Origin of the sequence: Pseudomonas sp. NPDC088414 (assembly GCF_044753325.1) — a bacterium.
In the GTDB taxonomy this organism is placed as follows: domain Bacteria; phylum Pseudomonadota; class Gammaproteobacteria; order Pseudomonadales; family Pseudomonadaceae; genus Aquipseudomonas.
Genome location: NZ_JBIVMY010000003.1, coordinates 246,318 through 291,124 on the forward strand (window position 1 = coordinate 246,318; position 44,807 = coordinate 291,124).

At 61.4% G+C, this 44,807-nt stretch carries 45 protein-coding genes (1 of these 45 only partly in view); 28 read left to right on the top strand and 17 right to left on the bottom strand.

The window, feature by feature from the left end; all coding sequences use genetic code 11:
* The 3 genes in view from ACIP8I_RS06190 to ACIP8I_RS06200 are tightly spaced (each overlapping or abutting the next) and all read left to right on the top strand, a layout consistent with a single transcriptional unit that may run on beyond the window.
* Positions 1-80: the final stretch of a high-affinity branched-chain amino acid ABC transporter permease LivM gene (locus ACIP8I_RS06190; protein WP_007969481.1), read on the top strand. It extends 1,177 nt beyond the left edge of the window; the window shows 80 of its 1,257 coding nt (coding positions 1,178-1,257); its start codon lies beyond the left edge, outside the window; the stop codon is at positions 78-80.
* Positions 77-844, top strand: a complete 768-nt coding sequence (livG, locus tag ACIP8I_RS06195) for a high-affinity branched-chain amino acid ABC transporter ATP-binding protein LivG (protein WP_007969480.1) — start codon at positions 77-79, stop codon at positions 842-844. Before ACIP8I_RS06190 ends, livG begins: the two co-directional genes overlap by 4 nt.
* On the top strand, positions 845-1,546 hold the full coding sequence (locus ACIP8I_RS06200) for an ABC transporter ATP-binding protein (RefSeq protein WP_367083507.1): 702 nt from the start codon (positions 845-847) through the stop codon (positions 1,544-1,546).
* 75 nt (positions 1,547-1,621) lie between these two features.
* Here the strand turns inward: ACIP8I_RS06200 and ACIP8I_RS06205 are convergent, their stop codons facing one another.
* Both ACIP8I_RS06205 and ACIP8I_RS06210 read right to left on the bottom strand, forming a co-directional pair.
* Positions 1,622-2,860 (bottom strand): DUF2599 domain-containing protein, encoded by a 1,239-nt coding sequence (locus ACIP8I_RS06205; protein WP_400759514.1) that lies wholly within the window; start codon positions 2,858-2,860, stop codon positions 1,622-1,624.
* 34 nt (positions 2,861-2,894) lie between these two features.
* Complete coding sequence (locus ACIP8I_RS06210; protein WP_400759516.1) at positions 2,895-4,598, bottom strand: DUF2599 domain-containing protein; 1,704 nt, start codon at positions 4,596-4,598, stop codon at positions 2,895-2,897.
* A 213-nt stretch (positions 4,599-4,811) separates the two neighbouring features.
* Between ACIP8I_RS06210 and ACIP8I_RS06215 the strand changes: the two genes are divergently transcribed.
* Genes ACIP8I_RS06215 through ACIP8I_RS06230 form a run of 4 tightly spaced genes read left to right on the top strand, consistent with a single transcriptional unit; the run spans position 4,812 to position 7,261 of the window.
* Positions 4,812-5,120: a DUF2282 domain-containing protein gene (locus ACIP8I_RS06215; protein ID WP_007969475.1), complete on the top strand. Its 309-nt coding sequence runs from the start codon at positions 4,812-4,814 to the stop codon at positions 5,118-5,120.
* A 25-nt stretch (positions 5,121-5,145) separates the two neighbouring features.
* Positions 5,146-6,033, top strand: coding sequence for a DUF692 domain-containing protein (locus ACIP8I_RS06220; RefSeq protein ID WP_400759518.1), 888 nt, complete (start codon positions 5,146-5,148; stop codon positions 6,031-6,033).
* A complete protein-coding gene (locus ACIP8I_RS06225) occupies positions 6,030-6,788 on the top strand; it encodes a DUF2063 domain-containing protein (protein ID WP_400759521.1) in 759 nt (252 codons plus the stop codon). The genes ACIP8I_RS06220 and ACIP8I_RS06225 overlap by 4 nt, the downstream gene beginning before the upstream one ends.
* Positions 6,785-7,261 carry a DoxX family protein gene (locus ACIP8I_RS06230; RefSeq protein ID WP_400759523.1) on the top strand — a complete coding sequence of 159 codons (477 nt, stop codon included), beginning with the start codon at positions 6,785-6,787 and terminating at the stop codon, positions 7,259-7,261. The genes ACIP8I_RS06225 and ACIP8I_RS06230 overlap by 4 nt, the downstream gene beginning before the upstream one ends.
* Positions 7,262-7,388: 127 nt before the next feature.
* Here the strand turns inward: ACIP8I_RS06230 and ACIP8I_RS06235 are convergent, their stop codons facing one another.
* Positions 7,389-8,303 (bottom strand): LysR family transcriptional regulator, encoded by a 915-nt coding sequence (locus ACIP8I_RS06235; RefSeq protein ID WP_400759525.1) that lies wholly within the window; start codon positions 8,301-8,303, stop codon positions 7,389-7,391.
* A gap of 104 nt (positions 8,304-8,407) precedes the next feature.
* Between ACIP8I_RS06235 and ACIP8I_RS06240 the strand changes: the two genes are divergently transcribed.
* From ACIP8I_RS06240 to ACIP8I_RS06250, 3 genes are all read left to right on the top strand, one after another.
* Positions 8,408-9,007 (top strand): short chain dehydrogenase, encoded by a 600-nt coding sequence (locus tag ACIP8I_RS06240; protein WP_367083498.1) that lies wholly within the window; start codon positions 8,408-8,410, stop codon positions 9,005-9,007.
* A 135-nt stretch (positions 9,008-9,142) separates the two neighbouring features.
* Complete coding sequence (locus ACIP8I_RS06245; protein ID WP_400759527.1) at positions 9,143-9,796, top strand: COG3650 family protein; 654 nt, start codon at positions 9,143-9,145, stop codon at positions 9,794-9,796.
* A gap of 97 nt (positions 9,797-9,893) precedes the next feature.
* On the top strand, positions 9,894-11,507 hold the full coding sequence (locus tag ACIP8I_RS06250; protein ID WP_400759529.1) for an NAD(P)/FAD-dependent oxidoreductase: 1,614 nt from the start codon (positions 9,894-9,896) through the stop codon (positions 11,505-11,507).
* A gap of 133 nt (positions 11,508-11,640) precedes the next feature.
* Here ACIP8I_RS06250 and ACIP8I_RS06255 read toward each other — a convergent pair whose 3' ends face one another.
* Positions 11,641-12,735 carry a PLP-dependent cysteine synthase family protein gene (locus tag ACIP8I_RS06255; RefSeq protein WP_400759532.1) on the bottom strand — a complete coding sequence of 365 codons (1,095 nt, stop codon included), beginning with the start codon at positions 12,733-12,735 and terminating at the stop codon, positions 11,641-11,643.
* A gap of 337 nt (positions 12,736-13,072) precedes the next feature.
* Here ACIP8I_RS06255 and ACIP8I_RS06260 point away from each other — a divergent pair, with 337 nt between their 5' ends.
* Complete coding sequence (locus ACIP8I_RS06260; protein ID WP_400759534.1) at positions 13,073-14,266, top strand: S-type pyocin domain-containing protein; 1,194 nt, start codon at positions 13,073-13,075, stop codon at positions 14,264-14,266.
* A gap of 11 nt (positions 14,267-14,277) precedes the next feature.
* Entirely contained in the window at positions 14,278-14,529 is a 252-nt protein-coding gene (locus tag ACIP8I_RS06265) for a pyocin S6 family toxin immunity protein (RefSeq protein WP_400759535.1), read from the top strand.
* Positions 14,530-14,603: 74 nt separating this feature from the next.
* Here ACIP8I_RS06265 and ACIP8I_RS06270 read toward each other — a convergent pair whose 3' ends face one another.
* Positions 14,604-15,068 carry a glycine zipper 2TM domain-containing protein gene (locus tag ACIP8I_RS06270; protein ID WP_007969461.1) on the bottom strand — a complete coding sequence of 155 codons (465 nt, stop codon included), beginning with the start codon at positions 15,066-15,068 and terminating at the stop codon, positions 14,604-14,606.
* A gap of 167 nt (positions 15,069-15,235) precedes the next feature.
* Here ACIP8I_RS06270 and ACIP8I_RS06275 point away from each other — a divergent pair, with 167 nt between their 5' ends.
* On the top strand, positions 15,236-15,472 hold the full coding sequence (locus tag ACIP8I_RS06275; RefSeq protein ID WP_400759537.1) for a hypothetical protein: 237 nt from the start codon (positions 15,236-15,238) through the stop codon (positions 15,470-15,472).
* Positions 15,473-15,477: 5 nt separating this feature from the next.
* On the opposite strand, the gene pdxH is transcribed toward ACIP8I_RS06275, so the two are convergent.
* The 5 genes from pdxH to dinG form a co-directional block, all read right to left on the bottom strand.
* A complete protein-coding gene (gene pdxH, locus ACIP8I_RS06280; protein WP_333988327.1) occupies positions 15,478-16,125 on the bottom strand; it encodes a pyridoxamine 5'-phosphate oxidase in 648 nt (215 codons plus the stop codon).
* A 24-nt stretch (positions 16,126-16,149) separates the two neighbouring features.
* Complete coding sequence (locus tag ACIP8I_RS06285) at positions 16,150-17,280, bottom strand: OmpA family protein (RefSeq protein ID WP_400759539.1); 1,131 nt, start codon at positions 17,278-17,280, stop codon at positions 16,150-16,152.
* Positions 17,281-17,393: 113 nt separating this feature from the next.
* Complete coding sequence (locus ACIP8I_RS06290) at positions 17,394-18,539, bottom strand: serine hydrolase domain-containing protein (RefSeq protein WP_098967554.1); 1,146 nt, start codon at positions 18,537-18,539, stop codon at positions 17,394-17,396.
* Positions 18,540-18,729: 190 nt separating this feature from the next.
* On the bottom strand, positions 18,730-21,072 hold the full coding sequence (locus ACIP8I_RS06295; protein ID WP_400759541.1) for a beta-galactosidase: 2,343 nt from the start codon (positions 21,070-21,072) through the stop codon (positions 18,730-18,732).
* A gap of 94 nt (positions 21,073-21,166) precedes the next feature.
* Positions 21,167-23,311, bottom strand: a complete 2,145-nt coding sequence (dinG, locus tag ACIP8I_RS06300; RefSeq protein ID WP_007968875.1) for an ATP-dependent DNA helicase DinG — start codon at positions 23,309-23,311, stop codon at positions 21,167-21,169.
* A gap of 99 nt (positions 23,312-23,410) precedes the next feature.
* Between dinG and ACIP8I_RS06305 the strand changes: the two genes are divergently transcribed.
* Positions 23,411-23,875 carry a CopD family protein gene (locus ACIP8I_RS06305; protein ID WP_400759543.1) on the top strand — a complete coding sequence of 155 codons (465 nt, stop codon included), beginning with the start codon at positions 23,411-23,413 and terminating at the stop codon, positions 23,873-23,875.
* A 443-nt stretch (positions 23,876-24,318) separates the two neighbouring features.
* On the opposite strand, the gene ACIP8I_RS06310 is transcribed toward ACIP8I_RS06305, so the two are convergent.
* The 4 genes from ACIP8I_RS06310 to ACIP8I_RS06325 form a co-directional block, all read right to left on the bottom strand.
* On the bottom strand, positions 24,319-25,077 hold the full coding sequence (locus ACIP8I_RS06310; protein WP_400759546.1) for a collagen-like protein: 759 nt from the start codon (positions 25,075-25,077) through the stop codon (positions 24,319-24,321).
* On the bottom strand, positions 25,070-25,351 hold the full coding sequence (locus ACIP8I_RS06315; protein ID WP_400759548.1) for a DUF1145 domain-containing protein: 282 nt from the start codon (positions 25,349-25,351) through the stop codon (positions 25,070-25,072). Before ACIP8I_RS06315 ends, ACIP8I_RS06310 begins: the two co-directional genes overlap by 8 nt.
* Positions 25,352-25,513: 162 nt before the next feature.
* Positions 25,514-26,236, bottom strand: coding sequence for an OmpA family protein (locus tag ACIP8I_RS06320; protein WP_108590261.1), 723 nt, complete (start codon positions 26,234-26,236; stop codon positions 25,514-25,516).
* A gap of 90 nt (positions 26,237-26,326) precedes the next feature.
* Positions 26,327-27,022 carry an OmpA family protein gene (locus tag ACIP8I_RS06325; RefSeq protein WP_007961897.1) on the bottom strand — a complete coding sequence of 232 codons (696 nt, stop codon included), beginning with the start codon at positions 27,020-27,022 and terminating at the stop codon, positions 26,327-26,329.
* Positions 27,023-27,219: 197 nt separating this feature from the next.
* On the opposite strand from ACIP8I_RS06325, the gene ACIP8I_RS06330 reads away from it, so the two are divergent.
* From ACIP8I_RS06330 to ACIP8I_RS06345, 4 genes are all read left to right on the top strand, one after another.
* Positions 27,220-27,717 carry a DUF6231 family protein gene (locus ACIP8I_RS06330; RefSeq protein WP_258678693.1) on the top strand — a complete coding sequence of 166 codons (498 nt, stop codon included), beginning with the start codon at positions 27,220-27,222 and terminating at the stop codon, positions 27,715-27,717.
* 4 nt (positions 27,718-27,721) lie between these two features.
* Entirely contained in the window at positions 27,722-28,198 is a 477-nt protein-coding gene (locus ACIP8I_RS06335; protein ID WP_400759550.1) for a YchJ family protein, read from the top strand.
* 112 nt (positions 28,199-28,310) lie between these two features.
* The gene (locus ACIP8I_RS06340; RefSeq protein ID WP_400759552.1) at positions 28,311-28,805 is read left to right on the top strand and encodes an LEA type 2 family protein; all 495 of its coding nucleotides are present in this window, start codon (positions 28,311-28,313) and stop codon (positions 28,803-28,805) included.
* Positions 28,802-29,005 (top strand): SEC-C metal-binding domain-containing protein, encoded by a 204-nt coding sequence (locus ACIP8I_RS06345; RefSeq protein ID WP_003198420.1) that lies wholly within the window; start codon positions 28,802-28,804, stop codon positions 29,003-29,005. Before ACIP8I_RS06340 ends, ACIP8I_RS06345 begins: the two co-directional genes overlap by 4 nt.
* 192 nt (positions 29,006-29,197) lie before the next feature.
* Here the strand turns inward: ACIP8I_RS06345 and ACIP8I_RS06350 are convergent, their stop codons facing one another.
* Positions 29,198-29,755 (bottom strand): cysteine hydrolase family protein, encoded by a 558-nt coding sequence (locus ACIP8I_RS06350; protein WP_400759555.1) that lies wholly within the window; start codon positions 29,753-29,755, stop codon positions 29,198-29,200.
* A gap of 447 nt (positions 29,756-30,202) precedes the next feature.
* Between ACIP8I_RS06350 and ACIP8I_RS06355 the strand changes: the two genes are divergently transcribed.
* From ACIP8I_RS06355 to pdeM, 10 genes are all read left to right on the top strand, one after another.
* The gene (locus tag ACIP8I_RS06355; protein WP_400759557.1) at positions 30,203-32,650 is read left to right on the top strand and encodes a penicillin acylase family protein; all 2,448 of its coding nucleotides are present in this window, start codon (positions 30,203-30,205) and stop codon (positions 32,648-32,650) included.
* A 264-nt stretch (positions 32,651-32,914) separates the two neighbouring features.
* Positions 32,915-33,949 (top strand): ligase-associated DNA damage response exonuclease, encoded by a 1,035-nt coding sequence (locus ACIP8I_RS06360; protein ID WP_400759560.1) that lies wholly within the window; start codon positions 32,915-32,917, stop codon positions 33,947-33,949.
* Complete coding sequence (locus tag ACIP8I_RS06365; protein WP_400759563.1) at positions 33,946-35,634, top strand: ATP-dependent DNA ligase; 1,689 nt, start codon at positions 33,946-33,948, stop codon at positions 35,632-35,634. The genes ACIP8I_RS06360 and ACIP8I_RS06365 overlap by 4 nt, the downstream gene beginning before the upstream one ends.
* A 387-nt stretch (positions 35,635-36,021) precedes the next feature.
* Positions 36,022-36,804, top strand: coding sequence for a transporter substrate-binding domain-containing protein (locus tag ACIP8I_RS06370; protein WP_003222321.1), 783 nt, complete (start codon positions 36,022-36,024; stop codon positions 36,802-36,804).
* A gap of 57 nt (positions 36,805-36,861) precedes the next feature.
* A complete protein-coding gene (locus ACIP8I_RS06375; protein ID WP_003222319.1) occupies positions 36,862-37,590 on the top strand; it encodes an ABC transporter permease in 729 nt (242 codons plus the stop codon).
* Positions 37,587-38,297 (top strand): ABC transporter permease, encoded by a 711-nt coding sequence (locus ACIP8I_RS06380; RefSeq protein WP_367083466.1) that lies wholly within the window; start codon positions 37,587-37,589, stop codon positions 38,295-38,297. The genes ACIP8I_RS06375 and ACIP8I_RS06380 overlap by 4 nt, the downstream gene beginning before the upstream one ends.
* 11 nt (positions 38,298-38,308) lie before the next feature.
* Positions 38,309-39,427: a succinylglutamate desuccinylase/aspartoacylase family protein gene (locus ACIP8I_RS06385; protein WP_400759566.1), complete on the top strand. Its 1,119-nt coding sequence runs from the start codon at positions 38,309-38,311 to the stop codon at positions 39,425-39,427.
* Between the two features lie 13 nt (positions 39,428-39,440).
* Positions 39,441-40,205 carry an ABC transporter ATP-binding protein gene (locus tag ACIP8I_RS06390; RefSeq protein ID WP_003222314.1) on the top strand — a complete coding sequence of 255 codons (765 nt, stop codon included), beginning with the start codon at positions 39,441-39,443 and terminating at the stop codon, positions 40,203-40,205.
* 169 nt (positions 40,206-40,374) lie between these two features.
* On the top strand, positions 40,375-42,864 hold the full coding sequence (locus tag ACIP8I_RS06395) for a ligase-associated DNA damage response DEXH box helicase (RefSeq protein WP_400759569.1): 2,490 nt from the start codon (positions 40,375-40,377) through the stop codon (positions 42,862-42,864).
* On the top strand, positions 42,861-43,517 hold the full coding sequence (gene pdeM / locus ACIP8I_RS06400) for a ligase-associated DNA damage response endonuclease PdeM (protein WP_400759572.1): 657 nt from the start codon (positions 42,861-42,863) through the stop codon (positions 43,515-43,517). The genes ACIP8I_RS06395 and pdeM overlap by 4 nt, the downstream gene beginning before the upstream one ends.
* A 49-nt stretch (positions 43,518-43,566) precedes the next feature.
* Here the strand turns inward: pdeM and ACIP8I_RS06405 are convergent, their stop codons facing one another.
* A complete protein-coding gene (locus tag ACIP8I_RS06405) occupies positions 43,567-43,773 on the bottom strand; it encodes a hypothetical protein (protein ID WP_003222309.1) in 207 nt (68 codons plus the stop codon).
* 103 nt (positions 43,774-43,876) lie between these two features.
* Complete coding sequence (dcd, locus tag ACIP8I_RS06410) at positions 43,877-44,443, bottom strand: dCTP deaminase (protein ID WP_003222308.1); 567 nt, start codon at positions 44,441-44,443, stop codon at positions 43,877-43,879.
* Positions 44,444-44,807: the final 364 nt, after the last annotated feature.

Genomic DNA, 44,807 nt, shown 5'->3' on the forward strand with positions numbered 1-44,807 from the left:
CGCTGATGGTGTTGATGATGATCTGGCGTCCACAAGGTCTGCTGCCGATGCAACGCCCACACATGGAGTTGCGAAAATGAGCCGCGAGATTCTTAAGGTCGAAAACCTGAGCATGCGCTTCGGCGGCTTGCTCGCGGTCAATGGCGTGGCCCTGACCGTCAAGGAAAAACAAGTGGTGGCGCTGATCGGGCCGAACGGCGCGGGCAAGACCACCGTGTTCAACTGCCTGACCGGTTTCTACCAGCCATCGGGCGGCAGCATCCTGCTCGACGGCGAACCGATCCAGGGCCTGCCGGGGCACAAGATCGCCCTCAAGGGCGTGGTGCGCACCTTCCAGAACGTGCGGTTGTTCAAGGACATGACGGCGGTCGAGAACCTGTTGATCGCCCAGCACCGTCACCTGAACACCAACTTCCTGTCCGGCCTGTTCAAGACCCCGGCGTTCCGCAAGAGCGAACGCGAGGCCATGGAATATGCCGAATACTGGCTGGAAAAGGTCAACCTGAAAGAGTTCGCCAACCGTACTGCCGGCACCCTGGCCTACGGTCAGCAACGCCGTCTGGAAATCGCCCGCTGCATGATGACCCGCCCGCGGATCCTCATGCTCGACGAACCGGCCGCCGGTCTGAACCCGAAGGAAACCGAAGACCTCAAGGCGCTGATCAGCGTGCTGCGTGAAGAGCACAACGTCACCGTGCTGCTGATCGAACACGACATGAAACTGGTCATGAGCATTTCCGACCACATCGTCGTGATCAACCAGGGCACGCCGCTGGCCGATGGCACGCCGGAACAGATCCGCGACAATCCTGAAGTGATCAAAGCCTACCTGGGGGAAGCGTAAATGCTGCAGTTCGAAAACGTTTCCACCTTCTACGGCAAGATCCAGGCCCTGCACAGCGTCAACGTCGAAGTCCGTCAGGGCGAGATCGTGACCCTGATCGGTGCCAACGGTGCCGGCAAGTCCACGTTGCTGATGACGCTCTGCGGTTCACCGCAGGCGCACAGCGGCAGCATCCGCTACATGGGTGAGGAACTGGTCGGCCAGGACTCGTCGCAGATCATGCGCAAGAGCATCGCGGTGGTGCCGGAAGGTCGTCGGGTGTTTGCCCGTCTAACCGTTGAAGAGAACCTGTCCATGGGCGGTTTCTTCACCGACAAGGGCGACTATCAGGAGCAGATGGACAAGGTCCTCGGCCTGTTCCCGCGCCTGAAAGAACGCTTCAACCAACGCGGCGGCACCATGTCCGGCGGCGAACAGCAGATGCTCGCCATCGGCCGCGCGCTGATGAGCAAGCCGAAACTGCTGCTGCTCGACGAGCCGTCGCTGGGCCTGGCACCGATCATCATCCAGCAGATTTTCGACATCATCGAACAGCTGCGCAGGGACGGTGTAACGGTGTTCCTGGTCGAGCAGAACGCCAACCAGGCGCTGAAAATCGCTGACCGTGCGTACGTTCTGGAGAACGGCCGCGTGGTCATGCAAGGCACCGGTGAAGCACTGCTGACCGACCCGAAAGTGCGCGAGGCGTACCTCGGCGGTTGATGCTTTTCGCCCAATAAAAAACGGCCTTCGGGCCGTTTTTTTTTACACCTCACACATGCCCTGTAGGAGCTGCCGTCAGTACGGGTTGCAGTGTTGGGCTACGGCGGTGGCCTGATCGACATACGGACGCGCCGGTTCAAGGTTCCACTCAGGCTTGTTGCGTACTGGCTTGCCCTCGTAGGTTGCCGCCAGATGGCAAACCATCTGCCGCCGCAACGAACCGCCATTGACGCTGTACTCGCGCCATTGCGGATCGTCCTTGTGCTTGTTGTACAGCTCGGCAAACATCCGGTCGGTCTGGTCGTCCTTGATCGCCCGACCACACGCGGTCGGTACCACCGAAAGCGACCAGGTGTTCGGCCCCAGTTTCGGATCGGGACGTTGTACCCAGGTGCTGGACTCGATGTACTTGTCGCAGAATTTTGGCGCGGTCGGCGTCGAAGTCTGGATGCAGGAGAATGTGGCCTTGGCCACCGGGGTTTTCGGGAAGTCGATCTTGATGATGTTGCGATCCTTGCCGGTCTTGGCCTTGTAGTCCTTTTGGTTGGCCAACGCGTCGTTCAGACCACGCTGATCGCTGTAGAAGAACGCCAGAATCGGCAGTTCATCGGTTTTCGGATTGCCCAGGCGCAGCTCGGTCTGGGTCTGAAACTCACGGCTGTTGATGACTTTGCGCGCGCCCATGAAGTTGCGAAAGGCGTCGACCCTTTCCTTGCTGCTCATCGGATTGCGCATGTTGAAGCCGCACTGCAACTGGTCCTGCTGACGATTGTTGTTGTACTGGGTGAAGTGCGCGACCCAGGCGTTCGGCGTGGTGATCGGTGGTTTCATGGCCTGACAGACCGCTTCGGTCGGGGCGGTATTCTTGTTGTCACCGCATCCGCGATCATTGCGAAAGTCGGTCCAGGCATCGTTGGGAAACGCGCAATAGACATGCACCGGCGTCTCGGGGTCTTTCACCAGATCCCGGGGCGTAATCAAGTAGCCGTTCTGCGTGCTCATGCCGGGATCTTCATAACTGATGCCGTCAGCGCGCATGAACGAGGCGGCAAACGTGCCCAGCTCCACGGCTTTCGGGCTGGGGTTCCAGACGTCCCACTTTTGCCCCTTGGCCGGATCGGCCCGGTGCGTGCCGCGCACCAGCAGCCCCGAGCAGTCAGACGCGGGGTCCTGACCGCAACTGTCGACGGTGTTGTTGTAGAGCTTTTCAACCTTCCTCAGCGTCTCGTCGCATGACTCGGCGTTGGCCCATGTCGCATGCACCAACAGCGGCAACACGAGCAACGGGGCGATCCTGTTCAGACGTTTGTTCATGGCTTGCATCTCCTTGATTAGCCAACATACACACTTAACGCGGAACCGGGTTGCAACCGGCGGCCCGGGTCTCGGCATCCGATAGCGCCGGCCGGAACGGCTCGAGATTCCATGGCGTCTTGTTGCGATAGTTGGCCAGCACGCAGCCCAATTGCTGGCGCATGCTGCCGGCCGCCGTTTCGTTGTCGCGCCAATTGCTGTCCGCGCCCTTGAGCGCGAACAACTGCTCGTACAAGGCGCCGAGCTGGTCATTGGGCAAGGCGCGCCCCGCCGCAGTGGGCACGATGCTCAGGCTCCATTCATCCTTGCGGGTGCCGGGGTCGTAACGCTTGATCCAGTCGGCCGAAGCGATGTATTGCGGCGCCGGGGCTGCCACCGGATTGCAGCCGGCCTTAGCCGCTTCCTGCGGGCTGACCACGGGGCGGAACGGTTCCAGATTCCACTCGGTCTTGGCTGGGTAGTTCTGTACCAGACAGCTCAATTGCTGACGCATGCTGCCCGCTGATTTCTCGTGATCGCGCCACTGGCTGTCGGCCCCACGCAGGGCTGACAACTCCTGATAAACGGCGTCCTGATTGCTGGCCTGTATCGCCTTGCCCTCGGCCGTCGGTGTGACCTTGAGCGACCATTCGTTTTTCTTGCTGCCCGGGTCGTAACGCTCGATCCACACGGCATCAGCAATGTATCTGGGCGCCGGGGCGCCACCCACCACCATTTCGGCGATCGCCTGATCGGCAGCGACATAGCTGAAACGCTGCTCGGCAGGTTTGGTGAAGTCCAGCCGCAGGATCGGCACGCTGTAGCCCCGGGCCTGGAGTTTCTTCTGGAAATTGCGCGCACTGTTGAGGCCGTTCTCCGGTTTCGGCGGCGCCTGATCACCGCGGGTGGCGAAGTTCTGCGTGCTGTTGACGTTGTAGATGAAGGCATCGATGTACTTCATGTTCTCGCTGCCGTCATTGGTCGCGGTGGCGTTCTTCAACATGAACTCGTTGACCTGGGCGCTGAAGGCAAAGGGGTCTTTGTTGGTGGTGTTCGGGCGCGACTCGTGCACGCGGATCATCGCCTGCCAGTCACTGGGCTTTTCCGCGTTCCACGAACACTGGCCGTACTGGATCGGCCCCTTCATCAGCCCGGTGTATTTCTTTGTCCACTGTTCGGCGGTGGTGACACCGGCCTCGGCGCGAGTCCCGTAGGCCAGCGTGGCATTGCGATTGTTCATCGTGCCCTGGGCCGTGCGCGGTGGTTCGCGGCTGTCGAAGAAACCGCAGCCGTACCACTTGCGCTCCGGTCCGGTGCCGCCATCGAACGCGTAGATGCAGGTGAAGCCTTGCTCCTTGACCGGCAGCTTCAACGCTGCCGCATCGGTGGGCGTGCGCAGGATGAAACCGGCGGGGTGAATCAGAATCCGCGTGCTCAGATCCTTGCGAATCCACGAGTAGGAAGTGGCGCCGATCCTGATCGCGTAGGGGCTGTAATCCCACGGATTGAACGGCCCATCATTGACCATGCGCAAGGTCACGCCGCTGCAGTAATACAGCCCTCGCGCAGCACCGGTATCGGGTTCCTGGCAAGCGTCCTTGAGGGTGTTGTAGTTGTGGTTGATGCGCTTGAGCGTGTCCAGCGGATCACCTTGCGTCTGCGCGCAAACCGTACTGAACAACAAGGGCAGCGTGCAGGCGAGCGTAAAAGAGGAAGTCGTGCGCAATAGCGCAGCGCGGGCTGAGCGATCCTTCGTCATGAGATACCGTCCTGGTAAATCGGCCTGTGACAGGGCCGTTGCAATGACTATAGACGCGGAACCGAAGAAATCCCTGTAGGAGCTGCCGCAGGGTTTTGCATTTTTTTCTGAAAAATTTCGCCTGCGCTGTAACGCATCGCCATGAGCCTTCTCTAGTGGGGTAAGCAAGCGCACTTCGCTTGTAAAACCCAAGCTCAAATCTGGAGAAACATCATGACTGCTACCACTCGCACCCTGTCCGCCGCTGCACTGGTTCTGGCTCTTGGTTCCGCCCTGAGCATGACCGCCGTTTCCAGCGCCAATGCCGCCGATAACAGCAACATGGAAAAATGCTTCGGCGTGGCCATGAAGGGTCACAACGATTGCGCCGCAGGCGCGGGCACTACCTGTGCCGGCACAGCGAAGATGGACTACCAGGCCAACTCTTGGAAGTTCGTGCCAAAAGGCACCTGCACCACCACCGAGAGCAAGACCTCGCCGACCGGTTTCGGTCAGATGGAAGCCTTCAAAGCCAAGTCCTGATCCATTGCCTGCCCGAGTGACGCTCATGTTCTCAACCAGCGAACCTGTCCCACCGCGCACTCGGGCAGCCCTTTGCGGGCTCCCGCCCCGCGCCGGGCTGGGGCTCAAGACCGGGCACTTGCGTGAAGTGCTCGGCACCCGACCGGACCTCGGTTTCTTCGAAGTCCACGCCGAAAACTACATGGTCGACGGCGGTCCATTTCATCATTTCCTCGGGTTGATCCGCGAGCAGTATCCGCTGTCGCTGCACGGTGTCGGGCTGTCCATCGGGGCCGAAGGGCCACTGGATGTTCAGCACCTGCAACGTTTGAAAACGCTGATCGAGCGCTATCAACCGCAAGCCTTTTCCGAACACCTGGCCTGGTCGAGCCACGGCCCGGTGTTCCTCAATGACCTGCTGCCGCTGGCGTATGACGCGCCGACCCTGAACCGCGTCTGCGAACACATCGATCAAGTGCAGAACACCCTCAAGCGTCCGATGCTGCTGGAAAATCCGGCGACCTATCTCGGCTTCGAACGCTCAACCATCGATGAACCGGCGTTCATCGCCGAGGTGGTTCGCCGCAGCGGCTGCGGTCTGCTGCTGGACGTCAACAATGTCTACGTCTCGTGCGTCAATCATCAGCGCGATCCACTGGCCTACCTCGACGCGCTGCCGTTGCACGCGGTTGGCGAGATTCATCTGGCCGGGTTCGCCGAGGATGCCGACAGCCTCGGCGACCGCTTGCTGATCGATGATCACGGCGCGCCGATTGATGACGCGGTCTGGGCGCTATACCGTCAGGCGCTTGAACGCGTTGGCCCGGTGGCAACCTTGATCGAGCGGGACAATCAGGTCCCGGCGTTCAATGTGCTGCTGGCCGAAGCGCAGCAGGCCGAAGCATTGTTGCTGCGTGCAGGGGGTCAGCCATGAGCATTCAAGCCGATTTCGCTGCCGCCCTGCTCGACACTCGCCTGCCCTGCCCCGGCGGCCTGTGCAGCGCCAACGGTGCCGATCCCGCCAGCCGATTCTCGGTGTATCGCAATAATGTGCAAGGCTCGTTGATCAACGCGCTGGCCGACAGTTATCCGGTGGTGCAGCAGTTGGTCGGCGAGGAATTCTTTCGCGGCATGGCGAGCATTTTCATCCAGCAACAGCCACCGCACAGTCCGTTGATGAGCCGTTACGGCGACGGTCTGGCGGACTTCATTGACGCATTCGAACCGGCGGCCGAGGTACCGTATCTGGCCGATGTCGCACGGCTCGAACGCTTGCGCACCCGCGCTTATCACGCCGCCGATGCCGCGACGGTGAGTGCGCAACAGATCAGTGCTGCACTGGCCGATCCACAAACACTCGCCGAACTGAACATCACCCTGCATCCCTCGCTGCACCTGCTCGATTCGGCTTACGCGGTGGTTTCGATCTGGGCGGCGCATCAGCAGAACGTCACACTCGCGGGCATCGACATCCATCAAGGGCAACACGCACTGGTCCTGCGCAACGGTCTGGAGGTCGAGGTCTTTGCCCTCGATCACGGCGCCAGCGTGTTCATCCGCCATCTGCTCCATCACCGATCGCTGCTGCAAGCGGCCCAAGACAGCCCGCCCTTCGATCTGCCGCAGACCCTCGCCCTGCTGATCGGCCACAACGCCATCACCGACCTGAACACCAAGGTATCGCCATGAACAACCTCATCACCCGCGCCATCGGAATCATGGAAAAAATTCCCCACAGCCTGATCGCCTTCATCGCCCGATTTTCGATTGCCGCGGTGTTCTGGAAGTCCGGGCAGACCAAGGTCGAGGGGCTGGCCATCGACTTGATCGACGGCACCGTTCAAGTTGGCTGGCCACGCTTGGCGGACTCGACGATTCCGTTGTTCCAGAGCGAATACCACGTGCCGCTGCTGTCACCGGAAATCGCCGCGCACCTGGCGGCGTTTGCCGAACACTTTTTTCCGGTGCTGATATTAATCGGCTTCGCCACGAGGTTCTCGGCGCTGGCGCTGCTGGGCATGACGCTGGTGATCGAGGTGTTCGTCTACCCCGATGCCTATCCGACCCACGGCACCTGGGCGGCGGTGTTGCTGTACCTGATGACGACCGGGCCGGGCAGATTGTCGATTGATCACCTGATCGCCAGGTACTGGAACCGCTGATGTCCCTGATGTCCCTGTAGGAGCTGCCGAAGGCTGCGATCTTTTGATTTTCAAGATCAAAAGATCGCAGCCTTCGGCAGCTCCTACACGGGTATCACAGGCATCACAGACATCACGGACATCGTGGTCAATGCGCCAGCCGATCCAGCGCCTCACCACTGCGCTTGAACCAGCCAATCAGATAATCCGCCAACACCTGCGTGCGCTTGGGCAATCCACCCTGATACGGGTGCACCAGATACATCGGCATCCGTCGTGTCTGAAAATCGCGCAGCAGCCAGCGCAACCGGCCGTCAGCCAGTTCCGTTTGCAGCAGATACGACGGTAACCGTGCGATACCGGCGCCGGCCAGCGCGGCCTTTTTCAGCAGGTTGTAATGGTTGCTGGCGAACGGTCCCGACACCGGCACCCTGAGCAGTTCGTGCTGTTGGTGATACAGCCACTCTTCACGGCCACTGTAGTGACTGTTGAGCAGGCAACGGTGTTCGACCAGATCCTGCGGGGTTCGGGGTTCGCCGAACTGTTCAAGGTACGTCGGGCTGGCGCAGGTCATTTCCTGCCACGCCAGCAAGGGTTTGGCCACCAGGCGCTCATCATTGGCCACGTCGCTGCGAATCGCCAGGTCGAACCCATCGCGTGACAGGTCGCGATAGTTGTTGTTCAGTTCCAGCTCGATCTGTACTTCGGGATACTTGTGCGAGAACTCCAGCAGCAAGCCATCGAAAAACGTTTCGCCCAGTGACACGGGCACTGTCATCCGCACCGGCCCGGCCATGTCGTCTTTCAAACGCGCCAGCGCCTGACGTGCTCGCTCCACCTGCACCACCAGCGCCTGGGCTTGCGGCAACAATGCGGCGCCCGCCGCTGTCAGGCTCAAACGGCGCGTCGTGCGTTGCAGCAGCACCACGGAAAACTGCGCTTCCAATTGGCTGATGCGCTTGGACAACTGGCCCTTGCTGCAACCCAGTTGCTGCGCCGCCAGGGTAAAACTGCCGGCCTCGATCAACACCGCGAACGCCGCCAGATCATCCATTTCGCTCATGGATTGTTTCCATTTGAAAACCAAAGGTTGCCTATTAGTGCGCTTATCCATAGAAAAAACCACTCTAGACTGAAACCTCATTCAACTCATTGAGGAACAGTCCCATGAAGATTCTGTTGATCGGTGCCGCTGGCACCATCGGTTCGGCCGTGGATAAAGAGCTGAGCCAGCGTCACGACGTGATTCGCATCGGTCGCAGCAGCGGCGACTTCCAGGTGGACATCAGCGACAGCGCATCGATTCGCAAGCTGTTCGAGCAGACCGGCAAGTTCGACGCGCTGATCTGCGCCGCCGGTAACGTGACCTTCGCCCCACTCGGCGAGATGAACGCTGACAGCTTTGCCCTGGGCCTGAAAGACAAGCTGATGGGCCAGGTCAACCTGCTGCTGATCGGCCGCGAATACGCCAACGACGGTGCCTCGTTCACCTTCACCACCGGCGTGCTCAGCCACGACCCGATCCGTACCGGCGCCTCGGCGGCACTGGTCAACGGTGCGCTGGACAGCTTCGTCAAAGCCGCTGCCATTGAACTGCCGCGCGGTCTGAGGGTGAACTCGATCAGCCCGACCGTACTGCTGGAAGCGATGGGCAGTTACGCCCCGTACTTCCGTGGCTACAAGCCGGTTCCTGCGGCGGACGTGGCATTGGCCTATGCGAAAAGTGTCGAAGGCCTGCAAACCGGTCAGACTTTTCACGTCGGTTAAGAGCAAAAGATCGCAGCCTTCGGCAGCTCCTGCACAGGAATGCATGTCTCCATGTTGGAGCCGCCGCAGGCTGCGATCTTTTGCATTTGATGGTCAGCCTGCGTAACGTGGCGGCACTTGTCTGGAGAGCCGAAGATGCGTGTTGCCCGTTCGTTGATCGTTGTTGCCCTGCTGCCATTGTTCGCCGCCTGCCAATTGCTCGATGGCCCGCGTGAAAGCGCGTCTCACATCGGACAAACCCGGATGCAGGGGCAGTTGACGGCGGCCGACGGCAAACTGGTGTTTCAGCCGTGTGGCGAACAGCGTCAGTACGTGGTCAACGACATCGGCGGCACCAGCGTCCTGCAAGAGGCTGCGACCCTCGCCGATCAGCAGGGCAAACTGTTTGCCGATGTGCGCGGCAAGCTTGTCGGCGACCGCCTCGACCTCGGCCAGCTGTATCGCGTCGAGCGTTCCGGCACCGCCTGCGATGACCCCAATTTCAAGCTGTTGATCCTGCGTGCCGCCGGTCACGGTCCCGAGTGGAACGTCAAAGTCAGCGGCAAGGGCATGGTCATCGACCGCGAAGGCCAGCCGGCGCTGGCGGTACCGTATGTCGAAGAGCAACTGGGCGACGGCCGCTTCAACCTCAGCAGCGAAGCCAATAATCAGCGCATCGAGTTGTGGGTCGCGCCGCAACGCTGCGTCGACAGCAGCACCGGCAGCGTGCAGCACATGAGCGCCGAGCTGCGCATCGACGGCAAGGTCGAGCGTGGTTGCGGGTATTTCGGCGGTTCGCGTAACGACTGAGCGTTTTAGCCTCACCGGATCCGGCCTTTGCGGCTTATAATCGCGGCCTTCAAACGCCCTGGCGCAGTTGTGCGCCCCGCGAATCCGGATCCTCGCCATGTTACGAATCACCGAACTCAAGCTGCCAATCGACCATCCCGAAGAAGACCTGCGTGCCGCCATCGTGCAGCGTCTGGGCATCGCCAGCGATGATTTGCTCGATTTCACCTTGTTCAAGCGCAGCTACGATGCGCGCAAAAAGTCCTCCGAACTGTGCTTCATCTACACCATCGACCTCACTGTGCGCGACGAGGCCAAGGTGCTGGCAAAGTTCGCCGACGACCGTAACGTCAACGTGGCGCCGGATGTCAGCTACAAATTCGTCGGTAAGGCACCGAGCGACCTGAGCCAGCGCCCGATCGTGGTCGGTTTCGGCCCGTGCGGGATTTTCGCCGGCCTGCTGCTGGCGCAGATGGGCTTCAAGCCGATCATCCTCGAACGCGGCACCGAAGTGCGTCAGCGCACCAAGGACACTTGGGGCCTGTGGCGTAAAAGCGTGCTCAACCCCGAGTCCAACGTGCAGTTCGGCGAAGGCGGCGCGGGCACGTTCTCCGACGGCAAGCTGTACAGCCAGATCAAGGATCCGAAGTTCCTCGGTCGCAAAGTCCTGCACGAATTCGTCAAGGCTGGCGCGCCGGAAGAAATCCTCTACGTCAGCAAGCCGCACATCGGTACATTCCGTCTGACCGGCATGGTCGAGACCATGCGTGAAGAGATCCGCGCCCTGGGCGGCGAAGTGCGTTTCCAGGAGCGCGTCACCGACGTGCTGATCGAAGACGGCCAACTGGTCGGCGTCGAGCTGGCCAGCGGTGAAACCCTGCATTCGAAACACGTGGTCCTGGCCCTCGGCCACAGTGCCCGCGACACCTTCCGCATGCTCCACAGCCGCGGCGTGTTCATGGAAGCCAAGCCGTTCTCGGTGGGTTTCCGCATCGAACACCCGCAATCGCTGATCGACCGCGCGCGGCTGGGTAAATATGCCGGCCACCCGAAGCTGGGCGCTGCCGACTACAAACTGGTGCATCACGCCAAGAACGGCCGGTCGGTCTACAGCTTCTGCATGTGCCCGGGCGGCACCGTGGTGGCGGCGACCTCCGAACCGAACCGCGTGGTCACCAACGGCATGAGCCAGTACTCGCGTAACGAGCGCAACGCCAACTCCGGGATCGTCGTCGGCATCACCCCGGAAGTCGATTACCCGGGCGGCCCGCTGGCCGGTATCGAGTTGCAGGAACGCCTGGAGTCCCACGCGTTCATCCTCGGCGGCAGCGACTACAAGGCCCCGGCGCAACTGGTCGGCGACTTCATCAACGGCACCCCGTCGACCGAACTGGGCGAAGTCGAGCCGTCGTACAAACCAGGCGTGGCCCTGGGCGACCTGGCCCTGGCGCTGCCGGACTTCGCCATCGATGCGATTCGTGAAGCTTTGCCGGCATTCGAGAAGCAGATTCGCGGTTACTCGCTGCACGACGCGGTGTTGACCGGCATCGAAACCCGCACCTCGTCGCCGCTGCGCATTACGCGTAACGAGTCGCTGCAGAGCATGAACGTCAAAGGTCTGTTCCCGGCCGGTGAAGGCGCAGGTTATGCCGGCGGGATTCTGTCGGCGGGTGTCGATGGGATTCGGATTGCCGAGGCCGTGGCGCGCGACATTCTCGGTCTGGAAGCCTGATCAGCCAAATCTGCAAAACGCCCAACCCTGTGGGAGCTGGCTTGCCAGCGATGACGGACTCAGATTCGACATTGATGTTGACTGACAATCCGCTATCGCTGGCAAGCCAGCTCCCACAGTGGTTTTCGGTGTATCAGATATTCGCGCGCAGCACTGTGGTTGGCAGCGGCTCACCCCGTTCGGCACTCGCCGCCACCGCCGCAATCAACCCCTCCAGCTCATAGCCCTGCGCCTTTAGCCAGTCTTGATCGTAATAGGTGTCGGCATAACGCTCGCCGCCATCGCACAGAATCGCCACGATCGACCCCGACTCCCCTGCCGCTGTCATCTGTTGCGCCGCCATCAGCGCGCCGATCAGATTGGTGCCGCTCGACCCGCCGACATGCCGGCCCAGACGCTGCGCCAGATAATGCATGGCCGCCAGCGACAAGGCGTCCGGCACCTTGACCATCGCATCGATCACCTTCGGCAGGAATGAGGCCTCGACCCGTGGCCGACCGATGCCTTCGATCCGTGAACCGCAGTCCAGACGCAGACTGGCGTCGCCGGTCTGGTAGAAATCGAAGAACACCGAGCGCTCGGCATCGGCGCACAACACGCGGGTGCAATGCTGGCGGTAACGCACGTAGCGGCCAAGGGTCGCGGTGGTGCCGCCGGTGCCGGGACTGGAAATCAGCCAGCTCGGTTCCGGGTGTTGCTCGAAACGCATCTGCTGGAAGATCGACTCGGCGATGTTGTTGTTCGCCCGCCAGTCGGTGGCCCGCTCGGCGTAGGTGAACTGGTCGATGAAGTGCCCGCCATGCTCGCGGGCCAGACGTTCGGATTCGGCGTAAATCTGCGTCGGATCCTTCACCAGATGGCTCTGGCCACCGTAGAAGGCGATCTGCGCAATCTTCTCTTTCGAGGTGGTCGCCGGCATCACCGCAATGAACGGCAAACCGAGCATGCGCGCGAAATACGCTTCGGAAATCGCCGTCGAACCGCTGGACGCCTCGATCACCGGCGCGCCGGGCTTGAGCCAGCCGTTACACAACGCATACAGGAACAACGACCGCGCCAGGCGATGCTTGAGGCTGCCGGTGGGATGGCTCGACTCGTCCTTGAAATACAACTCGATGCCTGCAAACCCCGGCAGCGGCAAGGGGATCAGATGGGTGTCGGCGCTGCGCTGGAAGTCCGCTTCGATGATGCGGATGGCTTCGCGGGCCCACTGGCGGTTGTCGCTCATGGTCATGCTCTCGTTGAGTCGGGCAGGAATTGCCTCGTCACAGGCTCAGTCCCCCAGCATAGGAAAAAACCGGCAAGGCTCACAGATACAGCTGAGGCTCAATTCACCCACCAACTGCCAGGTTCTGGGGCAAATAAGTATCAGGCTTTTGCAGTAATTGCGCAGACCCCATCTCCCCGTTCTTTGAACTGAAGCGGCCTGCTCGCCCCCCTGCCAGACAAATAGCGAACAATCCGCACTTAATCAAAGATCCGTCCTACAGCCAGCATTTGTCCGCTTCGTTAACGTCGCACAGCCCTTTCGAAGGGTTGTCGATGGATGAACGAAAGGACGCTCAGTGGCTCGCAACAAGGACATTCCCCGGGTCCCCAACCCGCCAGCGGGCGACGGTCATCACGTCACCTGGCGCTACATGACGGCCACTGAACTGGCCGAGCGCGAAGCTCGACAAAACGCTTACGACGCCATGCTGGCGCGGCAGGAGGCTTTCGAGCGCAGTCGAGAGGTTGCAGCGAAAAAGCCTGATCCCGTACGCGCCGGGTGCGTGTTCGCCAAGTCCTGCAAGTTGCCGGACGCGATCATCGATTACTCGAATCCTTCGGGGATGGTGCCTACCGACAGCCTGAAAGATTACGGAGATCTGGTCCTGCTCGGCGGCCGTGAAGCCGATGACAGCGGCGGCGTTCCACTCAAGAAAATCAGCGGCACTGCCATCCCGGCAGGCCTGGGCACCTTCGCCCTTGCGGGTGAGGCGTTCAAGGCATTGCCCGCCATCGCTTCCGCCGCCGTTGTGACCCCTTTGGTCGGGCTGGTGGCGTTGCTAATGCCATCGAACCTGGGCGACAGCGCCCTCTACACCGAAGACCAGTTGCTCGCCCTCAAACAGGCTCGAACCCGCGTGCGCCTACATGTCGAACAACAGGCCGACGGCAGCCTCAAGGGTTATGGCTTCTACACCGGCAGGAATCGCGATTGGGAAATGGTCGATGTCGTGCAGTTCACCGCGCGCGGTAACCGTTTCGTCGCCGACCTGGGTGAAGGCATCGAACTGATCTGGACGCCCGCCGTGGACGGCTCCGACATCCTCGGCATCCCCGCGCTGGAGGCCGCTCCGCAGGCACCGCATATTTGGGTGTACCCACCGACGACAGCGGCGAACGGGATTCTGGTGAACCCGGTTTATCCGCCGGAGTATCGGGATTTCATTCTGGTGTTTCCGGCGGATTCTGGGGTTAAGCCGGTTTACATTGTGCTCAGTCGAGCTCGCGACCATGCCTACTACGACCACCCAAAGACGCTACCTGCGTTTCCTGATGCAGTGAGAGTGAAGTCCAAGTCATCGGTTCAGGGTGGAGGAAAGCGGCGAGCACGCTGGGTAGACCGCAAAGGTCGGATCTATGAATGGGATTACAAAAGCAATGCTGTAGAAAAATACGACAAATTGGGAACCACTCATTTGGGTGAGTTCAATCATATTACTGGTGAACAAACCGGGCCCGCCGAGCCGGATAGAAGAACCTCTAGAAATTAAGGGACTAAAACATGCGTTACCTTTCAATAACCGGGTTTTACCCTGACGAAATCGAAGACAGCTCGCTACAGTTTGAATTGGATATCAATGGTAGCGAAATGAATGAAAAGGTTGCACAGCTCATTGAATCCAAGCCGCTTAACGAACTGGAGCCTGGGGAGTTGTTATTGAGCCCGGATCAAGTAAGTGCATTGGAAGTCCTTCTGAACGTCAGCTTCCCGAAGGGGCTGGAGTATTTCATGGGCACCTGTGCCCAGCACTGAGCGAGCGAATTGAAACAAACAAAAAACCCCGACCAGTCACCTGATCGGTTTTTTTTTTTACCGCTCGTTCGCGCTTAGTGCGAAACGCGGCTGGTGCCACCGACTGTGGAGATGCGCACGCGCTCACCGACACGGAACACTTCGTTTTCCTGAACCTGTTGCACGTAGGCGCGCATGCTGCCGTCGTCTTCGCGCACGGTGATTTCCACGCCTTGGGTGCGGGTCAGGCCTTCTTCGGTGGCCGAACCGATCAAGCCACCGGCCACGGCGCCGATGACGGCCGCGACGATGCTGCCCTTGCCGCCACCGATGGCGCTGCCGCCGACACCGCCGACCACTGCGCCAGCAGCGCCGCCGATCGGGGTCTTGGTGCCTTCGATTTTCACCGGACGCAGGGATTCGATGGTACCCATGCGAATCGTCTGCACACGACGCGCTTCGTCACGGGAATAGGAGTCACCGGTCAGGCTCGACTGGCAGCCGGTCAGCAACATCGCCATCGTGGAAAAGGAAGCAACCAGCAGAACAGACTTACGCATAGCATCAACTCCAAAAGTACATTTGCTCATTAAACCCCGCTGCTTGACGCCTGTCACGACACAGCCCGGATAAACTTGATTTTATTCAGGCCCGGTACAGGCACCTGCTGCCCACCCAACAGTAGCGTCAAATCACCCAACCTGCCGGGCCAAACCCAAGGATTTCCATGGATTACCTGATCATTTTCGTCACCACCGTCGCCGGTCTGTACTTCCACGGGTGGCTGTACGTGCGGATCAAACGCTGGATGGATCGTGATCTGGCACTGTCCCTGGCAGGAAAGGATGAAGGCAAACGCGCCTTCATGCTGGAACGGCTGGCCGAGGCCCGCGCGCGGAAGATCAAGCGCCGGGACCTGCCGCAGTGGCTTGAGGCCGCTGCGGCAGGCTATCACGCTCGGTAGACTGCTCAGGGCGCCAGACGTTCAAGAATCCAGTTGGCACCCTGCTGACGGTAGTTCAGGCGATCGTGCAGACGACTTGGACGGCCCTGCCAGAACTCGATGCGCTCGGGCAGCAGGCGATAACCGCCCCAATGTTCCGGGCAGTCGGGCTGAGTATCGCTGAAGCGCTGCTCGGTGGCCTTGAGCAGATCTTCCAGCTCGCCACGCCCGTTGATCACCCGGCTTTGCGGTGAGGCCCAGGCGCCGAGCCGACTGCCCAGCGGACGCACCTGATAATACGCGTCGGACTCTTGCGGGGTGACTTTGACCACCCGCCCTTCGATACGCACCTGGCGCTCCAGGGTTGGCCAGAAAAATGTCATGGCCGCGAAAGGATTCGCTGCCAGATGCTGGCCCTTGGCGCTGTCGTAGTTGGTGAAAAAGGTGAAGCCCTGCGCGTCCAGGCCCTTGAGCAGCAGAATGCGGCAATGCGGCCGCCCGTCCGAATCCACCGTGGCCAGGGTCATGGCGTTGGCTTCCACTGGCGCCTGTTCGGTTTTCACCGCGTCGGCAAACCATTGGTGGAACAGCGCAAACGGTTCGGCCGGGGCTTGCGCCTCGGTCAGACCGTCCCGGGTGTAATCACGACGCATATCTGCCAGAGCCTGGGTCATGGCGCATTCCTTTTCGTTAGCGGATCACTGCTTGGAAGTATCGCTGGCGGCGACTTTCTTGTCAGTTGCCGCCGCTTTGGCCGGAGCGGTTTTCTTGGCAGGGGTTTTTGCCGGTGCCTTGGTCGCTGCTTTCTTCGCAGGTGCCTTGGCGGCGGCTTTCTTCGCCGGAGCCTTTTTGGTTGCAGGTACGGCGGCCTTCGAAGCGGCCGGCGCCGGGGTGACCGGTTTGGCTGCAGGCTTGACGTCCTGTGCGGCAAGCATCGTGGTCGGTGCCGGCGCCGGCATGTTGTACTTGCTCAACAGCGCAACCATGGTGTTCTGCGGGGTCACCAGCAGCTCGACGCGACGGTTCAGGGCACGGCCTTCGGCGCTGTCGTTGGCGGCACGCGGGGCATCGCCACCCATGCCGCGCAGCATCAGGCGATCGCGCTGCAAGCCGCTCAGGCGGAAGATCGCCGCTACAGACTGGGCGCGCTCCTGGCTGAGTTTGACGTTGGCTGGCGCGGCGCCGGTGTTGTCGCTGTGACCGAGCACCAGCACTGCGGTTTTCGGATCAGCTTCGAGGATTTTCGCGACATTGGTGAACGGGCTGAGGGTCACCGGCAGCAGCATGGCCGGACGCTTCGGGTTGAACGAGCCTTCAACCGGCGCGATCACCACCAGCACATTGTCACGGCGCTCGAGTTGCAGGTTGCTGTCCTTGATTGCCGCACGCAGGCGTGGCTCGTAGTCATCCAGCCAGGCTTGGGTGACTTTCGGGTCAGGCATCGGCACCACTTTGGCAGTCGACTGATCCTTGCCGCCAAACGGCCACCACCACTTGGTGCCGGTGTCGGCATCGGCCTTGGCCACTGCCGCCGGTTTGGCTTCTGGTTTGACTTCGGGTTTCACATCGGCCTTGGCGGTCGAGTCATCGGAACCGCCGAACGGCCAGTACCAGTGGCTGCTGCTTTCAGTCTTGGCCACCGGTGCGGTAGCGGCAGGTTTGAGCGGCGCCGGGGCTGTGGCAGGAGCCGGGGCCGGCTCTTTGGCCGCCACTTTGTCGGAGGATCCGAACGGCCACCAGCTGCCGCCATCCGCATCGTTTTTAGGAGTCTGTGCGCAACCGGTGATCGCAACACACAGGGCCAGGGCGAGAGTTTTTTTGGATGACATTGAAAATCCACAAAGTGAAGTAATGAAAAATCAGAGCTCTTTTGCCCGGATAAACAGACGCTTTGAATCGAAAAACCGGATCTGGTTCCAACCCTGGAACCTCATGTAACGCTTTACAGACAAGTGGCAAGTACCCGCGCCAGTTGCTGCGCGCGCGGATCCATCAAGACGTACGGCCCAAGGGTATTTGTCACAAAACCGAACGCGACATCGTGCTCAGGATCAGCAAACCCCACTGAACCACCCGCACCCGGATGACCGAATGCACGTGGGCCGAGGCCGTAGGTGGCGTTCGCCATGTCCGGCTGATCGAGCATGCAGCCCAGGCCGAAACGGGTACGGGTCAGCAGGGTCTTGTCCTCGCCGTAGCTGTGTTCGCGGGTCAGCTCTTCGAGCATTTCGCTTTCGAGCAGGCTGCCGTCGAGCAGGCCTGCGTAGAAACCGGCCAGACTGCGTGCGTTGCCGTGACCGTTGGCGGCCGGCTGCTGCATGCGGCGCCATTCCGGTTTGTTGGTGCTGGTAAGCACCGACGGCGGATTGGTGAAGGCGCGGGTGGTCATCGCGGTCGGCTCGCGCATGGTCACTTGCAACAGGCGCTGGGCCGCAGCATCGCCGACGTTGCCCTTGCCCCGTGCGATATGCGCCACGCGGTGGAATTCTTCGTCCGCCAGGCCGACGTGGAAATCCAGCCCCAGCGGCTTGGCGACACGGGCGACGATCGACTCGCCCGGCCCGCGGCCGTCAGCGCGACGCAGCAACTCGCCGACCAGCCAGCCGTAGGTGATGGCGGCATAACCATGGCCGGTACCCGGCGTCCACCACGGCGCTTCGGCCGCGAGGGCGTCGACCATGGTTTGCCATTCGTAGAGGGCCGCGGGCGCCAGCAACTCGCGCAGGGCCGGCAGACCGGCCTGATGGCAGAGCAATTGGCGCAGGGTGACGGATTCTTTGCCGGCGGCCGCAAATTCCGGCCAGTAGCGGGCAACCGGTGCATCCAGTTGCAGTTTGCCTTCGGCCACCAATTGCAATGCGGTGACCGCGGTAAAGGTCTTGGTGCAGGAAAACAGGTTGGCGATGGTGTCGCTGTGCCAGGCCTCGGTGCCGTCCTTGTCGGCGGTACCGGACCAGAGGTCGAGGACGGTTTCTCCGCCGACCTTGATGCACAGGGCTGCGCCGCGTTCCTGGGGATCGTCGAACAGTGCCGCGAATGCCTCGCGCACCGCTTCGAATTGAAGCTCGTAATGTCCCTGAATCTGCACCCGCAACTCCCCCGCGAAAACGCTCTACAAAGTGGCCCGCATTGTTCCAGCCCTTGAGGGATTTGGGAACAGCTGCGGGCCGGGTGGTCATTTCAAAGCAAAATCAAAAGATCGCAGCCTGCGGCAGCTCCTACAAAATCACATTCCCTGTAGGAGCTGCCGAAGGCTGCGATCTTTAAGGCATCAAACCTTAATGGCCATTCCCCGAATGCCCGCCCGCATGCCCGGCCCCCGGGCCTTTGCCGGCTTCACCCTTGCGCCCGCCTTCGGCCTCATGACCAACAGCGGCGGCAGCTTTCTCAGCCTCCTTGCCCAACTGATCAACCGCTTGCAGATTGCTCTTGCGCACCGCCTCGACAAAGCCCTGATACGGCAGATCGGTAATCCCCACCAGACCAAAGTGCCCGTTCTCGCCATCGAGCAGACGCCCGGTCACCGGTTGATCCAGGTACTGGAACCAGTGCACGCCGACAATCGACGGCTCGCTCAGTGCCTGCTTGAGGAAGTTGGCGTAAGCCGGGCCACGGTCTTCTTCCTTCGCCAGTTGCGTCACGCCACCCCAGAACGGGCCACGATCACTGGAGCCGAAGTTGAATTCGGTGATCAGCACCGGTTTGTCGAGGGCACGCAGGGCGGCGAAGTCATAGCCGTCCTGCGGTTTCAGCGTGTACATGTTGAAGCTCAGCACATCGCAATACTGCGCGCAGGAGGCCACCGCTTCCGGGGTGCTGGTGGCGAAACGGCCACCGAGCAGCAACTGATTCGGCGCGTGCCATTTCAGCGAATCGGAGATGGTCTTGAAGTAGGTGTCGGCGAACACCTTCTGGAAGTATTTGAAGTCGTTTTCGATCTCCGGGTGCTGCGGATTCGGCATTGGCGGCACAAAGCCCGGATCCTCCATCAACTCCCACGCCGGCAAATCGATGCCCCACGCCTTCGACAGGCCTTCCTGGTTGCGGTACTTGTCGCGCAGTTGCTTGAGGAATGCGCGCTTGGCCGGCACGTCGGTGGTCATTTTCAATGTGCCGTAGGCCAGGGCGTAGCGCGACTGCGGATCGTCGCCCGGACCGGCCCAGGCCAGTTCGTTGTCGGCGTAGTAACCGATCAGCCACGGATCATCACGATGATCGCGGGCGGCGATGGCCACGGCACGCTCGGTGGCCATGGCGAAACGCGGGTCGAACGGGTCAGGCATGCCGCCCCACCAGTCGCTGCCGGTGCTGATGCTGGTGTAGTCGCCGACGATCGACAGCGGCAAGGTGTACGGCACCCGCTCGGCCTCGGCGAGCGAGTCGGCACTCCAGTTGCCGACGGTGTTGAAACCCCAGGCCTGCAAGCGATCGAGAGTGTGCGCAGCCCACTTCTGTTCATCGACCGTGGCTTTGCATGGAGCGGCGTTCGCCGGCTCGGCTTGCGCCGGAGCTGCGCAAGGTTCGCCATACAGGCGTTGCAGGTTGGCACCGTAGAAATCGTACCAGCGCCCATTGCCATAGCCGCGGCCCTGATCGGCGCCGTTGCCACCACGGTTGTCGCCTTCGCCGAAATGGCTGGCGAGCGGCTCGTCGGCCTTGGGCAGCGATTCGAACATCCACTCACGCCCGGCGACGTAGGTCTGGTTGACCTGCGGGCTGACGGTGTTGACCCCCAGCGAATAGAACGGATGCCCTTCAGGGGTCACCAGATACCAGCGACCGTCACGCTTTTCGGTGCGGAAAAAGCCGCTGGCCTTGAACGCCGGGCCTTTGCTCCAGCCACCGAACTTGTCCAGCGAGGACTTTTCGCGCTCGGCCAGCCAGGTTTTCAGCTGTTGATCTTCCTTGGCGGCGACGGATTTCAGTTGTTCGTCATTGCTGATTTTTTCCGGCCATTTGCTGCGGGTCGACTGCCCGTAAGCGTCCACCAGATTGCCGTACACGGCCTGAGTCACGGCATCGCCGTCCTGCACGCCGAATCGCTCGAGCAGCAGGCTCTGCGCGGCTTTCGGCTGATCCATCCACAGGCTCACCGACACCACTTGGCTGCGATCCAGTTCACCGCTGCTGCTGGCCAGCAGAATCCGCTGACCGTCGACGGTCATCGGCATCGGCGGCCCGGCCTTCATGCCCTGGCTCAGTGGCGAGGTCGCCACCAACGGCACCAGCAGGGTTTGCGCGGGGCCGGCCGGCAGGTCGACGCGGCTGGTCAGCGTCTGGCCGTTGTTGCTCTGGATTTGCACGTAGACCGTCACGGCCCAGTTCATCGCGCTCTGCAGACGCAGGCTCATCATGCCCGACTGCGACCAGTCCCAGGCGCCGGTCTGCGGGGTCAGGCGCAAGGTTGGGCGGGCTACCGGGTTGAAGGTCACCCGGCGCAGCACTTCACCTTCAGGGGTTTGCTCGGCGTTGGCTTGTGGCAGGTCAGTGTTTTCGGTGACGACTTTCACCACGTCGGCGGGGCGAACGAAGTTGAACAGGGTCTGCTGACCCGCAGGCGCCGCCAGTAACGGGGCAGCGAAAATCAAGGCGAATACGGCAGGCAACGAACGGCGAATCATAAGAACGGAGTTCTCCCTAACGACCAACTAAGGCCAATGGAAAAGCATGGCAGAGAGATAGACAGCGCGGCGGGCAAAACTGCCCACCGTTGTCTCAGGATATTTCACGACGGAATGGCGGCAACGCATTGAGGATCGCCTTGCCGTAGCGCTGGGTGACCAGGCGCCGATCGAGCAAAGTGATGGTGCCGCGGTCTTCTTCAGTGCGCAGCAGACGCCCGCAGGCCTGGACCAGTTTCAAGGAGGCATCGGGCACCGAGATTTCCATGAACGGATTGCCGCCCCGGGCCTCGATCCACTCCGACAGCGCCGCCTCGACCGGATCGTCCGGCACCGAGAACGGGATCTTGGCGATCACCACGTGCTCGCAGTAGGCGCCCGGCAAGTCCACGCCTTCGGCGAAACTGGCGAGGCCGAACAGCACGCTGGAATCGCCGCCATCGACCCGCGCCTTGTGCTTGTTCAGGGTTTCCTGTTTCGACAGGTTGCCTTGAATGAACACCTGCTTGCGCCAGTCACGGTCGAGGCCGTCGAACACGTCCTGCATCTGTTTGCGCGAAGAGAACAGCACCAGCGTGCCGCGCGAGCCTTCGACCAGATCCGGCAACTCACGGATGATCGCCGCGGTGTGAGCAGCGGCGTCGCGTGGGTCGGCCTTCAGATCCGGCACCCGCAGCACGCCGGCGTCGGCATGATGGAACGGGCTCGGCACCACGGCAGTGACAGCTTTCTTCGGCAGACCGGCGCGCATGCGGAAACGGTCGAAAGTGCCCAGTGCAGTCAAGGTTGCCGAGGTCACCAGGCAGCCGTAGGCCACGTTCCACAGGCTGCGGCGCAGGGTTTCGGCAGCAAGAATCGGGCTGGCGTTGACCTCGATGTCGAACAGCGAACCGCTTTCGGCCAAGGTCAGCCAACGCGCCATCGGCGGGCTGTCTTCCGGGTCTTCGGCGGTGAACGCAGTCCACAACTCCCAGTTGCCCGACGCCCGCGACAACAGGCTGCCGAACAGCGGATACCATTCTTCGGCCTGATTGCTGGCGATGCCGATGTTGACCTCGCCGTCCATGCCTTCCTTGAGCAGGTCGGTCAGGCGGGTGAACAGATCGTTGAGCCGCGAGTAGCCCTTTTTCAGCTCGATGCCCATTTCGCGCATGTGCTCGGGAATCACCCCCCCGACGAAACGATGGCGTGGCCGCTCGCGACCTTCGACGTCTTCGCCGGGTTTGAAATCGGCAATCTGCTCGCACGCGGTGAACATGAACTGCTGCTGGGTCTTGATCTCCCGCGCCAGCTCGGGCACTTGCTCGATCAGCTTGCCGAGATCCCCCGGCAACGGATGCTGGGCCAGCAGTTTGGTGAGGTTCTTGGCGGTGGTTTCCAGCCAGTCGGCAGTGGAACGCAGACGCGTGTAGTGGGCGAAGTGGCCGATGGCCTTGTCCGGGAGGTGATGGCCTTCGTCGAATACGTAAATGGTGTCACGCGGATCCGGTAGTACCGCGCCGCCGCCCAAAGCGAGGTCAGCCAGCACCATGTCGTGGTTGGTGACGATCACGTCGACCTTGCCCATGCCTTCGCGCGCCTTGTAGAAAGCGCATTGGCCGAAGTTCGGGCAGTGGCGATTGGTGCACTGGCTGTGATCGGTAGTCAGGCGCGCCCAGTCGGCATCTTCCAGGGCGTTGGGCCAGCTGTCGCGGTCGCCGTCCCATTTATTGCCGGCGAGTTTCTCGATCATGCTGGTGAACAGCTTCTGACTGGCTTCGTCGACCTCGATCTTGAAACCTTCTTCTTCGAACAACTGGGCGGTGGCGGTTTGCGCGTGGCCTTCCTGCAGCAGCATGTCGAGCTTGGACAGGCACATGTAGCGGCCACGGCCCTTGGCCAGCGCGAAACTGAAGTTCAGCCCGCTGTTGCGCATCAGGTCGGGCAAGTCCTTGTAGACGATCTGCTCTTGCAGGGCCACGGTGGCGGTGGCGATCACCAGGCGTTTGCCGGCCAGCTTCGCCGTGGGGATTGCCGCTAGGCTGTAGGCCACGGTCTTGCCGGTACCGGTGCCGGCTTCCACCGCGACAATCGCGGGGTCGCCACTGCGCCGGCCTTCGTCGTCGGTGTCGATATCCCCGAGGACTTTGGCGACTTCGGCGATCATCAGGCGCTGGCCGTAACGCGGCTTGAGGCTCTTGGCTTCAAGAAAACGCGAATAGGCGCCCTGGATCGTGGTTTTGAGTTCAGTGCTGATCATTGATTGTCGGGCGCAAAAAACGCTGGATAAATTTTCAGTGGTTTCGGATGGCGGCTATCATACCCCGCTAATCAATCCCGCGCAGAACGGAGTGCCCCAATGACACCTTTTAGCCTCGTGTATCCACTGCATGTCCTGTCCGCTCTGATCTGGGTCGGCGGCATGTTTTTCGCCTGGATGGTCCTGCGCCCGGCGGCGGTGAAGGCGCTCGACGGCCCCGCCCGCCTGACCTTGTGGGTGGAAGTGTTTCAAGGTTTTTTCCGCTGGGTCTGGGTCGCGGTGATCCTGCTGCCGATCAGCGGCGTGGGCATGTTGCATTTGCAGCAGGTCGGTTTCGAGACCGCGCCGAAGTACGTGCAGGTGATGATGGGACTGTATGTGGTGATGACGGCGCTGTTTATCCGGATTCAGGGTTTGATGCTGCCGGAGTTGCGTAAAACGGTGGAAGACAAGGACTGGCCGGCGGGTGCGGCGGTACTGGGGCGGATTCGCCGGGTGGTGGGGATCAACCTGATTGTCGGGTTGGTGCTGGTGGCGATTGCCGCGGCGCGACCGATGTTCTGACCCACAGACGACCAACACTTTTTGTGGCGAGGGAGCTTGCTCCCGCCGGGCTGCGCAGCAGCCCCAAATCAACGGACGCGTTCAATCTGATGGAGCGCGGTATCCGGGGTGGGGCCGCTACGCGGCCCATCGGGGATAAATCCCCTCACCACAATTGTGCATAGTGCTGTTATTTACAGGCGCTGTACGGTCACCGCACCCGCGGCCCCCACCGGCCCAGGCTGACGATTCGTGCTGGTGGCGATTGCCGCAGCTCGACCGATGTTCTGAGCCACAGACGACCAGCACTTTTTGTGGCGAGGGAGCTTGCTCCCGCTGGGCTGCGCAGCAGCCCCAAATCAACGGGCGCGTTCAATCTGACGAAACGCGGTATCCGGGGTGGGGCCGCTACGCGGCCCATCGGGGATAAATCCCCTCACCACAATTGTGAATAGTGCTGTTATTTACAGGCGCTGCACAGTCACCGTGCCCGCGGCCCCCACTGGCCCAGGCTGTCCATCCGCCCCGGCCTTGCCGTTCTTGCCGCCATCGGCGCGATACACCAGACAGCCCTTGGACTGGCCGCCCTTGCCCGCCTTGCCGCCGACACCCGCTGGGCCACCGGCGCCGCCCGCAACGTTGACCTTGATCAGCTCGGCCGGAAACTCGCGCGGCACTTCAAGACGCACCAACGCACCCGGTGCACCCGGCTGGCCGTCACTACCATTACTACCATCAAAACCGTGACCGGCCGCGCCCCAGGTGCAGCCCGGATCTTCACCGTTGCCGCCATCCAAGCCGAAAAAACCCGGTGCGCCGGTGCCGCCGCGGGCGTCGACAAACAGTTTTGGCGCGTCCAGCGCCTTGAACTGCAAATTCAGATTGCGCCCGGCGCGGGCGGCTTTTTCATAAGTGCCCGGCGCCCCGCGTGCAGTGATCAGGCTGCCTTCGGACAACTGCGCACGGCTGACTTTCATGTCCAGCGCCTGTTCACTCGGTACGATCGCAATGCGCGCTTCGTGGCCCAGGCGCAATTCGCCGACGGTCAGCTCAGTCACGTTGGAGGGAATCAGCAAGGTGCCGTAATCCGCCACTTCCAACCGTTCCAGCTGCAAAGTGCTGGCGGTGTTGGGCAAACGCATCAGGGAATTGGTTTCGACGCTGACCACCTGGGCGCAGGCCAGGGGACTGATGAATGCAGCGAGCAGGCAAAGTTTACGCATGGGAAGAAGCCTCCGGAGCGGCCGGGGCCGGGGCCGGGATGGTTTGCAGGTGAAAAACGCCGAACAGCAGGATGCGCAGACGGTCGCGCCACGGATTGGGACGCCCCTTGAGGCGCGAGAACAGCAATTCGAGTACATGCAGCGCCAGCAACAAGCCGCCGGCCAGATTGACCAGCAGATGCAGCGGATGCACAAACGGCAGCAGCAGATTGACCACCACCACGCACCAGAACAGCAGGGTCAGCAAACGCCCCAGCCCCCAGAAAACCTTCATACGCTCCCCCGTGTCGGAATTATTCTTTGGGCGCACAGTAACGGCTTACGCGGGGGATAAGCCAGAGGGGCAAAAGAAAAAACTTTTGTCAGTCGTCGGATCGCTGCCGGTTCGACGACGATCGTCGACCGGCAGCTCTAGCCTGCGGACTACAGACAAGTCCTAGCGATTGATATGCAACTCCACCCGACGGTTTTTCGCCCGTCCCTCGTCGGTCGCGTTGTCAGCCACCGGCTCACTCTCGCCGCGTCCTTCACTGGTCAGTTTGTCCGGCGCCAGGCCCTGACTCAGCAGGTACGCCGCCACGCTGCTGGCGCGTCGTTCCGACAGTGCCTGGTTATAGGCATCCGAACCTTTGCTGTCGGTATGGCCGATGACCTTGATGCTGACCACGTCGGCATTGCGCAATTTGTCCATCAGCGTATCGAGCTGCGCTTTGGCAGCCGGGGTCAGATCCGACTTGTCGAAATCGAACAACACATTGCCGGCATCGCTGAGGGTGATGACTTCGGTTTGCGGCGCAGGCTCGGGGGCTTTTGCAGTGACCGGATATTGCGGCAGCGGACAGCCGCGATGATCGACCGGGGTATTGGCCGGGGTGTCAGGGCAACGGTCGCGGCGGTCGAACACGCCATCGCCGTCTTCATCGCCATCCTGGGCATAACAGATCAGCCCGCCAGTCAGAATCCCCAGCGCCGCACCGCCACCGGCCCAGCCGCCACTTTCAATGGCGCCAAGACCGCCACCGACCAGCCCGCCGATCAGGCTGCAGATCGGCCACGTACGTTGATTGAGGGGGGCATCGCCATCGCTATGAGTGGCGCAACCGGTGAGCAGGCTGCCCAGCAGCAGCACCGGCAAGACGGACCTTGAGAAAACAGTCATTGTGAAAGCTCCTGTGTCACCGGCCCATACCGGTTACACAGGAGTAAAGACCCGCATCCGCGACTGCACAAGCCGCGGATGCGAGAGGGACTAGCGGACGATTTTGATTTCGGTGCGACGGTTCTGTGCGCGGCCATCGGCGGTTTTGTTATCCGCCACTGGCTGGCTTTCACCCATGCCCGATACCGAAACGAAGCTGGCACGCGGCACACCTTGGGAGATCAGGTATTCCACCACCGAGTGCGCGCGACGATCCGACAGTTTCTTGTTGTAGGCATCGCTGCCGACGCTGTCGGTGTGGCCGGTCACGGTCAGTTGCGCCGTGGACGACTCTTGTTTCAGGCGCGTGGCGACTTTGTCCAGAACCTGTTTATCGGCACCGGTCAGGGTGGCTTTGTCGAACTGGAAGTGCACATCGCGGATGACGATGGTTTCTTCCTTGACCACGACGGCCTCTTCTACCACTGGCGCCGGGGCTGGTGGAGGGCAGCCGTCAGCATCGACCTGCACGCCTTTAGGGGTGTGCGGGCACTTGTCGCGACTGTCCGGCACACCATCGCCGTCTTCGTCGCCATCGCCGTGCACCCAGCAATAGGCTGCTGCCGTACCGCCGACCAACAGGGCGCCGTAGCCGGCCCACGCCGAACTCTCCGTCGCACCGAGGCCGGCACCGACCACACCACCGACCGCCGCACAGGTCGGCCAGTCGGTTTTCTGCAAACCTGCGCAACCAGTCAACACACTGGTTAGCAGAATCAAAGGTAATGCTGTCCGAACTATGCTCATCTGGTTTTCTCCTGAGGGATCGGCTTAGAACCGATTCACGGAGTAAAGACCGGAGTTTTAATCTCCGCCAGCAATAGGCCAGCGTCATTTGGGACTGTGTTCACAGGGATTTGGCACTTTTGCCATGCGTGACAAAACGGGGTCTAGGCCGGATCCGTCTGGCGCGCTAGTCTTGGCGATCTGATTGAGGAGCTTCGATGAACGTCGCCATTTCTCCGCGTACGCCGCAACAGGCGCTGGCCGCTTTACTGGATCGCTATGCCCCGGCGCGTCTGCTGCTGATCGGCGCCAGCGAATTTCCGGCGCTCGCCGCGTTCAAGCAGGCACATCCGGACACCTGCGTGGCCCACGCCGCACCCGGTGCATTGCCCGCCGAACTCGCGGCGCGGCGCTTCGATCTGGCGCTGGTGGTCGATTGCCTGGAACATCTGCCCAAGCGCGACGGCCTGAACCTGCTGGGCGGGATCCGCAACCTCAACGCCAGCCGCATCGCCGTGCTGGCGGATCTGCCGGCCAGCGGCTGGCAGGAAACCGATTTCTATTCACTGGCGCTGCAAGCCAGCGAACGTTTTCAGCGCGACGAGCAGGTACTGACCCTGTTCACCTACGATCTGCTTGACTACAAACAAGTCCCCGACTGGCTCAACTCACGGTTCTGGGCCAATCCGGAAAACTTCGGGAAATACTGGTGGTAATGCAATGAGTACAGCCATTTGCCCGTGCGGCAGCGGCAACCTGCTGGAAGCCTGCTGCGGTCACTATCACGAAGGCCACCCGGCGCCGTGCGCCGAAGCGCTGATGCGTTCACGCTACAGCGCCTACGTGCTGGGGCTGATCGATTATCTGGTGGCCACCACCCTGCCCGCCCAACAGGCCGGTCTGGATCGCCAGGCGATCAGCGCCTGGAGCGCGCAGAGCACCTGGCTCGGCCTTGAGGTCGAAAACTCGGAAGTGTTCGGCGGCCAGCCCGAACATGCGTTCGTCACCTTCACCGCGCGCTGGCACGACAGCCAGGGCGAACACAGCCACCGCGAGCGTTCCTCGTTCGTGCAGAACGCCGGGCGCTGGTACTTCATCGACCCGACCGTGCAATTGAAGCTGGGGCGCAACGATGCGTGTCCGTGTGCCAGCGGGCAGAAGTTCAAGAAGTGCTGTGCGGGGTATTTCGGCGTGTAGGATCAAAAGATCGCAGCCTGCGGCAGCTCCTACAGGGAACGCAACGCATGTAGTAACTGCCGCAGGCTGCGATCTTTTTAGCGTCTAGACTGGCTGCAAAGGGAGTTCAACCATGCTCGGTCGTTGGCGCACATTTCAGTTCTTCACATTGATGCTGATCCTGAACCTCGGCGGTTGCGCCTCATGGTTCAGCGACGACAGCGTCGACCCCGCCGTGCACCTGGTGAAAGTCGAGGTGGTGCGGGCCAAATTGCTCGAACAGAAATTCATCCTGCACTTTCGCATCGACAATCCCAACGGCAGCGACCTGACCGTGCGCGGCATGGAATACCGCATTCATCTGGCGGATATGTTGCTGGCCGAAGGCGAGCATGAACACTGGATCACCGTGGCACCGAAAAGCAGCGGGTTCTACCGGATACCGATCCGCACCAACCTGTGGCCTCGGGTAAAAGACGTGGTGAAAATGCTGAAAAGTCCCAATCAGCAGATTCCCTATCGGCTGCAGGGCGAAATGGAAACCGGTTTATTCATCGCCCACTACGTGCACCTGGAGCGCAATGGCGTGATAATCCCCGCCGATTTAATTCCGGAGCACAACCGATGACTCAGCAACCTCATGTCCATGGCCCTGACTGCAACCACGATCATGACCATCATCACGATCACGACCATGGCCATGTCCACGGCCCGAACTGCGGCCACGCCCACCAGGAACCGGTGCGCAACGCCCTGAAGGACGTCGGCCGCAACGACCCTTGCCCATGCGGCAACGGCAAGAAATTCAAGAAGTGCCACGGCGCTTGATGTTTCCGGTGAAGACCTTCTTCGCCTGAACCATCGCCATCGCGAGCAGGCTCACTCCTGCATTCGAGCGCATTCCTCCAACTGGAATGCAATCACTGTGGGAGCTGGCTTGCCAGCGATGAGGCCGGCACCTCCAGCATTGATGCAGCCTGACGCTCCGCTATCGCTGGCAAGCCAACTCCCACAGGTTCCTCAGGCGACTGCCAGAATCCGCGCAGCACTGACCACCGTCGCATACTCCCCGTGCAAATTCCCCAGCGACATCCCGTGCACCTCTTCGGCTGAACGCGGTGTGCCGAAGTAATCGGCCTTGTCGAAGGTAAAACACGCGTCCTCCGCCACCCACGTCTCGAACCCCAGGTTGCCCGCCGTGCGCGCTGTGGATTCCACCGAGTTGTTGGTCGCTACACCAACAATGATCAATTGCCCGATCCCCGCCTCACGCAACTGCCCTTCCAGACCCGTGGCACAGAACGCATCCGGCACTTGCTTCTGGATCAGCCATTCGCCGTCCTGCGGCAAGAATCTCTGCTGAAATTCAACTCCTGACTGCCCGGGCCAGAACACCGAACCCGGTTCGCGCGACAGATGCTGCACATGAATCACCGGCCGTCCGCTACTGCGCCACGCCCTCAGTAAATCGAGCATGCGTTCTTCGGCCTGTAGATTATTCCGCCGCCCCAGGCGCGGCTCGAGAATGCCTTGTTGCTGGTCGATGATGATCAGTGCAGCGTTGGCCTGAAGCTCCATGGCGTTTTTTTCTCATGCGGGGGTCAGTGAATTTCCCGCACTTCAGCATCACCGCCACGGGGTGGGCAAGCTCTGATTCAACCCGATCAAGGATCGCCCGGCGACGGTGAACGCGTATGTCTTGGTGCAGAAGATCACCCCGCCGAAATCCTGATATCTGGATGGATCGTTGTTGTGGCGAGGGAGCTTGCTCCCGCTGGAGTGCGAAGCGCTCCCAAACGGGTCGCCGCGATCTATCAGAAAAATGCGCAGTCTGGATAACGACTGCTGCGCAGCCGAGCGGGAGCAAGCTCCCTCGCCACAAAAACACTGTTATCTCTGCAGATTTACTGTTGGTCAGACAAATACAGAAATAACCACTCGCCCCGCTTGCGCGGCCACCGCCTGCTCACTAACGTAGCGGCTTTATTGCGCCCCCAGCCTCTACACCCCCGCAGGAGCTTTGCCATGGCCTCGCCAGCCCTTACACATTTTCTTCCCCGGTTCGGCGTTGCCGCAGCAGTGACCGGTGTCTTGAGCCTGTCCGGTTGCCAGACCTGGAACGCGCAGGACACCCTCCCGCCCACCTCCGGCGTGCAACCGCTCAAGGGCCTGGCGCAGAACGTTTCGGTGCGACGCAATGCCATGGGCATGCCGTTGATCGAAAGCAACAGCTTCCACGACGCACTGTTCACCCTCGGTTACGTGCATGCCAGCGACCGCATCAACCAGATGGTCACCCTGCGCCTGCTGGCCCAGGGGCGCCTGGCGGAAATGTCCGGCGCCTCGATGCTCGACGCCGACCGCTACATGCGCGCGGTCAACCTGAAGAAAAGCGCCGACGAGCTGTACAAGGCCTCGTCGCCACGCCTCAAGCGCTTCTTCGAAGTCTATGCGCGGGGCGTCAACGCCTACCTGTTCCGCTATGCCGACAAACTGCCGGGTGATCTCGCTTCCAGCGGCTACAAGCCGGAATACTGGAAACCGGAGGATTCGGCGCTGATGTTCGCGTTGCTGAACTTCAGCCAGTCGGCCAACCTGCCGGAAGAGATTGCCTCGCTGGTGCTGGCGCAAACCGTGAGCAGCGACAAACTCGCCTGGCTGACCCCGTCCGCACCGGATGAAAACCTGCCACTGGCCGAGGCTGACAAGCTGCAAGGCCTCAAGCTCAACGGGCAGATTCCCGGCCTGACGGAGCTGAGCAACGCCAGCCAACAACTGGCCGCGGTGAATCTGCTGGGTGCCAGCACCTCGAACAACTGGGCCATCGCCCCGCAACGCAGCCGCAGCGGCAAGAGCATTCTCGCCAGCGGTGCCCATGGCCCACTGGCAGCGCCGTCGCTGTGGACTTTCGTGCAGATCCGCGCGCCGAAATATCAGGCCGCCGGTGTCACCGTCGCCGGTTTGCCGATGGTCCTCGGTGGTTTCAACGGCAAAGTGGCGTGGAGCGCCACCAGCGTGCTCGGCGACAATCAGGACCTGTTCCTGGAAAAAATCCGCCGTCAGGGCAACAGCCTGACCTATGAGGTCAACGGCAAATGGCAGCCGCTGGGCGTGCGCAACGAAACCTATTTCGTCAAAGGCCAGCGACCGATTCGCGAAGCGGTGTACGAAACCCGCCACGGTGCGCTGCTCAACAGTGCTCAGGCCCTACAGGGCAACGGTTTTAGCCTGGCCCTGCAAACCCCGAGCTTCACCGACGACAAATCGCTGGACGCATTTTTCGACCTGACCCGTGCGCAGAACGTTGAACGCGCGTCAGACGCCAGCCGCGAGATCCGTGCGATCGCCCTGAACATGGTGTTCGCCGACGCCAGCAATATTGGCTGGCAAGTCACCGGACGTTTCCCCAACCGTCGCGAAGGCGAAGGCCTGCTGCCATCGCCGGGCTGGGAAGGTCGCTACGACTGGGACGGTTACGCCGACCCGATGTTGCATCCGTACGATCAGGACCCGACCCAGGGCTGGCTCGGCACCGCCAACCAGCGGGTCATTCCTCACGGCTACGGCATGCAGTTGTCCAATTCCTGGGCGGCGCCGGAACGCGGCGAACGTCTGGCCGAACTGGCCGGCAGCGGCAAACAGGACAGTCGCAGCGTGATCGCCATGCAGTACGACCAAACCACGACGTTTGCCGCCAAGCTGAAGAAAATGTTCGAAGCGCCGGGCATGAAGCAGCCGCTGAAACAGGCCATCGACGCCCTGCCGGAAGCCGATCGCAGCAAGGCCCGCGAAGCGTTTACCCGTTTGATGGCGTTCGACGGCAAGCTCAGCCCGACGTCGGCGGATGCGGCGATCTATGAACTGTTCCTGCAAGAAAGCATGAAGCAGATCTTCCTCGACGAACTTGGCCCCGAGTCGAGCGCGGCGTGGAAAGCCTTTATTGCCAATGGCGACTTGTCCTACGCGGCGCAGGCCGATCACCTGCTCGGACGCGAAGACAGCCCGTTCTGGGATGACATCCGCACGCCGCAGAAAGAAGACAAAGCCGTGATTCTGGCGCGCAGTCTGGCGGCGGCGATCAGTGCCGGCGACAGTCAGTTGGGCGGCGACCGCAAGGCCTGGCAGTGGGGCAAACTGCATGGCTATACATGGAAAAACGCCAACGGTCAGACCGTTCGCGGCCCGCTGGCGGCTGGCGGCGATCACACCACGCTCAATACCTCGGCGTTTGCCTGGGGTCAGGATTTCAATACCACCCGTGCGCCGTCGATGCGTTTCATCGTCGACTTCAGCCAGAGCGAGCCGCTGATGGGGCAGAACGGCACCGGCCAGTCCGGCAACCCGGCCAGCCCGAACTACCTCAACGGCATCGACGCCTGGCTCAAGGGCCAGTACATCGGCTTGCCGCTGCAGCCGCAGAACTTTGACCGGGTGTATGGCAAGACGCGCTTGACCCTGACGCCGGGCAAGTAAGGCACAGATCAAAAGCCCCTCACCCTAACCCTCTCCCAAGGGAGAGGGGACCGACGGAGTTGTTCTTTCGCAATACACCGACCTGAACCGTCGCGCCGAATCCATAATCGACGCGGACTTTCAGGCCGATGAAGCTCGCCAGACACCTCGGTCGGCTCCCTCTCCCTCCGGGAGAGGGCTGGGGTGAGGGAGCTTTGAAAATCGATAGAACTTCCAGACTCGCGCCAACCTCATAGCTAACAAGCCCTCCATTCTGGTAACGACATGGACCTTGTTATCGCCCGCCCCGAAGGTTTGTATTGCCCTGCCGGGGATTTCTATATTGATCCGTGGCGCCCGGTCGAGCGCTCGGTGATCACCCATGCCCACGGCGATCACGCCCGTGGCGGCAATCAGCATTACCTTGCCAGCAGCGCCAGCGAAGGGATTTTGCGTGCGCGTCTGGGTCAGGACATCAACCTGCAAACCCTCGCCTACGGCCAGCGGCTGACCCACCACGGGGTGACCTTGAGTTTCCATCCCGCCGGGCACGTGCTCGGTTCGGCGCAGGTACGCCTGGAGTACGGCGGCGAAGTCTGGGTCGCGTCGGGGGATTACAAGATCGAACCCGATGGCACCTGCGCGCCGTTCGAACCGGTGCGCTGCCACACCTTCATCACCGAATCGACTTTCGGCCTGCCAATCTATCGCTGGCAGCCACAGGCGCAGGTGTTCAACGAGATCAACCAGTGGTGGCAGGCGAACATTGCGGCGGGCAAGGCCAGCGTGCTGTTCTGCTATTCGTTCGGCAAGGCTCAGCGGATTCTGCACGGCATCGACGCCAGTCTCGGCCCGATCCTCAGTCACGGTGCAGTCGAGCCGCTGAATCGGGTCTACCGCGAGGCCGGCGTGTACCTGCCGCCGACGATCTACGCCGGTGATGTGAAGAAGTCCGACCCGATCATGCGCCGGGCGCTGGTCATCGCCCCGCCCTCGGCGGGCGGCAGTACCTGGATGCGCCGCTTCGGTGATTTCAGCGATGCGTTTGCCAGCGGCTGGATGCGTTTGCGCGGCACCCGCCGGCGGCGCGGTGTGGATCGCGGTTTCGTGTTGTCGGATCACGCCGACTGGCCCGGCCTGCTCTGGGCCATCGAACAGACCGGCGCCGAACGGGTGATGGTCACCCACGGTTCGATCGGCGTGCTGGTGCGCCATCTGCGTGAGAAAGGTCTGGATGCGCAGGGGTTCAACACCGAATACGGCGACGATGAAGAGGAAAACATCGCCGCCGAACCTGTGATCGCCGAGGTGCAAGCATGAAAGCCTTCGCCGAGTTGTATGCCGAACTCGACGCCACCACGTCCAGCAACGCCAAACTGGCCGCCATGCAAGCCTATTTCGCCCAGGCTGCACCGCAGGATGCGGCGTGGGCGGTGTACTTTCTGTCCGGCGGGCGCCCACGCCAACTGGTGCCAGTGCGGATCCTGCGCGAACTGGCCGTCGAGGTCTCGGGGCTGGAGCCGTGGCTGTTCGAGGAAAGTTATCAAGCGGTCGGCGATCTGGCGGAAACCATTTCCCTGGTGCTGCCGGAAAATCTGCACAGCTCCGAGGCCGGCCTTGCCGAATGGATTGAAGACAAACTGCTGCCGCTGCGTGGTGAAACCCCTGAATACCTGGGCCACCAGTTGCCTGCACTGTGGGCGCAACTGGATCGGCCAAGCCTGATGCTGTGCATCAAGTTGATCACCGGCAGCTTCCGCGTCGGCGTGTCGAAACTGTTGGTCACTCGCGCATTGGCGTCGATGGCAGGCCTCGACAGCAAACGCGTGGCGCAGCGGCTGGTGGGGTACACCGACCTTTCGAACCGGCCGAATGCCGCGAGCTATTTGAAACTGATCGCTCCAGAGTCAGCCGACGAACACGCGCAACGTGGCGGTCAGCCCTACCCGTTTTTCCTCGCGCATGCCTTGTCGCAACCAGTGGAGGAATTTGAAGCACTGCTGGGGCCGGCGAACAACTGGCAGGTGGAATGGAAGTGGGATGGCATCCGTGCGCAGGTGGTCAAGCGCGAAGGTCGGCTGTGGGTCTGGTCGCGGGGTGAAGAGCTGGTGACCGAACGCTTCCCCGAATTCGATACCTTGATCCACTCGTTACCCGACGGCACGGTGATCGACGGCGAAATCGTGGTCTGGAAAAGCACCCATCCGAGCACCGCAGACGCCTTCGATCCGCAATCGAGCGCACCGCCGGCGGTGCAACCGTTCGCGCTGCTGCAGCAACGCATCGGGCGTAAAACCCTCGACAAGAAAATCCTCGAAGAAGTGCCGGTGGTGGTGCTCGCCTACGACTTGCTGGAGTGGCAGGGCGAAGACTGGCGCAACCGTCCGCAGGTGGAACGGCGGGCGCAACTGGAGCAAGTCATCGCGCACGGTAACAACCCGGTGTTACTGGCCTCACCGATTCTGACCGGCAGCGACTGGTTCGATCTGGCCCGCCAGCGCGAAGCCTCGCGGCGACTGGGGGTCGAGGGCATGATGCTCAAGGCCCGCGACGCCCTGTATGGCGTGGGCCGGACCAAGGACATGGGCGTGTGGTGGAAGTGGAAGGTTGACCCATTCAGCGTCGATGCGGTGTTGATCTATGCCCAGCGCGGACATGGCCGGCGCGCCAGTCTGTACAGCGATTACACCTTCGCCGTGTGGGACGGCCCGCCGGAGTCCAGCCAACGCGCGCTGGTGCCGTTCGCCAAGGCCTATTCGGGGCTGACCGACGAAGAGATGCGCCAGGTCGACAGCATTGTGCGCAAGACCACCGTGGAAAAATTCGGCCCGGTCAGTAGCGTCAAACCGAGTCTGGTGTTCGAACTGGGTTTCGAAGGCATCGCCCTGTCGCGACGGCACAAGAGCGGGATCGCCGTGCGTTTTCCAAGGATGCTGCGCTGGCGGCAGGACAAGACGGTCGATGAGGCGGACAGTCTGGCGACGTTGCAGGATTTGCTGGCCTGACCGGGTTTCCCGGGACACTGATCACAATTAACTGAGTGAACTCCCTGTGGCGAGGGAGCTTGCTCCCGCTCGACTGCGCAGCAGTCGCAAAAAATGCGGTCTGTCTGAAAATCCTGGGGAGTGCTTCGCCCTCCAGCGGGAGCAAGCTCCCTCGCCACAATGGCTCATCCCATCGATTAAAAATGCATGCATCGACCCAATATGGTGCAGCCTTCAACAGCCGCCCATTCCCGTGCACCAATCCCTCTCAGCGCTCCCCTCTCCAACCTTTTAAAACACTTGTTCGGGACTCTGGTTCGGAAATTGCTACTTTCTATAGGTCGTACGCGTTGCAGTAACAATAATTCTGCGCCACAAGCGCTCATATTGGTTCTTAGGGATTGAATAATGAAAAAAGCATTGCTGACCCTTTCTGCACTGGCGTTGTGCATGGCTGCCGGCTCCGCGCTGGCCAAGGAATACAAAGAGCTGCGTTTTGGCGTTGATCCTTCCTACGCACCGTTCGAGTCGAAAGCGGCTGACGGCAGCCTGGTGGGCTTCGACATCGATCTGGGCAACGCGATCTGCGCCGAGCTGAAGGTCAAGTGCAAATGGGTTGAAAGCGACTTCGACGGCATGATTCCGGGCCTCAACGCCAACAAATTCGACGGCGTGATCTCGTCGATGACCGTGACCCCGGCCCGTGAAAAGGCGATCGACTTCTCCAGCGAGCTGTTCTCCGGCCCGACTTCCTACGTGTTCAAGAAGGGCTCCGGCCTGAGCGATGACGTCGCTTCCCTCAAAGGCAAGTCCGTCGGTTACGAGCAAGGCACCATCCAGGAGGCCTACGCCAAGGCCGTATTGGAGAAGGCCGGGGTGAAAATCCAGGCGTATGCCAACCAGGATCAGGTCTACGCCGACCTGAAAAACGGCCGCCTCGACGCCTCGATCCAGGACATGCTGCAAGCCGAACTGGGCTTTTTGAAGTCGCCGGATGGCGCCAACTACGAAGTCAGCAAGCCGGTCGACAGCGAATTGCTGCCAGCCAAAACCGCTGTCGGTATTAAGAAAGGTAACAAAGAGCTGAAGGCGCTTTTAGATAAAGGTATCAAAGCGTTACACGATGACGGCAAATACGCCGAGATTCAAAAGAAACACTTTGGCGATCTGAATCTGTACAGCGGTAAATAATGCCCTGGCGCCCATCACTCGATGGGCGCCTTTTCCATCCGCTCAGGTTGCTGATTTATGTTCGAAAACCTCTTACAAAATCTGGGGCTCTCCGCCTTCAGCCTCAAGGGCTTCGGTCCGTTGCTGTTGGAAGGCACCTGGATGACCATCAAATTGTCGGCGTTGTCGCTGCTGGTGGCCGTGTTGCTCGGCCTCTTGGGCGCCAGTGCCAAACTGTCGAAATCCAAACTGCTGCGCCTGCCTGCCCAGCTCTACACCACGCTGATTCGCGGGGTGCCGGATCTGGTGCTGATGCTGTTGATCTTCTACAGCCTGCAAACCTGGCTGACCGCCCTGACCGATGTCATGGAGTGGGACTACATCGAGATCGACTCCTTCACTGCCGGGGTGATCACCCTGGGCTTCATCTATGGCGCGTATTTCACCGAAACCTTCCGTGGGGCGATCCTCGCCGTACCGCGCGGTCAGGTCGAAGCGGCCACCGCCTACGGCCTCAAACGTGGCCAGCGTTTTCGCTTCGTGGTGTTCCCGCAAATGATGCGCTTCGCCCTGCCGGGCATCGGCAACAACTGGATGGTGATGCTCAAGGCCACCGCACTGGTGTCGATCATCGGTCTGGCCGATCTGGTCAAAGCCGCGCAGGACGCCGGTAAAAGCACCTATCAACTGTTCTACTTCCTGGTACTCGCCGCCTTGATCTATCTGCTGATCACCAGTGCTTCGAACGTCATCCTGCGCTGGCTCGAGCGTCGTTACGCCGCCGGTGCCCGGGAGGCCGTACGATGATCGAACTCCTGCAGGAATACTGGAAACCCTTCCTTTATACCGACGGCAACAACATCACCGGTCTGGCGATGACCATGTGGCTGCTCAGCGCCTCGATCTTCATCGGTTTTCTGGTGTCGATCCCGCTGTCGATTGCCCGGGTCTCGCCGCATTTCTATGTGCGCTGGCCGGTGCAGTTCTACACCTACCTGTTCCGTGGCACGCCGCTCTACATCCAGTTGCTGATCTGCTACACCGGGATTTACAGCCTGGCCGCCGTGCGTGCGCAGCCGTTGCTCGACAGTTTCTTTCGCGATGCGATGAACTGCACGATCCTCGCGTTCGCCCTGAACACCTGCGCCTACACCACGGAGATTTTCGCCGGGGCGATCCGCAGCATGAACCACGGTGAAGTCGAAGCGGCCAAGGCCTACGGTCTGACCGGCTGGAAGCTGTACGCTTACGTGATCATGCCTTCGGCGCTGCGCCGGTCGTTGCCGTATTACAGCAACGAAGTGATCCTGATGCTGCACTCGACCACCGTGGCCTTCACCGCGACCATCCCCGACATCCTGAAAGTTGCGCGGGACGCCAACTCGGCGACCTACCTGACCTTCCAGTCGTTCGGCATCGCCGCGCTGATCTACCTGACCATTACCTTTGCGCTGGTCGGCCTGTTCCGCCTTGCCGAACGCCGATGGCTGGCCTTCCTCGGGCCGACCCACTAGGAAAACCTGTAATGCGACACCAGATCCATGACCTGTTGGCCCCGGTGCCGGGGACCGCACGACAGATCCACAGCTTCCACTTCGGCCCGGAACAGGCCCAAGGCAAGATCTACATCCAGTCCTCGCTGCATGCCGACGAAATGCCCGGCATGCTCGTGGCCTGGCACCTCAAGCAGCGCCTGACGGAGCTGGAAGCCGCCGGGCGCCTGCGCAGTCAGATCGTGCTGGTACCGGTGGCCAATCCGGTTGGCCTCGAACAAGTGCTGATGGACGTACCGCTGGGCCGTTATGAGATGGAAAGCGGGCAGAATTTCAATCGCTGGTTCGTCGACCTCAGCGAAGAAATCGGCAACGACATCGAAGGCAAGCTGAGCGACGACCCGCAACGCAACCTTGAGCTGATCCGCGCCAGCCTGCGCAACGCGCTCGCCCGGCAAATGCCCGGCACGCAGCTGCAATCCCAGCGCCTGACCCTGCAACGGCTGGCGTGCGATGCCGACATGGTGCTGGACCTGCACTGCGATTTCGAATCCGTGGTTCACCTCTACACCACCCCCGAGGCGTGGCCGCAGGTCGAGCCGCTGGCGCGTTACATCGAGGCGCAGGCCAGTCTGCTGGCCACCGACTCCGGCGGCCAGTCGTTCGACGAATGCTTCACCCTGCTGTGGTGGCAACTGCAGGAGCGTTTTGGCGAACACTTCGAGATTCCGCTGGGCAGTTTTTCGGTGACCGTGGAGTTGCGCGGCCAAGGTGACGTCAATCACCCAATGGCCAGCCGTGACTGCCAAGCCTTGATCGATTACCTGATCCAGTTCGATGCGATCGTCGGCGAGACCAAGCCGCAGCCGCCCCTGCCCTTCCCCGCCACGCCGCTGGCCGGCGTCGAACCGGTGACCACGCCGGTGGGCGGCTTGCTGGTGTACACCGCCACGCCCGGGCAATACCTGCAAGCCGGGCAACAGATTGCCGAAATCATCGACCCGATCCACGACCGGGTCACCCCCATTCATTGCACTGCCGCCGGCCTGCTGTACGCCCGCTCGCTGCGGCGCATGGCCACTGCCGGCATGGTGATCGCCCACGTGGCGGGCGCCGAAGCCTATCGCAGCGGCTACCTACTTTCGCCTTGAGGATGTCTGTCCCATGTACAAATTGACGGTTGAAGGTCTGCACAAAAGTTATGGCGACCATCAGGTACTCAAAGGCGTTTCGCTCAAGGCCAAGACCGGCGACGTGATCAGCCTGATCGGCGCCAGCGGCTCGGGCAAAAGCACCTTTTTGCGCTGCATCAACTTCCTCGAACAACCCAACGATGGCGCCATGAGCCTCGACGGCCAGGCGATCCGCATGGTCACCGACCGCCACGGCATGCACGTCGCCGATCCGAATGAACTGCAACGCCTGCGCACGCGCCTGGCGATGGTCTTTCAGCACTTCAACCTGTGGAGCCACATGACCGTGCTGGAAAACATCACCATGGCCCCGCGCCGGGTGCTGGGTTGCAGCAAGCAGGAAGCCGAAGACCGCGCCCGCCGTTATCTGGATAAAGTGGGCCTGCCGGCGCGGGTTGCCGATCAGTACCCGGCGTTTCTCTCCGGCGGCCAGCAACAGCGCGTGGCGATTGCCCGGGCGCTGGCGATGGAGCCGGAAGTGATGCTGTTCGACGAACCGACCTCGGCACTCGACCCGGAGCTGGTGGGTGAGGTGCTGCGGGTGATTCAGGGGCTAGCCGAGGAAGGCCGGACGATGATCATGGTGACCCATGAAATGAGCTTTGCCCGCAAAGTCTCCAGCCAGGTGTTGTTCCTCCATCAAGGCCTGGTGGAAGAAGAAGGCGCGCCGGAAGACGTGCTGGGCAATCCGAAGAGCGAACGGCTGAAGCAGTTCCTCAGCGGGAACCTCAAGTAACCGCGGATCCTCTGTAGGAGCTGCCGCAGGCTGCGATCTTTTGATGTTGCTTTTCAAGATCAAAAGATCGCAGCCTGCGGCAGCTCCTACAGGGGATTGCGGCGTGATTAAACCTTTCGCCAGTCGGCGCGGTCACTGAAGGAACACTTTCAGAGCGCACGCCGCCGGTATGCCGACCTCCACCGACTTCGCAAAACTCTGGTTCAGCGCACGCAACTGGAAGCCGTTCGCCTTTCAAAAGCAGGTGTGGGCCGCCGTCAAACAAGGTCAGTCGGGGTTGCTCCACGCCAGCACCGGCGCCGGTAAAACCTATGCAGTGTGGTTCGCCGCGCTCAATCGCTTCGCCCGTTCAGCCGCGCCCGCAGCCACGACCAGCAAACGCAAACCCCAGAGCGAACCGCTGACCGTGCTGTGGATCACGCCGATGCGCGCCCTCGCCGCCGACACCGCGCGCGCCTTGCAAGCGCCGGTCACTGATTTACAGATTCCATGGAGCATCGGCCTGCGCACCGGCGACACCAGCAGCGCCGAACGTGCGCGTCAGGGCCGACGCCTGCCGACCACGCTGATCACCACCCCGGAAAGCCTGACCCTGCTGCTGGCCCGTGCCGATGCGAAAACCGCGCTGTCGAGCCTGCGCATGATCGTCGTCGATGAATGGCATGAATTGCTCGGCAACAAACGCGGCGTACAGCTGCAACTGGCCCTCGCCCGCCTGCGCCACTGGCAACCCGAGCTGATCGTCTGGGGCGTGTCCGCCACCCTCGGTAATCAAGCCCACGCCGAACAGGTGCTGATCACACAGGGTGGCGGTATCAGCGTGCAGGGCCAGAGCGAAAAATCACTCAAGGTCGACACCTTGATCCCACCGGCCATCGAGCGTTTTCCGTGGGCCGGGCACATCGGTCTGAAGATGCTGCCGCAGGTTGTTGCCGAACTGGACGCCTGCGCCAGCAGCCTGGTGTTCACCAATACCCGCGCACAATCGGAAATCTGGTATCAGGCGCTGCTCGAGGCGCGGCCGGACTGGGCCGGGCTGATCGCGTTGCACCACAGCTCACTGTCCCGCGAGACCCGCGACTGGGTCGAGCAAGCGTTGAAGGACGGGCAGTTGAAAGCCGTGGTCTGCACGTCGAGCCTGGATCTGGGCGTGGACTTTCTGCCAGTGGAACGGGTGCTGCAAATCGGCTCGGCGAAAGGCGTGGCGCGGTTGATGCAACGCGCCGGGCGCTCCGGTCACGCGCCTGGGCGCACCTCGCGAGTGACGCTGGTGCCGACCCACAGCCTGGAACTGATCGAAGCCGCTGCCGCAGGCGACGCCGTGGCGCAACGACTCATCGAACCGCGTCTGTCGCCGCACAAACCGCTCGATGTGCTGGTGCAGCATCTGGTCAGCATGGCGCTGGGCGGTGGCTTTATACCCGAAGAGCTGTACGAGGAAGTCCGTGGTGCCTGGGCCTATCGTGACCTCACGCTGGCGGATTGGGCCTGGGCGCTGGCTTTCGTACGTCATGGCGGGATGTCGCTGACGGCCTATCCGGATTACCGCCGGGTCGAACCGGATGAACACGGCGTCTGGCGTGTACCCGATGCGCGATTGGCGCGCCGGCATCGCATGAGCATCGGCACCATCGTCAGCGACGCGAGCATCAATCTGAAATTCTGGAGCAAGGGTGGTGGTGGCAAGCAGTTGGGCAGTGTCGAGGAAGGTTTTATCGCGCGGCTGAAACCGGGTGACGGCTTTCTCTTTGCCGGGCGTTTGCTGGAATTGGTGCGAGTGGAGAACATGACCGCGTACGTCAAACGCAGCACCGCGAAAAAAGCCGCCGTGCCGCGCTGGAATGGTGGGCGTATGCCGCTTTCCAACGAACTGGCCGCCGCCGTGGTCAGCCGCTTCACGGCGGCGGCGCGCGGTGAGTTCGTCGGCCCGGAAATGCAGGCGCTCCAACCGTTGCTGCAAACCCAGGCGCGCTGGTCGGGTCTGCCCACCTCTGACAGTCTGTTGGCGGAGGTACTGAAATCCCGCGAGGGCTGGCACCTTTTCCTCTACCCGTTTGCCGGGCGCCAAGTGCATCTGGGGCTCGCCAGCCTGTTGGCGTGGCGTGTGAGTCAGCGCCAGCCGCTGACGTTCTCGATTGCGGTCAATGATTATGGGCTGGAGTTGCTCAGCGCCACGCCGGTCGATTGGGCCGGGCAATTCGATGCGGCACTGCTCAGCCCCGAGCATCTGTTGCGCGACGTGCTGGCCAGCCTCAATGCCGGAGAACTGGCGCTGCGGCGCTTTCGCGAAATCGCCCGGATTGCCGGGCTAGTGTTCGCCGGCTATCCCGGCGCGCCGAAAAGCACCCGTCAGGTACAGGCCTCCAGCGGGTTGTTCTTCGAGGTGTTCAAGCAATACGACGCCGACAATCTGCTGCTGGCCCAGGCCGGGGAAGAAGTCCTACGGGAAGAACTGGATATTCGTCGCCTGGAACAGACACTGGAGCGGATCAACCGGATGAAACTGGACATGCACCTGATCAAACGTCCTACACCGCTGGGCTTTCCGCTGCTGGTAGAGCGCATGCGCGAAAGCATGAGTTCGGAAAAACTCGCCGACCGCATCCGACGCATGGTCGGCGATCTGGAGAAATCCGCCGACAAGGGTCAAGCCTCATGAGTGCAGCCTATCCGGTACGGCTGGCCGGCGAAGAACTTTGGCTGCTGCCGGAAAAGGCCCTGTACTGGCCGGCGCAGCAAGCGCTGTTGATCGCCGATGTGCATTTCGGCAAGGCTGCTGCCTATCGCAGCCTCGGCCAGCCAGTGCCGCAAGGCACCACGACGGCGAATATCGAAGTGCTCGACCGCCTGCTGGCGAAACTGCCCTGTCGGCAGCTGATTTTCCTCGGCGACTTTCTGCACGGCCCCGGTTCGCATGCGACGGGCACACTGAATGCCTTGGCCGAATGGCGCGCACGTCACGCCGATCTGCCGATGACGCTGATTCGTGGCAACCACGACAAACGTGCCGGGGATCCGCCCCTATCGTTGCATATCAGGGTAGTACCGGAACCGCTGCTGCTCGGGCCGTTTGCCCTGCAACACGAACCCGACCCGCATCCCGAACGGCATGTGCTGGCCGGGCACGTGCACCCGGTCTATCGGCTTAACGGCAAGGGGCGTCAGAGTCTGCGCCTGGCGTGTTTCCGGCTGGGCGAACGTTTGAGCCTGTTGCCGGCGTTTGGCGCGTTTACCGGCGGCTATCCGGTGGAGAAAGACCACGCCTGCAGGATTTTCGTCATCGGCGACGAGGAAATATGGCCAGTCAGCTGAGGTCTTTGGCAAACCTCAGCTGACTGGCCATTCATGGGATAGCGGCGGCTCAGGCCACTGGCGCGGGTGGTGGCTCGTCCGGCAGCGTTGGCTCGCCCGGTTCGGTCGGTTGTTCGTTGGGGGTGTCGGGATCAGGCTGACCGGGAATCCCGCCGGCCATGTTCAGCGGGTGGGCCAACAAGGACCAGGCCAAAACGCCAACCTGATTGGGCTCAAGCCTTGCCAGTTCGGCGGTGATATGCGGATCGATCTTCATGGAACCCTCCTCGGCGAAGGCCCGCTTTGGCAGAAGCAAAAACGGGCAGTACACCCCATAGAGTGTCTGCCCGCCAAAGAATTCCCGCGAACTGCCGGATGGATCAGGTACGCGGCAGGGTCACGCCACGCTGGCCCTGATATTTGCCGCCGCGATCCTTGTACGAAACTTCGCATTGCTCGTCGGATTCGAGGAACAGCATCTGCGCCACGCCCTCGTTGGCGTAGATTTTCGCCGGCAGGTTGGTGGTGTTGGAGAACTCCAGCGTCACGTGGCCTTCCCACTCAGGCTCGAGCGGGGTGACGTTAACGATGATGCCGCAGCGCGCGTAGGTGCTTTTACCCAGGCAGATGGTCAATACGTTGCGCGGAATGCGGAAGTATTCGACGGTGCTGGCGAGGGCGAAGGAGTTCGGCGGAATGATGCAGACATCGCTGTGAATGTCGACGAAGCTGCCGGCATCGAAGTTCTTCGGATCGACGATCGCCGAATTGATGTTGGTGAACACCTTGAAATGGTTGGTGCAGCGCACATCGTAGCCGTAGCTCGACACACCGTAGGAAATCACACGGCTGTCGTCGCTGCCGCGCACCTGGCGCTCGACGAAGGGCTCGATCATGCCGTGTTCCTGCGCCATGCGGCGAATCCACTTGTCCGATTTGATGCTCATGGCGGGTGTCCTGAATAGCGAGGTGGAAAAAATCTGTCCGGCATCTTACCGGGCGCGCCGCCGGGTTCAAAGTCCGCGCTGCAATTCTCGCCGAACACCCTGGAAATACAGGCCCTGGCGACGAACCGTCACACCGTCGATCCCTAAAACAGAGAAACCTTCGCAAGAAACATTGGCACGTTCCGGAAAAAGGGTTAAGGTGGCGCCACTGTGTTGCTTGTGTCACTGAGAATCTCTACACGATATGTTGAATTTCGATCCAACCATCTACAAGAATTATTCCTGCTCTTTGCACTCAGTCTCGGACAGGCTTCTTCCAGAGTCGCAGTTATCATAGTTCAACGATATACACCATGACTAATCG

What these genes read in the sequence shown, in the direction of transcription:
- ACIP8I_RS06320 (WP_108590261.1), bottom strand. Translation starts at nt 26,236, where the DNA reads ATGACTGTTTTCTCAAGGTCCGTCTTGCCGGTGCTGCTGCTGGGCAGC.
- ACIP8I_RS06345 (WP_003198420.1), top strand. Translation starts at nt 28,802, where the DNA reads ATGACTCAGCAACCTCATGTCCATGGCCCTGACTGCAACCACGATCAT.
- ACIP8I_RS06250 (WP_400759529.1), top strand. Translation starts at nt 9,894, where the DNA reads ATGTTACGAATCACCGAACTCAAGCTGCCAATCGACCATCCCGAAGAA.
- ACIP8I_RS06380 (WP_367083466.1), top strand. Translation starts at nt 37,587, where the DNA reads ATGATCGAACTCCTGCAGGAATACTGGAAACCCTTCCTTTATACCGAC.
- ACIP8I_RS06215 (WP_007969475.1), top strand. Translation starts at nt 4,812, where the DNA reads ATGACTGCTACCACTCGCACCCTGTCCGCCGCTGCACTGGTTCTGGCT.
- ACIP8I_RS06350 (WP_400759555.1), bottom strand. Translation starts at nt 29,755, where the DNA reads ATGGAGCTTCAGGCCAACGCTGCACTGATCATCATCGACCAGCAACAA.
- ACIP8I_RS06275 (WP_400759537.1), top strand. Translation starts at nt 15,236, where the DNA reads ATGGATTACCTGATCATTTTCGTCACCACCGTCGCCGGTCTGTACTTC.
- ACIP8I_RS06340 (WP_400759552.1), top strand. Translation starts at nt 28,311, where the DNA reads ATGCTCGGTCGTTGGCGCACATTTCAGTTCTTCACATTGATGCTGATC.
- ACIP8I_RS06285 (WP_400759539.1), bottom strand. Translation starts at nt 17,280, where the DNA reads ATGTCATCCAAAAAAACTCTCGCCCTGGCCCTGTGTGTTGCGATCACC.
- ACIP8I_RS06210 (WP_400759516.1), bottom strand. Translation starts at nt 4,598, where the DNA reads ATGACGAAGGATCGCTCAGCCCGCGCTGCGCTATTGCGCACGACTTCC.
- ACIP8I_RS06405 (WP_003222309.1), bottom strand. Translation starts at nt 43,773, where the DNA reads ATGAAGATCGATCCGCATATCACCGCCGAACTGGCAAGGCTTGAGCCC.
- ACIP8I_RS06335 (WP_400759550.1), top strand. Translation starts at nt 27,722, where the DNA reads ATGAGTACAGCCATTTGCCCGTGCGGCAGCGGCAACCTGCTGGAAGCC.
- ACIP8I_RS06305 (WP_400759543.1), top strand. Translation starts at nt 23,411, where the DNA reads ATGACACCTTTTAGCCTCGTGTATCCACTGCATGTCCTGTCCGCTCTG.
- ACIP8I_RS06385 (WP_400759566.1), top strand. Translation starts at nt 38,309, where the DNA reads ATGCGACACCAGATCCATGACCTGTTGGCCCCGGTGCCGGGGACCGCA.
- ACIP8I_RS06245 (WP_400759527.1), top strand. Translation starts at nt 9,143, where the DNA reads ATGCGTGTTGCCCGTTCGTTGATCGTTGTTGCCCTGCTGCCATTGTTC.
- ACIP8I_RS06295 (WP_400759541.1), bottom strand. Translation starts at nt 21,072, where the DNA reads ATGATTCGCCGTTCGTTGCCTGCCGTATTCGCCTTGATTTTCGCTGCC.
- ACIP8I_RS06325 (WP_007961897.1), bottom strand. Translation starts at nt 27,022, where the DNA reads ATGAGCATAGTTCGGACAGCATTACCTTTGATTCTGCTAACCAGTGTG.
- ACIP8I_RS06200 (WP_367083507.1), top strand. Translation starts at nt 845, where the DNA reads ATGCTGCAGTTCGAAAACGTTTCCACCTTCTACGGCAAGATCCAGGCC.
- ACIP8I_RS06370 (WP_003222321.1), top strand. Translation starts at nt 36,022, where the DNA reads ATGAAAAAAGCATTGCTGACCCTTTCTGCACTGGCGTTGTGCATGGCT.
- dinG (WP_007968875.1), bottom strand. Translation starts at nt 23,311, where the DNA reads ATGATCAGCACTGAACTCAAAACCACGATCCAGGGCGCCTATTCGCGT.
- pdxH (WP_333988327.1), bottom strand. Translation starts at nt 16,125, where the DNA reads ATGACCCAGGCTCTGGCAGATATGCGTCGTGATTACACCCGGGACGGT.
- ACIP8I_RS06355 (WP_400759557.1), top strand. Translation starts at nt 30,203, where the DNA reads ATGGCCTCGCCAGCCCTTACACATTTTCTTCCCCGGTTCGGCGTTGCC.
- ACIP8I_RS06220 (WP_400759518.1), top strand. Translation starts at nt 5,146, where the DNA reads ATGTTCTCAACCAGCGAACCTGTCCCACCGCGCACTCGGGCAGCCCTT.
- ACIP8I_RS06330 (WP_258678693.1), top strand. Translation starts at nt 27,220, where the DNA reads ATGAACGTCGCCATTTCTCCGCGTACGCCGCAACAGGCGCTGGCCGCT.
- ACIP8I_RS06315 (WP_400759548.1), bottom strand. Translation starts at nt 25,351, where the DNA reads ATGAAGGTTTTCTGGGGGCTGGGGCGTTTGCTGACCCTGCTGTTCTGG.
- ACIP8I_RS06360 (WP_400759560.1), top strand. Translation starts at nt 32,915, where the DNA reads ATGGACCTTGTTATCGCCCGCCCCGAAGGTTTGTATTGCCCTGCCGGG.
- ACIP8I_RS06375 (WP_003222319.1), top strand. Translation starts at nt 36,862, where the DNA reads ATGTTCGAAAACCTCTTACAAAATCTGGGGCTCTCCGCCTTCAGCCTC.
- pdeM (WP_400759572.1), top strand. Translation starts at nt 42,861, where the DNA reads ATGAGTGCAGCCTATCCGGTACGGCTGGCCGGCGAAGAACTTTGGCTG.
- ACIP8I_RS06205 (WP_400759514.1), bottom strand. Translation starts at nt 2,860, where the DNA reads ATGAACAAACGTCTGAACAGGATCGCCCCGTTGCTCGTGTTGCCGCTG.
- ACIP8I_RS06265 (WP_400759535.1), top strand. Translation starts at nt 14,278, where the DNA reads ATGCGTTACCTTTCAATAACCGGGTTTTACCCTGACGAAATCGAAGAC.
- livG (WP_007969480.1), top strand. Translation starts at nt 77, where the DNA reads ATGAGCCGCGAGATTCTTAAGGTCGAAAACCTGAGCATGCGCTTCGGC.
- ACIP8I_RS06235 (WP_400759525.1), bottom strand. Translation starts at nt 8,303, where the DNA reads ATGAGCGAAATGGATGATCTGGCGGCGTTCGCGGTGTTGATCGAGGCC.
- ACIP8I_RS06365 (WP_400759563.1), top strand. Translation starts at nt 33,946, where the DNA reads ATGAAAGCCTTCGCCGAGTTGTATGCCGAACTCGACGCCACCACGTCC.
- ACIP8I_RS06255 (WP_400759532.1), bottom strand. Translation starts at nt 12,735, where the DNA reads ATGAGCGACAACCGCCAGTGGGCCCGCGAAGCCATCCGCATCATCGAA.
- ACIP8I_RS06230 (WP_400759523.1), top strand. Translation starts at nt 6,785, where the DNA reads ATGAACAACCTCATCACCCGCGCCATCGGAATCATGGAAAAAATTCCC.
- ACIP8I_RS06395 (WP_400759569.1), top strand. Translation starts at nt 40,375, where the DNA reads ATGCCGACCTCCACCGACTTCGCAAAACTCTGGTTCAGCGCACGCAAC.
- ACIP8I_RS06240 (WP_367083498.1), top strand. Translation starts at nt 8,408, where the DNA reads ATGAAGATTCTGTTGATCGGTGCCGCTGGCACCATCGGTTCGGCCGTG.
- ACIP8I_RS06390 (WP_003222314.1), top strand. Translation starts at nt 39,441, where the DNA reads ATGTACAAATTGACGGTTGAAGGTCTGCACAAAAGTTATGGCGACCAT.
- ACIP8I_RS06270 (WP_007969461.1), bottom strand. Translation starts at nt 15,068, where the DNA reads ATGCGTAAGTCTGTTCTGCTGGTTGCTTCCTTTTCCACGATGGCGATG.
- dcd (WP_003222308.1), bottom strand. Translation starts at nt 44,443, where the DNA reads ATGAGCATCAAATCGGACAAGTGGATTCGCCGCATGGCGCAGGAACAC.
- ACIP8I_RS06310 (WP_400759546.1), bottom strand. Translation starts at nt 25,077, where the DNA reads ATGCGTAAACTTTGCCTGCTCGCTGCATTCATCAGTCCCCTGGCCTGC.
- ACIP8I_RS06225 (WP_400759521.1), top strand. Translation starts at nt 6,030, where the DNA reads ATGAGCATTCAAGCCGATTTCGCTGCCGCCCTGCTCGACACTCGCCTG.